Origin of the sequence: Pedobacter sp. G11 (assembly GCF_003860265.1) — a bacterium.
GTDB classification, from domain to species: domain Bacteria; phylum Bacteroidota; class Bacteroidia; order Sphingobacteriales; family Sphingobacteriaceae; genus Pedobacter; species Pedobacter agri.
The window spans coordinates 4,933,159-4,990,829 of the sequence record NZ_CP034190.1 but is presented as its reverse complement, the minus strand read 5'-3'; the positions used below and the strand labels follow the sequence as shown (position 1 = coordinate 4,990,829).

Sequence of the window (57,671 nt, the reverse complement as noted above, 5' to 3'; positions counted from 1 at the left end):
AAAACCTCATGTATTTTGCAATACATGAGGTATCAGATAAGGGTAACCGGAAAACTAAAAAACTAATTATGAGTTTTTAGAATTTAACAAAATAGAAATCGCTTCGTGTTTTGTTGATGTAAAGGTGCGTTTCAATTATGAAGTTTTAGTGAAGAAACGAGCGCATTTAATTTATTTCGAAAATTGGTCTGCCATAAGTCAGATTAGGTCCCTTTCCTTCCAAAATGTAAAACAATATTTATAATTCAGGTATTTATAGAATGTCAGTTTCGTCGTGATGCTGATTTATCAAAAATACTTTCATGGGTAAAAATGTTGCAGAGCAACTGGTAGAAATGCTGGTTGAAGTTGGTGTTAAAAGAGTTTATGCCGTTACCGGCGATAGTTTGAACTATTTCAATGATGCGGTTAAAAGAAACGGAAAGATTAAATGGATTCATGTTCGAAATGAAGAAGTTGGTGCATTTGCTGCTGCGGCTGAAGCCGAACTGGATGGAATTGCCTGTTGTGCGGGCAGCTGTGGGCCCGGCCATGTTCATTTAATTAACGGACTTTATGATGCACATCGTTCTCATGTGCCAGTTATCGCGATTGCCTCTACCATCCCGACAGGAGAATTTGGAACTGATTTTTTCCAGGAAACCAATACCATCAAATTATTTGATGATTGTAGTTATTACAATCAAGTTGCAACCACTGCAGAACAGGCACCAAGAATGTTGCAAACGGCTATTCAACATGCTATTCATAAAAAAGGCGTTTCTGTATTTGGCTTACCTGGCGATGTTGCAGAAATGGATGCTGTAGAAAGCGTAACCTCCATGCAGCTATTCAATAATAAGCCTGTAATCCGGCCGTCTGATCAGGAATTGAATGCGTTGTCTGCAATATTGAATGAAGAAAAGAAAGTAATGATTTATTGTGGCATCGGTGCTGCTGAAGCTCACGATGAAGTGGTACAGTTGGCTTCAAGATTGAAAGCACCTGTAGGATTTTCCTTCCGTGGAAAAATGGGCATCCAATACAATAATCCATACGAGATAGGCATGACAGGTCTTTTGGGGCAACCTTCTGGTTATCATGCGATGCATGAAGCCGATCTGGTTTTACTTTTAGGAACTGATTTTCCCTATGTGAACTTCATGCCGGTTAAAAATAAAATTATTCAAATTGATGAGCGACCTGAACGTTTAGGCAGAAGAGCCAAATTAACCATGGGTTTATGTGGCAACATTGCCGACTCCATTAAAGCGCTGCTACCTTTATTAGAAGAAAAAACGGACGATAAATTCTTGAAATCGCAGCTTGAGTTTTACGAAAAGGTTAAGGAGAACCAACAGGTTTATGTGAAAGATCAGGGCGACGAGAATAAAATTCAGCCAGAGTTTGTAGCTGAAACGATTAATCGGTTAGCTGCTGATGATGCCATTTTTACGGTAGATACCGGAATGTGTTGCGTTTGGGGCGCCCGTTTTATTGATGGAACTGGAAAACGGAAAATGCTGGGATCATTTAATCACGGTTCAATGGCAAATGCAATGCCGATGGCTATTGGTGCTGCTTTGGCTCATCCTGAAAAACAGATTGTTGCACTGTGTGGCGATGGCGGGTTATCCATGCTTTTAGGTGATTTAGCAACCATCAAACAATATCATTTACCCATTAAGCTTATCGTTTTTAACAACCGTTCTTTAGGGATGGTTAAACTGGAAATGGAAGTGGATGGTTTGCCGGATAATGAAACCGATATGATTAATCCTGATTTTGCCTTGGTTGCCCAGGCGATGGGTTTCAAAGGTATTACGGTTTCTAAACCTGAAGAAGTAGAAAATGCAATCAGTCATGCCTTAAACGAAAGTGGCCCCATATTGCTTAACATCATGACCAATCCAAACGCATTGGCTATGCCGCCGAAAATTGAATGGGCACAAATAAAAGGAATGACAGAATCGATGGCTAAGTTAATGCTAGGCGGGAAAATGACTGAAGTTTTTGATACGATAAAATCTAACTACAAGCATCTAGGGGAGGTGCTTTAGAAAAACATAAAACAATCGTCATTGCGGGGCTCGAAGCAATCTCATACTAATATAGATTGCTTCGAGCCTCGCAATGATGATATTATCAAAGGTTCCTACAAATTCCCCCTCAGCTCTTGCTCACGCTCCAGAGATTCAAACAAAGCTTTAAAGTTCCCCGCACCAAAACTTTGCGCACCTTTACGCTGAATAATTTCAAAGAAAAGCGTTGGGCGATCTTCTACTGGTTTAGTAAAAATCTGCAATAGATAACCTTCCTCATCACAATCTACTAAAATGCCCAGGCTCTCCAGTAGAGAAATTTCTTCATCAATTTTTCCAACACGCTGCGGCATCATATCATAATAGGCTTCTGGTGGAGCGCTTAAAAACTCAACTCCACGAGATTTTAGTTCTTTTACCGTTTTCACAATATCTTTTGTAGCCACGGCGATATGTTGTACGCCTTCCCCTTCATAGTACTCTAAGTATTCTTCAATTTGCGATTTCTTCTTGCCTTCAGCTGGCTCATTGATCGGAAACTTGGAGAATCCATTTCCGTTGCTCATCACTTTACTCATCAAAGCAGAGTATTCCGTATTGATTTGCTTATCATCAAAGGAAAGGATATTAACGAAGCCCATCACATCTTCATACCATTGTACGGCTTCATTCATACGGTTCCAACCCACATTGCCCACGCAATGATCGATGTATAAAAGTCCTGCATCTGCAGGTTGGTAATCACTTTCCCAAACACGATAACCCGGCATAAAGGTGCCGGTATAATTTTTCCGTTCGATAAACATGTGTACAGTTTCACCATAAGTGTAAATGCCGCTCATTTTTACTTCACCATACTCATCTGTCAAAGTTTTAGGCTCCATGTAAGGTTTAGCACCACGTTTGGTGGTTTCCTCAAAGGCGCTGTAAGCATCATCAACCCATAAAGCAAGTACCTTTACGCCGTCGCCATGTTTTTTCACGTGTTCCGATATCGAATGATCTGATTTCAAAGCAGTGGTTAAAATCAACCTAATTTTTCCCTGCTGTAAAACGTACGAGGCCCGATCACGAACCCCAGTCTCCGGACCAGCATAAGCCAGGCTCTGAAAGCCAAAGGCGGTTTTATAATAGTGAGCAGCCTGCTTTGCATTACCCACATAAAATTCTATATAATCTGTTCCGTTAATTGGCAGAAAATCCTGTGCTTTAGATATTTTTTCTGCAAATGTTAGTGTTTCCATATTTTTAGTATCAAGTATTTAGTATCAAGATGTGATGTGTAAGATTCTCATTTTACATCGTTCTTCCGAGCCGCGTCTACATTTATTCCACATTTATCTGCCAGCTTTTATGATAATTTTCATCTTCAATGTTAATTGCTTCTTGCGTAAGCATCAGTGGTTTAAAAGGATCAATCATTACGGCCAGTTCATCAGTTTTTTCTTTTCCGATTGATTTTTCAACCGTTCCGGGATGCGGGCCATGGGGAATGCCGCCTGGGTGAAGTGTAATTTGTCCTTTAACCACACTTTTTCGGCTCATAAAATCACCATCAACATAATAAAGCACCTCATCGCTATCTACATTGCTGTGGTTATATGGTGCCGGAATCGAATCGGGATGGTAATCATATTTTCGTGGAACGAAAGAGCATACAACAAAATTATGCCCCTCAAATGTTTGGTGAACGGGTGGTGGCTGGTGCAAACGACCAGTAATGGGTTCAAAATCATGGATAGAGAATGCGTAAGGATAATGATAGCCATCCCATCCAACATAATCGAAAGGATGAGTGCCATAAGTGTAGGGGTAAATTAATCCTTGTTTTTTAATGAGCACTTTAAAATCTCCGTACTCATCATGTGTCTGCAGGTTTTCTGGTAAACGTAAATCACGCTCACAATAGGGGGCGTGTTCCATCAACTGGCCGTATTGGTTTAAATATCTTTTGGGCGGCCTCAGCGGACTAAAACTTTCTACAATGAACAATCTGTTTTGCTCATTGTCAAATTCCATTTGGTAAATCGTTCCTCTTGGAATAATAAGATAATCGCCATAAGCAAATTTGATCTCCCCAAAGCCGGTTTTCAACTTTCCTGATCCCTCATGTACAAAAATCATCTCATCTGCCTGACTGTTTTTGTAAAAATAATCAGTCATTGATTTTCGGGGAGCTGCCAAAACGATGTGTAAATCACTATTGACTAAAACAGGTTTACGGCTTTTTAAAAAGTCATCTTCCGGCTTAATATTGAAGCCAATTAAACTGGTATGTTTTAAATGTTTTTCTCTGGCAATTTTCGGCTCAACACTATAAGGTTCACCCAAATGTTTAACAATGGTGGGCGGGTGGCAATGATAAACGAGCGAGTACAAACTTGAAAAACCTTCGGTTGAAACCAATTCTTCAGCATAAAGGTTACCATCAGGTTTACGAAAAACCGTATGGCGTTTTGCAGGTATTTGCCCCAATTTATGATAAACAGGCATAATGTATATTTTAGGTTAGAAAATAAAATCTAAAAGAATAAACAATCAAAACGCGAAGGCGTTTCAATTAATAGGAAGAATGCTCAGAATTACAGAGAATATTGAGCCATGATTAATTTTGACAGCATTTTATAGCGACGTGCAGCGATGGCATCGTTCACTAAGTTGATATGTAATGCTTTTAAAATCATGGTTTTGATTGTGCTAAAGTAACGAATTTATTTTGAAGAAGAAATTCTTTATATTTAATTCTAACCAAAATCAACATGAAAATTTTCTTAACACTCTCACTTTGCCTTACCATTTGTTTCACTGTTTCTGCACAAAAAAAATGGAAGTATAAAATAAAAATTTTTGAACATAGCGGTAAACGGCATCGCGGATTTTTTTATGCAGCAGAAGATAACCGACTGATTATAGTGAAGAGTAATGGAGATACCAGCAGATTAAGCGCCGAAAAAATTAGCCGGCTATATATTCACCGACGAGGGATTGTAGCGCCACTTGCAATTGCAGGTGCTTTGGTATTTTTCGTTTTGGCAGTCGAAAGTCCTGATGCACTAGAGTCTGCGGTTTTAATTTTTGTGGGCATTCCAGTGGGTGTTTCGTTGGGTTTGTTCACCGGTGAATTATTTGCAAACAAACGGTTTTATAAAAAATTAGAGGCGAAGGATTTTCCGTTAATCAAATCTGATTTGCAAAGGTACACCGAACTGAAATAAATTTGATCATGTTTTATTTCCTGCCCTAAATCACTAGCTTTACCACGTATTTTAACCAAATTTATATGAAACTCGTAAGTTATAAAACTGAAGACAGAGAGCATTTAGGGCTGTTTATCGATGGCCACATCTACAATTTAAACAGTTGTGATAAATTGCTGCCGGATAATATGAATGATTTTTTGCAAGGCGGAGAAGTGCTGATGGAACGGGCAAAAAAAGTTGATTTACAGATTAAAGACGGAAGCTTTTCAGCTAAGGAAGAAATTTTTTATGAAATCTTAGCGCCGGTTCCGCACCCAACGAGTTGCAGAGATGGTTACGCCTTCAGGCAACATGTAGCGGCAGCCCGCCGTAACCGTAAGGTTGATATGATTCCGCAATTTGATGAATACCCGATATTTTATTTTACCAATCATAACGCCATACAAGGAACAGGCGAAATAGCGTGTATGCCTGATCACTTTGAAAAACTTGATTTTGAGCTCGAGCTGGCTATTGTAATCGGCAAAAAAGGAAGAAATATAAAAGCTGCAGAAGCTGATGAATACATTGCCGGTTATATGGTGATGAATGATATGAGTGCCCGCACCTTACAAATGGAAGAGATGTTGCTGAATCTTGGTCCTGCTAAAGGCAAAGATTTCTCAACAGTGATTGGGCCCTGGCTGGTTACGCCTGATGAGTTGGAGCAGTATAAAGTAGCGGCAAAAGAAGGCCATGTAGGCAATGCGTATAACCTGAAGATGACTTGCCGTGTAAATGGAATTGAAGTTTCAAAAGGCAATGCAGCCGATATGGATTGGACATTTGCAGAGATTATTGAACGTTGCGCTTATGGTGTCGACATTCTTCCTGGGGATGTTATCGGATCGGGAACGGTGGGTACAGGTTGTTTTCTCGAGCTAAACGGAACAGGGTTACTCAACGATCCAAATTACAAAACACAATGGCTGCAACCTGGCGATGTAGTGGAAATGGAAATAACTGGTTTAGGTGCCTTAACGAATACCATCACAAAGGCTGAAACTGATTTTTCGATATTGGCTTTGAAGAAATAAAATTGTTGTTATTAAAAATTGAAATGTTTGAAAGTTGAAATGTGCAGGTAGCAAAATGACAATGCTTATAAACTAAGTATTTAAAGGTTTGGTTATGGCAAAAATTGAAAAGTTTGAGGATTTGGAAATCTGGCAATTGGCAAAACAAGTAGGGGTAGAGGCTTATCGTATTTCTGATTCTGAACCAATGAAATCTGACTTGGCTTGAAAGATCAGTTTCGACGAGCAGCCATGTCAATGTCTGATAATGTTGCCGAAGGTTTTGAGTATAATAACAACCCAGATTTTGTTCGATTTTTAACATATGCCAAAGGTTCTTCCGGTGAGTTTAGAAATAAGATAATAATACTACAGGCAGCTAACAAACTTTCGCAAAATGATTTCAATTTTTTGTATGATAAGTGTGTTGAATTTTCAGCAAAAACTAAGCGGTTTATTGATTATCTAAGAGATTTCGAATTAAAAAAGAAGAAATTAAAGGGCAAAAGGTAGAATCTTAAACTCGTTTTATTTAGAATTGATTGCTATAACATGAAACATTATAACTTTTCCAATATCAAGTATTGCGTCTCAAAAAACTTCCAACATTAAAACATCTAACCGTCCAACATTAAAACATTTAACCTTCCAACCTTAAAACCTCTACTGTGTTAACCTTAAAAACTGAAGATTTAACTCCTGTGCAATTGCAAGATTACCTGCAATACGCCATCGCTCCGCGGCCAATTTGTTTTGCATCCACTGTTGATGCTGAAGGAAACATTAACCTGAGTCCGTTTAGTTTTTTTAATATGTTTAGCACAAAGCCGCCCATTTGTGTTTTTTCGCCGGCCAGGCGTGTGCGTGATAATACAACTAAACACACCTTAGAAAACGTTCTCGAAGTAAAAGAGTGTGTCATCAATATTGTGAATTATGATATGGTTCAGCAAATGAGCCTCGCGAGTACGGAATACGCAAAAGGCGTGAACGAATTTGATAAGGCAGGTTTTACGATGCTACAATCTGAATTGGTTGCCCCACCAAGAGTGGCAGAAGCACCTGTTCAGTTCGAATGTGTGGTCAATCAGGTTATTCCTTTGGGCGATAATCATGGTGCCGGAAACTTAATTTTAGCAGAAATTAAGCTGATTCACATCAATGAAAATGTGCTTGATGGAAATGGTAAAATTGATCAGCAAAAAATTGATTTGGTTGCCCGCTTGGGTGGGGATTGGTATTGCAGGATTACAGAAAGCAATCTGTTTAAAGTGGCTAAGCCGTTGGCCAAACTCGGAATCGGTGTTGATGCTTTACCAAAATCTGTCCGGTTATCAAAGGTTCTTACAGGAAACGATTTGGGTATGCTGGGCAATATTGAGCATTTACCAAACGAAGATGAAATTGATCTGGTTGCAAATCATCCAGAGGTAAAAGAAGTTTTGGATGCGACAATAGGAGATGTGACTAACAGAGAACGTGAACTTCATGAACTGGCTAGAAATTTTCTTAAAAATGGTGATGTGGATATTGCATTAAAAGTTGTTTTACTTTAAATTTAATTGTTAAAACCAAACACTATGCATACCATCGTTCAGGTTGATCAATACATCATCAATTCAGCGGAATTTGCAATTCCTATTTTGGATCATCTCAGAAATCTTATCCATAAAGCAGATGCTCGAATAGAGGAAAAAATGAAGTGGAGTATGCCTTTTTTCGATCTAAAGGGTTCGGTTTGCCATTTCGCCTCGTTTAAAAATCACTGTGCTTTCGGCTTCTGGAAAGGCTCCCTAATGAAAGATGAGTATAATCTTTTTAAAGATAGGAACAATGCAATGGGTTCATTGGGTAAAATCACATCTATTAAAGATCTCCCCGCCGACGAAATTTTAATCGCCTATATTTTAGAAGCCATCCAGCTCAATGAAGATGGAATCAAACTTCCACCAAAGCCAAAAGCTACTGAAAAACCAACGCTCGTTGTTCCACAATACTTTATCGATGCGCTGCAGGAAGATCCATCCGCTTTAAGTATTTTTCAAAATTTTAGCGAATCGAACAAACGCGAATATGTGAATTGGCTGGAAGAAGCAAAAACCGAAGCGACCAAACTGAAAAGATTGGATACAGCCGTTGAATGGATTGCTGAAGGTAAACCCAGGATGTGGAAGTATCTGAAAAAATAAGCTTAGATAATACTTACGATTTTCATGAAACGCGTTTTGTAATGCCCGTTTAGAGGCGTAATGGTTACGCCTTTGGCTTTTCCTGAGGAAGCGTGAATGAATTTAATGCCATCAGCATCAACCGAATAAACAATTCCTACATGACCAACTCTTCTAACGCTGGAATTACTTCCCGTAAAAATCAATACATCGCCTACCTTGGCATTTTCCAAATTAGTTTCTTTACCGGCGCCACTAAACTCTCTTGATGAGCGTGGTACTTTGAAGCCAAAGTTGCTGAAAACGTAACTAACGAAGCCAGAACAATCGAATCCTAATTTCGGATTGCTCGTTGCATATCGGTAACGGATACCCAACATGCTTTTTGCAAAGTCGATTAATGTTTCTGATTTGGTTTCCTTTTGATTATTGGTTGCTTTAGCATCTTTCGGAAGATTCGCAACCAACTTTTTTACCATTTCCTGGTATTGTGCGGGTATTATGGTTTGGGCTTTTACTGCAGTGGCAGACAAAATGAAAAACAGAATTGGAATTATTTTCTTCATATGTTGGTGCCAAAGATATAAAAATATTTTAAGGCACATTAAAATGTTGAAAACCAGTTGAAACAAAAAAGCCCAAGCTAAACTCGGGCAGATTTGTTAAATATCTGAATGGAATTTTTCCTCTTCGATTGCCTGGAAACCATAAAATCCAGCTAAAAAGGGTGCAATCAGGTGAATTTATTTCAAATGTGAAAATCAATTATATGTGAACAAATGATTTGTTAACAACTGAAATGACTACAACTGAAAGGCGGTTTTACGGTGTAGTTACCGCTACAGGTAAAATTTTTCCATTAAAAAATTTTTGTCCTGTTTTAGCAAAATCGGCAACATATTTACCCATTTCAAAAGCCATCACCGGGCTTTGGTAGCCTGGAAACGCTGCTTCCAGCATTTCGGTTTGCGCAGAACCTAAAGCCAGGCAATTTACTTTTATGCCGCTTTCAGCCAATTCGAATGCCAAACATTCTGTTAAGGTATGTAGTGCCGCTTTACTGGCCGAATAAGCCGATAAACCAGGGAATTTCACGCTGCCTTGAAAACCACCCATACTGCCGATGTTTACGATATGGCTTCCACTTTTCAACAGTGGCAAAGTGTTTTGTATCATTCGGAAATGGGATATTACGTTGCTTTGCAGCATTTCACCCAGATCCGTCTCAGTGGTTTCTAAAAAGGGTTTGTTAACTAGCGAACCGGCATTGTTTATCAAGATATCAATATGACCTAATCTTTCTTTTAAAAATGGAATTAAGGCGGCATAATCATCATTAACAATATCGAATTCAACGGGTAATAGCGTGCAATCGGGGTTGATGCCTTTGGCAATTTCCAAAAGTTTTCGCAGTTTATCTGCGGTACGTGCAATAGCAACAATTTTATTTTCTTTGTGTAAACTAAACTCTAATGCAGTTTCAAAACCAATTCCACTGCTTGCCCCGGTAATTATAACATTCATTTTTTATCTTCTAAATCTGCAGCAAATCTAATCATTCACAATCAATTGGCTTACCGGATTTTTAATCACATGAAGTCCATCGTTAATCAATTTATGATGATCAGCTTCTCTGTTGGCTTTGAGTTCCAGGTAAATTTGAACTTCTTTTTCCAGCTGGTGGTATATTTTTTTATGATAAACAATTTCTAAAATTTCCAGAGCGCAGAGCCAATCATATCTGAAGTTATTTTTTAATTGGTTGAAAATTTCTGGCAATTGGTCTAAATGTTCACCGCTGTCCCTAATGTGGCGAACTGATTTGTATAATTGATGAAGTTTAACTGTTTTCTCGTCGTATGTAATGGCATGCGTTTTTTCCTGGCTAATCAAAGTAATTTCCTCAAAGGCATCTTTGTCTGCTGCACCATTAAACACTGAAACAATTTTTTCGCCAACGGCCATATCATAATTTCCCCATTCTGGTTTAAATAGAATATTGCCATTACTTTCTGTCACTGTACAATCTCTGAAAACAATTAAAATTACCTTTTCATTTACTCTTATAACATCCTTTACGTTACCTTTTACGGTTATTCCGCTTTCAAAGACCAGTTTTGTATTGTTACCGGCGAAGCAACCCAAAGCGATCATTTCCGCTGCAGTATAATCTTCTAAAGGCTTAATGGCATTTTTTAATTTTCCAACTGGAGATGAAAAACCATCCTGATGGTAATTTTTGCCGTGGCCTTCTAATTGTTTGCCATTAACAGCCAATGCAGACGGACCAGTTGTTTTAATAAAGGTTAAGTCGTCATTGGCAGCAATACCAATATCGGTAAACACACCGCTAACCTGTAATCCAGAACTGTAAACAGCGGTTGCTACGTTTTTACAGGCAATGGCTTTCATTACGCTTTCGGCACCACCAACCCTAAATGCCATGGTATTGGCAAATTGTTCCAAAACATCAATTAAATTTTGGAAAGTTTCGGTAACAAAAAGTTGTGGCTGTGGCTGCGTAATGTCGTAAGCATAATTAATAGTATCGATGTTATACCAAAGTTTTTCAACCTCTGGTTGCATACAAGTAGCACTTTCTCCAATTGATGACAACAAACCTGCGCCATAAATTTTTGGATTTTCTAAGCTGCCAATTAAACCATATTCTACCGTCCACCAGTGTAAGCGGCCCAGTAACGCCATTTCAGAAGGCTCGCCCATATTTTCGTTAATGTAACGAAGCTCTTTTTCTGCTTTGGCGATTTGCACATCATCCGCATCAGCAGCTTCCTTTAAAATAGAAAGTCTTCTGATGGCTTCATAAAGTTCAAAATCCTTCGCCGAAAACATCGCCTTTGCTCCAATAGAGCCAAAGTAACTGAGATAATTGTTATAATCGGTATCTGCAATGATGGGCGCATGGCCGGCACTTTCATGGATAATATCAGGAGCAGGGGTATATTCGATATGATTGATTTGTCTGATGTCGGCTGCAATCACCAAAACTCTGTAAGCTTGATATTCCATAAACGCTGCCGGAGGAATAAAACCATCAACAGTTACAGCACCCCAGCCAATTTTGCCTAAATTATCGTTCATGGTTTGCAAATCAGGGATATATTCGATGCTTAAACCAGCTCGTTGCAAACCCTTAATGTATGGGTAATAGGCAACGTTTTTTAAATAACTATAGTTTTGACGCATAACATAACGCCAAACCGCTTGATCTATTGGGGTATATTTTTCGTAGTTCTGGGCTACAATAAATTGTTTTAAATGCCGGGGTAGTTTTGCTACTTGCGCATTGTTAAAGTCATTAAAATGGCTCATAGGTTATGAAAATAAGTTGGTCGGAAGCTAAGATATGGTGTTGCTTTTACGTTAGCAAATTAGCGACCGCCTAAATTAACAGCCTAACGTAATAAAGGTTTGATGCAATAATTTCTAATTTTAAACCATTAGATTCTTGATCAGGAAACCTAAGCCTGTATTCCATTTTTAGCTTAAGTCAGGCTGTTCGCTAAATTCCCGATGAAAAATCGGGAGATATTGCTGCCATCCCGTTTATACCCCCCGGCTGTTGCAAATTAATAAAGAAGGTTGTCCGCTAGCAGTTGAAAACTTAAATCTGATTACAAAACGGGCCCCTTAAACCCGACCTAGTGAAAAGCCCGTAATTCCGATTTTTTATCGGGAGCGGACTTGTAACGGGGGCGGGGCGGCAAAAACCTACAGGCAGTTCACCTGCTTTCCAAAAAAAATTAATGCTTTTTATCAGCTTTCTTTTCGCCAATTTTTTTTACGCTGAAAGTGAAATAGTGTTGGTATAAATAGCTGAAGAGTGCCATCAAGACTGAAACCAATATCCTCGAAAGCATGGACAATGTGGGATAATCTCTCAAAAGTTCAAGTAAAAATTTAAGCAAAACGTAGTTCGCTAGAATGTTAATAAATTGGAGATTTAGGAATCGAAATAGTTGTACCCGCCCTTTCAATTCACTATGTGTAAAAATGATGTATTTATTTAATAGGAAACTTGTAGGTATAGCAACACAATAATCTACTATTAATGATGCAGTTTCTCTTTGTAAAACTAAAAAACCGAAATCTACTTCCTTGTTTTTGAAAATGAAAAAATATGCAAAATAATAGCTAATTATTCCAAGTGCCAAGGTACTTCCTCCCGTAGCCAGATATCTGAAGTTATGTAAGGAAATAAATTTTTTAAACGGAGGATAAAAAAAATCTATAAAAGCTAAAATCGCCTTGCGCATCATTGAATAATTTCGCCAAAAATATAAAGATTTGCTGCAATAGTTAAATATATTCCGAAATCATCAAATGCTACCGCTGGTTATTGGTATAGTAAATGGGCTGTGATACGAAATCAATTACGGCACACCAGGTGTAAGTTGGGTGCCTTTGAATACCTACACCAACAGTATTAAATTTGTTTTTCTGATCGAGAATGTTCAACCGATGCCCCAAAGAAGGCACTCCGCAGTCTAAAAGTAAATGGCAAACAATATCAAGGCTATTTGCATAACCGAAGTCGATATTTTCGCTCATGTTTTTGTTGGGGAAATATCTGGCCAAGCGTTTCGCAAACTTAGTTCCATCACTGCTTTCATGTGTATCAATATTGTTGTTATTTAAATCCTGCGCATGGTTTTTACTCAATAAAGTTAATTTTTCATCAGGATAGTACAAGGGCAAGTTTTTTACAGCTTGTAAATGTTTTAGCAGTGAAACGTAATAGGTGTTATTTCTGGCGATTTTAAGCTGATGATAATTGCGGTACTTTTTAACCTTCGCATTGTAATTGTTAATATAATCTTCCAGGAACGTGTAATAAAATTTTTCACCGTCAATACGGATCAAATTCATATACATTACGATGTTTTTTTCTTCGTTGCTTAAGTAGGGAATATTGGCTGCCGTGTTTGCGCTTCGAAATTCGGCGTCGGTCCAGGTTTGTGCCGATAGACCAGCGCTCAGCATAATTAAAAATAAAAAAGGTAGTAGCAGTTTGGTCATCAGGGTAATTTCATCAATAACGGCTGTAAGACGTATTTATTTTCAAGAGTGAAACTTAATATGTAAGAAGATAGAAGTAAGTAATTAGTTACAGCCTGCAAGGCTCGGGCAATTGAAATATTACTAATTTTAAAATATGAAAAAACTGGGCATATTCGCTTTGCTTTTAACTGTGGCAACCGCTTTAAAAGCACAGGTTGATACTACTGCAATTTATGAAATTGCAAATGCTGTAAAAAAGGAATTTGCTCCCGATAAACGATCGGTTTATTTCGGTTTTCACTTTAAGGGCGATACTATTTTTGTAGAAAGCAGCTCGGAAAAAGCTTTAGAGGTTTTCAATGCAAAAACCAAAACGCTTACCGGAATGGTCAAAGTGAGTAAAAGTCTTCCTTCACAGTTACTGAACGGAATGGAATACGGATTAGCCAATCTATCAGTTTGTAACAACAGAGCAGCGCCTCAAAATGCTGCAGAGATGATGACGCAAATGACTCTGGGAACACCTGTTGAAGTGCTTAAAAAACAAGGTGGTTACTATCTAGTGCGAACACCAGATGGTTATCTATCTTATACTGATGGTGCTGCGGTAAGTTTAATGAACAGAGAAACACTGGAAAAGTGGAAGAAGGCCAAACGAATAATTTACCTGGCAGACTACGGCCATGCCTATAGTAAAGCAGAGGAAACATCAATGCGTGTTTCTGACTTAGTAAAAGGAAATATTTTAGAAGTAAGTGCAGAAGATAAAAAGTTTTACAAAGTGATATTTCCAGATCGAAGAATTGGCTTTGTGAAGAAAACTGACGCTACCTTATTTGCTGATTGGAGGAAACAAGTGAACCCTAATGCCGAGTCCGTATTGGCAACGGCCAAAACATTAATGGGTGTGCCTTACTTGTGGGGTGGAACATCAATAAAAGGCGTGGATTGCAGTGGATTTACAAAAACAAGCTACTTTTTAAACGGAGTTGTAATACCCAGAGATGCTTCGCAGCAAGCCTTAATTGGCGAAAATATTGATGTTCTTGAAAATGATTCGACGAGCCTGGAGAAATGTTTAAAAAATTTGAAAGCCGGAGATTTACTTTTCTTTTCGGCGGCCAAAATTAGAGGAATAGCAAATGGCAAAGTTACACATACGGCAATTTACATGGGCGCTGGAACTTTTATCCAATCTGCAGGTATGGTCCGCATCAACAGTCTGGATCCTAAAGCATCAAATTTCGACGAGCGGGAATTTAAAACCCTGGTGAGCGCACGAAGAATTCTCAATCAAATTGGCCAGCCTGAAATCACCAGAGTTGATCAACATGATTGGTATGGAAAATAACTGGTAGAAAACCAAAAAGGCATCAGTGTTATTAATCTGATGCCTTTTTGAATATTCCTATTTTACAAAAACATGCCACCTGAAATTTCAATGCGTTGAGCGTTGATCCATCTTGCTTCTTCCGTACATAAAAACGCAACCACTCCGCCAATATCATCTGGTAAGCCAACGCGTCCCAAAGCAGTTTGCGAAGCAATCCCGGCATTCATTTGTTCGTTATCACGCACTACGCCTCCGCCAAAATCAGTTTCAATAGCACCTGGCGCAACAATGTTAGATCTAATTCCTCTTGCACCTAACTCTTTTGCCTGATATTTGGTTAAGGTTTCCATTGCACCTTTCATTGATGCATAAGCTGCATAACCTGGTAAGCTAAATCTGGCTAAACCGGTAGAAACGTTAATGATTGCGCCGCCATCGTTTAAATAAGAAAGTGCTTTCTGCGTTAAGAAGAATGGGCCTTTGAATTGGATATTTACCAGTGTATCGAATTGTTCTTCGCTGGTTTCAGCAAAAGAAGCATGAATACCTATTCCTGCATTGTTAACTAAGAAATCGAATTGATCTGCATTGAAGACAGATTTTAAGATAGATTTAACCTCTGTAAAGAAAGCATCAAATGATGCAGATTCTCCAACATTTAGTTGCACTGCAGCTGCATTTACGCCCAACTGTTTAATTTCTGCAACAGTTTCTTCCGCTTCTTCCTTTTTTGAATGGTAAGTTACTATTACGTCAATTCCCTTTTCAGCAATTTTCAATGCTGCATTCTTGCCTAAACCACGGCTTCCGCCGGTTACCAAAGCAATTTTATTTTGTGTTCCCATTTTTCTTTTTATTTGATAAACAAAATTAAAAGTAAATGAGCTAAAAAAATGGTGATACGTTAAGGAAAAATGGTGAGCATTTAAGTTTTATATGGTGACAATTTCCTTTTTTTCGGCTAATGACTTAAAATAATCTTCACGAAACTGTTTGGGAGTTTGCCCTGAGAAGTGTTTAAAAAACTTAGTAAAGTTCGATGGATCGTAAGTAAGCGTTCTTGCAATTTCAGCTATAGGCATGCTTACATTTTTTAGCATCGATTTTGAAATTTCCATTAAACGTTCTTCAAAGAAAAAACATGGCGAATGGCCTGTAGCGGATTTAATCGTATTGCTAAAATGGGTCGGATGAACATGCAATATTTCAGCGAAATCCCTCACCTCAAACATTTCTGTTGCCCGGCCGGAAACAATGTCATCAAGGTGTTTATCTAGTTCTATCAAATAATCGGCAGCGATTTCGTGTTGGCGGGCAAAGAATTTCTGTGGAATAGGCATGGTTCGCGATTTTAGGATATAACAAATATAGTATGGCAGCGATTGAATAGGAAATTTGATGTAGGGCGTACTTAATTTATGACCAAGGGATTATGTTTTGTAGGCATTCTACAGCTTGAAGACATGCAATGACTCAACGAAACGTTCACGCTGGTACCAGTCGTTGTATACCAGTTCAATTTGATCTACGGTAAAAGTACCAAAATCGAAACCTCTGTACTGTTCAATTAAACTTAATAATCTTGTCGGATTTCTTAATTTATCCCTAAACCTCATGATAGTAGCATGTGCCGTTTGAATGGTATAACGTTTATCAATGCTTTGTTGTAAGGCCGAATTTTTAAAAGCCAAACGTAAATCATCTCTAATCTCATTTAATGTATCGGTTAAAAAACCTTGAATTAATATACAAGATGGGGATGCAGTAAGTCCTTTGAATTGAATTTTAAAGCTTTTGTGCTTCTTTAAAACTTGATTAATTAATTGAATATAATCCTGAATATCGATCTGACTTAATTCAAAACCTGCGTAACATGAAATGATAGACATTACCGTGATGTGAATATCTGAATCTTGATAATAATATTGATCCGGCTCTATTGCTTTTACTTCAGTTAAAAACCTTTGAATATTCATTTTAGTGTTTTGATCTGGCCTAATCACTAAAGTAATTCCAAAACGCTGGTCTTTCTCGTCATCAATTAAATGATCGATTTCATAATTCCCAGCGGTGATTTTGGCTGCAGCTGTGGTATAAAGTTTATTGTAATGTTCGGTTAAATTCATTTTTTTTTACAAAAAAAGTCGCAGGCTTTTAACCTGCGACTAAATATTAAAGATGCTGAATTCTAGTCAGCATAAAGAAATCTATGCCAATAGATTTTTCCAGCTTACCGCATTGCCTACAATGGTTCCCAAATCTGCAATGGCAATACGTTCCTGTTCCATGCTATCGCGATGGCGAATGGTAACCGTATTATCCTCTAAGCTTTGGTGGTCAATGGTTAAACAAAAAGGCGTACCAATTGCATCCTGACGGCGATAACGTTTACCAATTGCATCTTTTTCTTCATAAATACAGTTGAAATCGAATTTCAATGCATCCATAATTTCACGGGCTTTTTCCGGTAAACCATCTTTTTTAGTTAACGGGAAAACCGCAACTTTATAAGGCGCTAAAGCAGGGTGCAAACGCAATAAAGTACGACTATCTTGTTTATCCTCAGTGCTTAAATCCTGTTCTTCAAACGCGTTAATCATCGTTAATAAAAACATACGGTCTAAACCGATTGAAGTTTCGATCACGTAAGGCACATAGTTTCCGTACGGTTTACCATCCTCATTTAAATCGTTATCGAAATACTGCATTTTCTTACCAGAAAACTCCTGGTGTTGTGTTAAATCGAAATCGGTTCTACTGTGAATACCTTCCACTTCCTTAAATCCAAATGGGAATTCAAATTCAATATCCGTCGCGGCATTGGCGTAATGCGCTAGCTTAACGTGGTCGTGGTAACGGTATTTTTCAGGAGAAGTGCCTAAAGCTTTGTGCCATTTTAAGCGGGCTTCTTTCCAGTATTCAAACCATTTTTTGTCTTCACCCGGGCGAACGAAAAATTGCATTTCCATTTGCTCAAATTCACGCATACGCATAATGAATTGACGGGCAATGACTTCATTTCTAAAAGCTTTACCAATTTGCGCAATACCGAAAGGAATTTTCATTCTTCCTGATTTTTGAACATTCAAAAAGTTTACGAAAATACCTTGTGCCGTTTCCGGACGAAGATAAACTTCATCGCTTCCCTCAGCCATTGCACCAAATTGTGTGCTAAACATCAGGTTAAACTGGCGAACATCCGTCCAGTTTGATGTTTTAGAAATCGGGCAAATTACTTTATAATCAACAATTAAATCTTTCAGCTGTGCTAAGTTTTCAGATTTAAGTGCCAGATTCATTTCAACCTCAAGCGTTAAACCTTTTTTCACAAATCTCCAGCTTGCTTCATCAACGAAAGGATATTTAGCATTGTCTAAAATTCCTTCCTCATCCTTGAAACTTGGTACCCAAGCCGCTTGTCCTTCATCACTTAAACCTAAAATTTCTTGTTGAAATTCTTCGAATTTAGCTTTGTTATCAGCAGAAAAGTTAGCGAGTTCAGAATATAATTCATCAATTTTATTTTCCAATAGCTGGTCGGCACGGTAGCGTTTTTTCGAATCCTTATTATCAATCATCGGGTCGTTAAAACCATCAACGTGTCCGCTGGCTTTCCATACTTTCGGGTGCATAAAAATTGCAGAGTCAATACCCACAATATTTTCATGCATTTGCACCATGGCTTTCCACCAGTACGTTTTAATGTTATTTTTCAACTCGGCACCCAACTGGCCGTAATCGTAAACGGCACTTAAGCCATCATATATTTCGCTGCTTTGGAACACGAAACCGTATTCTTTAGCGTGTGATATTACATTTTTAAATTGTTCGTCGTTATTCTTTTGAGCCATAATAGGGGCAAAGATAATAAAAAGGCGGAGGGTTTAAAGGTATAAGCCTGAAGGTTTTTGAGCTGGAATGATCAGCCGATTTGCAAAGTCTCCATAAGAAGATTTAGGGGTAACGCAATTGCAGTGAAAATTGGTTTGTTCAGCCCCGCTTTCCGCTTTACTACGTTACACTTCGTGCTCGCTGCAATCGGGTTTAGGTGGCGAAAATTGTATTTCTATTTACGGTTTAACTGCAAAACGCTAAGAATTTCCTTTTACAGCTTACATCTTCCATTTTTTCCTATTTTTGAAACATGAAATTCCATTACTTACTTTTCCTGGCTTTTATAGCGGTTTTTGCATCATGCAAACAAGAGGATAAAGTTCACCATTATATCAAATTCGATAAAACCAACGATTTATATAACTTCTTAAAATGGTCACCCGATCATCGTTTTCCGCTAATTAGTGCTCACCGTGGCGGACCAATGCCTGGTTTCCCAGAAAACTGTATCGAAACATTTGAAAATTCCACCACCTATAATCCAATGGTGATTGAATTTGATATCGCGTATAGCAAAGATTCAGTCATGGTAATCATGCACGATGATCAATTAGACCGAACTTCGACAGGAAAAGGAAACATTGGTAACTACACTTACGAGGAATTAAAAGCTTTTAACCTAAAAGACGATGATGGCCAGGAAACCAATTTTAAAATTCCAACTTTGGATAGTGTTTTAAGCTGGAGTAAAGGCAGAGTACTACTTACGATAGATTTAAAAAGAGGTGTTTCCTACGCGAAAGTGATTGAAAAAGTTCGACAGTATCATGTAGAAAGCAACTCAATTATTATTACTTACACTGCAAACCAAGCCAAAGAAGTGCATCAGCTGGCGCCTGAATTGATGATTTCTGCATCAGTACAAAAGAAATCAGAACTGAAGCGCTTAAATAGTTTAGGTATTCCAAACAATAGGATTGTTGCTTTTGTTGGCGTTTCTGCTCCCGATAAAGAACTTTATCAATATCTGCATGATAAAGGTATTACAACGATACTGGGAACCATGGGCAATATTGATAAAAGTTCAATAGCCAATCCTGTAAAAAACGTATATTATCATTTGGTAAATAATGGCGCCGATATTTTATCATCAGATAATATTGCTCAGGCTGCAGAACAATTGGATAAGTTTAGGTATAACAAAAAGTTGAGTTCGCCTCACGTGAATTAAAATCTTAAATCGTCGATGACGAACTGCTAAATAACTTCGTATTCTTTGCGATTAATATTAAACAAAATGAGTATTTCGGTCAAAAATCTTTCCAAGCATTATGATAAGCAAAAAGCTGTCGACGCAATTAGTTTTGAAGCTAAACCTGGGCGTATTTTAGGATTTCTGGGGCCGAATGGTGCAGGGAAATCTACAACAATGCGTATGCTTACAGGTTATCTCGAGCCTACATCAGGTAGTGCCGAAATTTCAAATCATAATCTTTTAACGAAAGCCATTGAAGCGAAGAAAAACGTCGGCTATTTGCCTGAAAATACACCGCTTTATACAGATATGTATGTGAAAGAATTTCTCAACTTTGTTGGCCAAACTTACGAACTGAAAAACTTGGCTAATCGCGTTGATGAAGTAATTAAACAGGTTGGTTTAGGCCCAGAACAGCATAAGAAAATCGGCATGTTATCAAAAGGTTACCGTCAACGGGTTGGGCTGGCACAGGCCATTATTCATAATCCTGAAGTTTTAATTTTGGATGAGCCTACTTCAGGTTTAGATCCAAACCAACTGGTAGACATCAGGGCTTTGATTAAAGAACTAGGTAAAAATAAAACGGTGGTAATTTCCACCCACATCATGCAAGAGGTTGAAGCGATATGCGATGATATTATCATCATCAATAAAGGTAAAATTGTGGCAAATGACACATTAGATGGAATTAAAAAAGCTAACAATCAAGAATCGTTGGAAGATATTTTTAGAAAACTCACTGCGTAATACTCATGTTTAAGCTCCGATTCATTTTACTTTTACTCCTATTTTTTATTGCAAAAAATTTAAAAGCTCAAAATTCAACCAGTATAAGTATTGGTGCCGAATTTGGACTTCCATCAGGGAATTTTGTTAGCCTGTCAGGCATTGGTTTAGGCGCTTCTATCAAAGCAGATTTTCCAATATCTTCAGAATTTGCTTTAACAGCTAATGGTGGCATCATGAACTTTTTTGGTAAACGAAACCAATTAATCAACGTCAAAGATTTGGTTTATATCCCATTAAAAGCTGGCTTGAAATATCAATTGGGTGAACATTTTTATGCTGAAGCGCAACTGGGTGCAGGTTTGTCTGCCAACAGTGGCCAAAAAACTATTTTTGTATGGTCTCCCGGTATTGGCAACCAATTCAAAATGGCAGGAAAAAACAAGCTTGATTTAGGTATTCGTTATGAAGGTTGGACAGGGAAAAATGAAACCAAAATAATCGGGATCAACAATACCAGTACTAAAGGTTTTGTGGGAATTCGATTGGCTTACGTGTTTGGGCTATAAGCGAAATCTAAATCGCCTTAGAATCTTTTTGCTTCAACAAACATTAATCTTATATCCTAACCACTTAAAGTTTACAAGTTTTTGTATCTTTCAGCATCTAAATCAACGATATGAAAAAAATATTGACTACAACACTTTTGTGCGCCATTGGCATGTTTTCCTTTGCTCAAACTAAAATTGGTATTAAGGCTGGGGTAACCTTGCCAACAATGTTATCTCATAGCACTGCTGAAATTTTTGATGGCCCCTCAGAATATAACTTTAAATCAAATACTTCATTCTATATAGGCGGAACAATTGATTTTCCTATTTCTAAAAGTTTTGCTATACAACCTGGATTAACCTTAACCGGGAAAGGTGGAAAAACCGAAATTTTTGAATCGAATTTTGAGCCAAACAATCTCATTACGTTTCAGGGTACGTATAAATTATCTACCATGTATCTTGAGGTTCCTGTTAATGCCGTGTTTAATTTTGACTTAGGTACAGGGGAAATATTCCTTGGCGCTGGTCCTTATTATGCAATCGCGATAAGTGGTGAAGCAAAAAGATCTGGGATGGCAACATCAGGTTCCATAACTACAATTTCATCAAAACAAGATTTAGAATTTGGAAGCAATAAAGATTATAAAAGAGGCGATTTTGGGTTAAATTTTTTAGCCGGTTATCAACTGAAAAGCGGATTTAACATTCATGCAGGTTACGGTTTGGGGTTAACCAGTATTGATACCGACGGCTTTGATGAAACATCATTAAAAAACCGCGTGTTTTCGGTAGGTTTAGGTTTTTCTTTTTGAGAAATAGCTACAATTTAGTCTTTACTCACCACGTTGTACATTTAAATTTGCCCAAATATTTAGTTATCTTCGGCATTTAAATTTCTATGTACGCAGTATTTAAACGCGAGTTATTCAGTTTCTTAAGTTCGATGGTTGCCTATATCACCATCGGCGTTTTTCTGTTGGTTTCGGGTCTTTTACTTTGGTTTTTTCCCGATACCTCTTTACTGGATTACGGATATGCAGATTTAGCTGGTTTTTTTAGTCTGGTTCCTTATTTGTTCATGTTTCTCATTCCAGCCATCACGATGCGCTCTTTTGCCGAAGAGAGGAGAGAAGGTACGTATGAGCTACTCATTACCAGGCCCATTACGGTTTGGCAAATCGTTATCGCAAAATATTTATCTAGTTTGTTACTGGTGTTATTTTCGTTAATTCCTACCATCATTTATTATTATTCCATTTCAAAACTTGGTTTTCCGGAGGGCAATATTGATACCGGAGCAGTAATAGGTTCGTACATTGGTTTATTCTTGCTGGGCGCTGCGTTTACATCAATTGGATTGTTTGCATCCGCTCTGACCAAAAATCAAGTGATTGCTTTTGTAATTTGTGCCGCTTTATGCGCCTTTGCTTTTTTAGGTTTTGACTATTCCAGTCAACTTATTTCACTGCAAAATATAGAAGGTTTAATTTCTGGACTGGGCATCAATCAACATTATAATTCCATTAGCAGAGGTGTTTTAGATACAAGAGATTTGATTTATTTCATCACTTTTTCGGTCTTATTTTTATTATTTACCAAGCTGGTAATTGGAGGGAAGCGATAATGGCAAAAAATAAATGGTTTAGTTTTATCGTGGTCATTATCGCTTTGCTTATTTTAAATATTGCCAGTCATTACTTTTTCCATCGATTTGATTTTACTGCTGACAAGCGTTTCACCTTAAGCGAGAAAACGAAAGCATTATTAAGCAATAACCAAAAGCCAGTGACCATAACGGTATTTTTAGATGGACAATTGCCGCCGGCTTTGAAGCGGTTGCAAGTAGGGGTGAAAGATTTGTTAGCCGATTATAAGGCCTATGCTAATGCCGAAATCAAACTTAACTACGTTGATCCGCTGGCTGGACTAACTGCTGCTGAGCAGGATACGGTGATATACAACATGGCTCAGGATGGGATTGAAGCTACACGTACAGCATTAAAAACGGAAAGTGGTACAACCGAGAAAATCATCGTGCCTGCTGCGGTGATTGAAGCCGATGGGAAGCAGATGCCCGTTAAACTGCTCCAAAATTTTAATGTGGCTGGCGGCTATGAAGAAAATATCAACAGATCCATTGAAAATTTAGAATACATACTTACATCAAGTTTAAAAAAGGTTTTAAATGGTTATAATCCTCGTATTGGCTTTACAGAATCGAATGGTGAATTGACGGATTTGCAGCTGGAAGATGCAAGAGTAACTTTGGCAAATAACTACATTGTTGGTCGGGTTGATTTGAATACGATTACCAAAGAAGGCTTGGATAAATTAAATATGATGATTATCGCCAAGCCTAAAAAGCCATTTTCAGAAACTGAAAAATATAAAATCAATTATTTTGTAATGAACGGTGGTCGTGTGCTTTGGAGCATCGATCAAAATAATGCAGCACTCGAAAACCTGCGAACGCAAAACGGGCAGCTTGCCACCGCAATGGATTTGAATCTGGACGACATGTTATTTATGTATGGCGCCAGGGTGAATTATAATATCATTGCCGATCCGGCAAACAATGCAGAAATTCCGGTTTCTACAGGTGCTGTAGGTGCACAAAGCCAGATGCAACTCTATCCCTGGATTTACTATCCGATTTTACTTCCCGATACAGCGCAAACTGTAGTAAAAAAAATAGATGGCATAAAATCTGAATTTCCCAGCACTGTTGATACCATTGGCGTGAAAGGGGTGAGCAAATCCTACATTTTAGCTACATCGCCATATAATAAGGTATATAACCTGCCAAAACCTTTTAGCTTGCAAATGGTTTCGGCGCAATTAGATCCGAGAGAATTCCAAAGTACACCACAAAATGTAGGTTTAATTTTGGAGGGAAGTTTCCCATCGGTATTTGCAGGCAGACCGTTGCCTCAAGGCATAAGCCAGCCTTTTACAGCAGTTCTGAGCAGCAAACCTGCAAAAATGATTGTGATTGGGGATGGTGATATTTTTAAAAACCAGGTTTCTGAAAAAGATGGCTCCGCGTTTCCTTTAGGTTTTGATCGTTTTTCGCAACGAACCTTTGGCAATAAAGCGTTGCTACTAAATATTGTTGATTATTTTACGGATGATGATAATCTGATTAGTTTAAGAAATAAAGAAGTTAAGATTAGATTGCTGGATAAAGCCAGAATTAAACCGGAAAAAGGTAAATGGCAATTTATAAATGTGGCGGCGCCCTTGCTATTGTTAATATTCTTTGCAATTTTTCAACATTATTACCGCAAATACAAGTACGCTAAATAATTTTTATATTTTTGAAGAAGACTAATTGATATCATGAGATTTATTGTATCCACATCAACTTTATTAAAACATTTGCAAACTGTGAATGGTGCCTCAAGCAGCAGTACAGTTTTACCTATACTTGAAAATTTTCTTTTCGAAATTAAAGACGGAAACTTAACGATCTCTGCTACCGATTTACAAACCAGTATGACTACTGCTTTGGCTGTAGAATCAAAAGAAGAAGGTAAAGTTGCCGTTCCATCTAAAATTTTACTAGATACGCTTAAAACTTTGCCCGATCAGCCGATTGCTTTCAATATTGATGATGCAACTTTTGCCATCGAAATTAGTGCCGGCGACGGAAAATATAAATTGAGTGGTGAAAATGGTGATGATTTCCCTAAAATTCCTGTAGTTGAAAATGCTTCTTCGGTAAATTTACCAGCTTCAGTTTTAACAGAAGCCATTACCAAAACGATTTTTGCAGTAAGTAATGATGAATTACGTCCGGCAATGACTGGTGTTTTTTGCCAGCTTTCACAACAACACATTACTTTTGTTGCCACTGATGCGCACAAACTGGTTCGTTACCGCAGAATGGATAGCAAAGCTGACAAAGCAACATCATTCATTTTACCTAAAAAAGCCTTAACGTTATTAAAGGCAGCTTTGCCTTCTACAGATATTAACGTTTCTGTAGATTACAACGCAACAAGTGCTTTCTTTAAGTTTGAAAATATTAATTTGGTGTGTCGTTTAATAGACGAACGCTATCCTGATTACGAAGCAGTAATTCCTCAGAATAATCCAAATAAATTGGTTATCGACAGAGGTTTGTTTTTAAATACACTACGCCGCGTAGTTATTTTTGCCAATAAAACAACACACCAGGTAAGGTTAAAAATTAACGGGAGTGAGCTAAATATTTCTTCTGAAGATTTGGATTTCGCTAATGAAGCACATGAGCGTTTGAGTTGCCAGTATGACGGGGAAGACCTTGAAATTGGTTTTAATGCTCGTTTTTTAATTGAAATGCTTAGTAATTTAAGCGGCGATGAAGTAACATTAGAATTGTCTACACCAAACAGAGCAGGATTATTGATCCCTCAAACCAATGATGAGAACGAAGATGTATTAATGTTAGTTATGCCGGTAATGCTTAATAACAGCTACTAGTCTACTAATTTTTTAGTTGGAATATAATAAATGGCTTGGTTTTTGACCAAGCCATTTTTGTTTACCGACCAAATACATGTTTATGAATATCTTTACTAACCGCTCTATTCTTCTTTTCTTTGCCATATTTCTCATTAGTTTAAGTTCCTGTAAAAAACACGACCCTGATGTTGTAGTAAATGGTGAAGCAAAAGTTAAAATGATCAACGCTGCACAAACAGAGGCCGATCAAGATGTATTTGTTGATGGCGGAAAACGTTCTACTGCAGCATTAGCCTTTGGTCAAACAACAGATTATTTAAAAGTCGCATCTGGAAACAGAACCATCCGGTTTATGGGTTCTGCTAATCTGGAAACAGAATCTGCACTTAATTTTACACCCTCACTCACTTATTCTACATTTCTGGTAAACGATAGAAACGGCGCCAGAGAAATTGTAAGTTATGAAGATAATTTAAGCAATACTGAAAGTGGAAAGGCAAAAATTAAACTTATTAATTTAACACCGTATTTTACCACAGGCATTAACGTGAGTGTACAGGCAGGTACCCAATTTGTTAATGGTTTGCTCTTTAAGGAAGCTTCCAGTTACTTTTCAGTAGATGCTGATCTGAATTTGAGATATAACGTTGTTGGTTCTGGAAACATCAAAACCATTGATAATGCGAACTTTGTTGCAGGTAAAATTTATACCATCTGGTTTAGCGGCGCAACGGCGGCTACCCTTGAAGCGCATATTATAACTGATAATTAAATGCATCTGTTTATATGCTTTCTCTTATCTTTACGTTTTATTAGAACAGTATAATCTTTATGAAAAAGCGTAATTTTTTGAACCCCACACTACCTTTTATCCTTTTTGCAATTGTACTATTTAGTTCATGTATTAAAAACGATAATTTTATAGTTGGAGATTCAAAAGTTAGGATTTTTAATACAATAGTTTCGGATACAAGCCAGAATTTTTTCTTTAATAAAGCTTTGTTCAATAGCGTCTCTGGCATATCAGCCTTAGCTTCAAGCACGAATTCAGCTTACTTTGTAGTTGAAGCAGACAAGGAATATGAAATTGATGCAAGAAATAGTATTACTGGCGTTTCTAATAGCTCAATAAAAAATGTCTTTAGCTTGGGTAAAAACTATTCCATTTATTATACACAAACAAACAACTTATCCACTACCAAACCTAAGATGATTATCTACGAGGATCTCGTACGTCAAGATACTTCTAAGGCTCAAATTATGCTTATTAATTTAGGTCATACCTTAAAATCTAAAGTAAATATTGCAAGTAAAGATAGTTTGTATTCAACTTCTTTAGGATATGGAGAAAAAACAGATTATATTTCAATTAAAACTTTGAAACCAGCATCAACTTTATTTTTTAATTTAGTAGATTCTACCGGGGTCAGGGATTCAATATCTTATACAAACTTCATCAAAGGAAAGGTTTATACCATTATTATCGAAGGCGCAAAAAATGGTAAATTGAAAGAACGTTTAGTACCAAACAATTAAATTTCCATACACTTCTTATTTATCACTTCGATATTCATACTTTTGTCCAAAATATAAATTAACTACCCTTGGAATTTTTCGACTTACTTATACAATTACTCACTAATACAAAAGAAACGTTAGAAGTAATTATGCAGGAATATAAAACCTGGACATACCTTATTCTATTTCTCATCATTTTTGCAGAGACTGGTTTTGTAGTGACGCCTTTTCTACCTGGCGATTCAATGTTATTTGCTGTTGGTGCCTTAGTTGCAGGTGATGGCACAGGCTTAAATATCTGGTTCATGCTGCTCATCTTGATTGCTGCAGCTATTTTGGGCAATTCAGTAAATTATCAGTTAGGTAAGTATTTTGGAATTAAGGTTTTTAAAGAAAATAATAAGATCTTAAAGCTCAAATACTATCATCAATCACATGAATATTTTGAAAAGCATGGTGCCAAAGCCATCATTTTCAGTCGCTTTTTGCCAATCATCAGAACCATTGCACCTTTCGTAGCTGGAGCAGCGAGAATGTCGTTCGGAAAATTTACCTACTATAATGTCATTGGTGGTATCGCCTGGATTAGCAGTTTGTTATTTGCTGGTTATTTATTAGGTAAAATTCCTTTTGTAGAAAAAAACTTTGAAATATTAGTTTTGATTATCGCGGTAGGTACCTTTGTTCCGGTCATTTACGGTGCATTGAAATCCATTTTCTCAAAGAAAAAGGTTGAGGAAATTATTGAAGAGGAAATTAAGCAAGACTAGAGTTTAACAGCTTTTAAGCGCCGCACTATACAGTTAATTTACTGTTATTGTGCGGCTTTTTAATGTAGGCTAATTTAGAAAGACTTATCTAATGGGCTAAAGTTCTCTCCCGATTACAACACCGTTTTTATACTTCTTCTCTATATCTTCCTGAATCTTTTTTTCTTCGGCTGCTATATCCACTTTGATTAGGTTCTTAAGTTCTGGCTGGCCCGCATCAACCCAGGCAGAATACCAAAATGAGCCAATCTCCAATATCGCCGAACGCATTTGCCGTTCTACCAGTTGATTCATTTGGTCGTGGTAAACTTTCGAATATTCTAAAGAATATTGTTTTAACACAGTATTGTTTCTTTCCGAAAAGCTGAATTTCTTATCTGTTGGGAATGATGCAGCGAGTTTAGCTTCTAAAGTCAAAACGGTATCAACCAAACTGTGAGTATGCTTTAGTATTTTCCAGGCTTCTTTTAGTGGATTTTCGATATAAATCGCTTTGCCAACAACAAAATTGTAACGGGAAGAGAAAAGTTCTGGTAGTCTGCTTTCCCAGAAAGCATGTATGCCAACCTGATTGGTAAGTTGCCCATTATGGTTAGCCGTGGTATGTAACGGAACATGTGCATCGCCAATGTAGTGACCTAAATCGGCTGAATATTTTAGAATTTTAATTGAATCGCGGGTAGTAAATGCTTTAACTAAGCTAAAGTACGTACGCTGAATTTGCCAGGGAACAATGCCGTTTGCATTTAAATGCTTTTGTCCGTATTTGGCTAAGGCATCATTCCATTTCTCAGGAATGCTATCAATACTTTTCTCATAATTCTCTACATCGAGATAATGCCTTGGAGCTTCTAAAGAATCGGCATATCTCCGTTTATCTGGGTCTACAGCGTGTTCGGTTATGTATTTAATATTCTTTTTGTAGAAACCAATCATACCGGTTGGCAAAGTAAAAACAGCTAAATTGTTAATTCTTTGATGCGCAAAGAAACCCCAGGAAGTGCAGATGATGAGAGGGATGATTAACGCTATAGTAATCGTTAATCGTTTCATGTTTTATATTGGTTTATTTTAAACACCAAATTGACTTAGATGATGGTCTAAATGTTTGTAAAACATATTATTCCATTGCGTTTTGTTAAGTTTTCCGAACGAAAGTGATTCTTTCCCATCAAAATGAACTTCACCTAATTGTTGCGTTTTGTTTAGGTAATTTATTAAACGGGTTTTTTCTTTTTCAAATTCTCTTTCGTCAGCAATTAAAAAAGAGGGGGCAGTATGTAAATTCTTTTTATACGGTTTCTCACCAACTACTAAGTTTTTAATAAATGCTCTCATTAACAATTTCATAAAGAATTTTGGTTTTGGATGAGTATTATCATAAACCATCTCATAGCTTACATTACAGTGCGCAAGCATTTGAGAAACGTTCATTTTGCCCCAAAGTTGATTGGTAGCTGGTGTTAGCTTGTTAATCCTGTCGATAACCTCACTAGTTACATCAGGTTGAAAAATATTCTTCATTGTCTTATTCTTTAATTCTTCAGCATTTTATAAGAAAACCATCCCAATAAGGCAATAATTACCGCCATTAAAGCCCAAAGCCAGGTCTTATTTTCGAATAGTGGTTTTTCTGTTTTAATTGAATACGCAGGGTTTTCCGTTTGATTACCAATGGTTGCAGCCGTTAAGATAGTAGGGATTTCATTTTCAAATTTCTCAATCTCGTAACTTGGTGCCGTTACGTTCTCATTTCCATAATATAGTGCATAAGTTAGCGTAGGATTGTCGAAACGAGCAATAATCTCGTAAAGATTCCCTTTTAATGCTAAACCATTTAAACGTAGTGGTTTGTTATCGTTGTTTTGAATGGTGATTTTAAGTTTCGATGCAATTGTATTTTGGAAGTTGAACTCCGATTTTTCTAAGGAACTGATGGTACCCTCAAAAAGTGGTGCATAATTATATTGCATCCCCTTATCTGTTTTAAAACTATCAGTTGCATATTCAATCTTTATTGGGCGATAGAAATCGAAATCGCTTTGTGCATTCAATTTCAAATAGGATAGTGGTACAGGATTTTCAAGTGCGACATCGATAACTGTCTCTTTATCTACAGTATTGTTTTTTAGCTCAAATGTTTTGTATCTCACATCCTGATAAGTGCCTTTTATGGTATCAGTTTTATTAATTAGTGCTTCTAATAAACCAGGTTTAACAGGACTTTTTATCATCAATCGCAGATACTGATATTTTGAATCTGGAAAGCTAAGTTTAGTAAATTGATAATCAGTATCTTTGTTTTTTATAGATAAAATGCGATAATCTTTTAAAATGGTAAACCATTCGGAATTGCTATTGCTCCCCTCAAGCGTTACATCCCAATTGAAATTTGCTTCTTTAAATGCCAGATTTATTTGGTTAATTTCCGTAACATTTTTCAACTCGAAAGTATAGTAATAGCCATTAGCATTCGCACTCTCATTTACCGGTTTAAAATCAATTTCTTTAGAAATAATCTGGTCAGCTCGTTGTTTTAGCAAATACGGAACTTCCATGGTGTCTTTGCCTTTTATACCGAAAATCCTTAAATCTTCAAATCCTGCATTTGCATTTTTGTATAGCCCGTCTGGCAACTTCATGCTATGCCATAAAGAATTAACACCAGTAATTTCTCGTTTAAATTTGTAGGCGTTGGTTTGTGCATTTGCCGTGGCAAAACAGGCGAAAAGCAAAATAAATATATTAGTTTTTAACTTCAGCATCGTCAATAATTAAATGTTTGTACTTATTGTAAAGGAAAGAGATGATGAGTAATAGCACACCTAACGACACAAAAACTATGGTTTTAGATATGGTGCTTAATGAATATATATCATAAAAGAATAGCTTAATTAAGGTTATGCCGAACAAAACCATCGCTCCAATCCGCAGATGTTTTTTGTTTTTCGCTAAACCCATACTGATTAAAAACAGCGAATAAATTCCCCACAGAATACTCAATCCAAGTTTATAACTGCCATTTGAATGTGAAAGCTCCAGTAAATTAATAAGTTCACTACTGATGATCCACAAAATGGAAATGTACAATAAGTAATCGAACAGGGTTTTGAAGTCTTTTTTCAACAAAGCTGACTTTTGTAATTGATAGCATTGAACAATCAATAGTGCAAAAAATGCAAATGAAATGTATCTGATTCCGATATTGAAAGAACTGATGCTAAAATATTTGATCTCAGGGAATAGGTAATGATCGCGAAGTTCACTTAGAGTATAAAGTCCGTGGGTAAGAAAAATTACAACTGCCAATAAATTGATTACCAAATTAGCGATTGCCAAATTTTGGTTTTTTAATTTTTTAATGTTCAGATAAGTTAATACAGCGGCAAAAAACAGGGTGTATATATAGAGCCAGGCCGTTTTTAGTGTATCAATATTATAGTTGAATTCATAAGTCGCATCATCGGTTCCGATTCTCTGGTGAAGAGCGATTCTGGTAGATTGTGATAGGTAATTGAAGTATTTACAAATCTCAATTCTAAAAGTAAAATAGATAACAGCCAGTAGGATTGATGGAATTCCGTAATTTAATATTTGCCTCATCCATGGCCATTCAGCTGGCTTTTCTGTTTGTACTTTATTAATATTCAAAATCCAGATGAAGCTAATGATAAAAATAGAAGCGGTTAAGAAACCAACATTCAAAATCGGCATATCCTGCGGCTCTCCTCCATAATAATACCAGTTATAAATTTCCCAATCTTGTAGTAAGCTTAATAAAGCCAAAAATATTAGCGGGAAAGAAAGTTTTTCATAAATGGCGATGCCTTTTACTCTTCCAACGTAGAACAGTACAGCGGCTTCTATCGTCCAGAAAATTGTTACCCAACCGCCATCTAATTGAACAGGAACGGCCATTGTGATGAAAGTAATCACCATTGCCAAAATCAAATAGAATAAGTTTCTATCAGCAAGTTCTTTTTTATAGATAATCAAGCTCACGATGAAATGAATCACTGCATTGGCCAATGTAAATAACCCCAATAATTCAACACTATTTTTATTTTGCGATAGGATGAGATAACCAACTCCGTAATAAACAAAGGAGTTTAAAAGTATAATCACCACATCGCTGAAGCCAAAAAGTTCTTTCTTGGTTACTTTATAAGCCAGGTTTGTAATATAAAATATAATAAAGAAAACGGTTGAAAACAGCAATGATAAGGCAAAGAAGTTATTGTTGTTGCCAAGGTCGAGCCTCCAGGCTAAAAAAATCATCCATGTTAAACCAAAGGAGGCATAGAACAGCGGTTTCCAGTACTTTTTAAAACTTAAAATTAAGATGCCAATATTGATGATGGCCATGTAGGTAAATAACACGCCTACTTTTCCTGATCCATCACTTAATAAAAAAGGAACGGCGTAGGCGCCAACCAGACCGATGTGTGCAATAATCTGTTTGTTGTATTTTATCGCGGCAACAACTGTAAACGAAGTGAACACAACCATTAATACGAAAGCCAGGGCTTGTGGAATCAGTGAATAAAAATCGTAGGCTGCATAAGTAATAAAATACATGATAGCAATGGCTCCACTCACTAAAACTGCCGAAAAATTTTCGTATTTTTCTTTTAGTTTGATGGCAAAAGCCATTAACCCTGCGCCAACCGCATAACCTAAAACAATCCGTGTTAGTGGACTGATCATATCATGGTCGATGGCATATTTTGCGCCAATCGCTACACCTAAAATTAAAATCAGTATACCAATTTTGCTAATCAGGTTCTCGCCGATAAACTTTTCAAAATCAGATTTGACCATGTTTTCCCGTTTAAACCGATCTGCAAAATTATTTTGTGGTGGATTTTGAACAGGAGGAAAGGGATTTGGTGCTGGCTGTGAAACACTTTGTGTTGTTACAGCTTGCGGTGGTGTATTTCTTGGAGGTGGTACGATAATTGGCTCAGAAACAGGCGCTGGAGGTGGAGTAAAGCTAGTGCCCGGCGATTGCAAAGCCCTGACTTCTTGCTTCAAAGCCTCTATTTCTGCTTCAAAACCTTGCTGCCTGAGCAATAAATTTTCCAGCTTAACTAGAAGCAGGTTCAGTCTTTCGGAATTATCCATTCTATATTTTTAGTGCGTAACTTATTTAATAAATATAGGAATGAATTTTACAAGGTTAATGAAATAATTTATTGACTAGAAATAAATGGCTCATATTTTAAACAAATATCGTTATGGGTTTCCTCGTTTCATTACGTGAACAATGTATCTGCATTCGTTAGTGAGCACCGTATCCTTTGCAGTTAAATCAATTGGTAGGTTTTCTGGCATGTGCCAAACCAAACTGCTATAAGTGTCGCAATTGGTTTTTTCATTAAAGGTATGTTCTACTGACATGTCAATCATCCCATTAGCATGAATGCTAAAGCCACTTATTTTCCCTTTCTTAATGGATGAAAATGCGCTATCCATTTTTGGAAGAATAAAGGCCGGCATATTGTTAAAGTTGATATCATTTTGAATAAAATTGTTTTCTGCTTCGTTATCGTGTAGAAAATCAAATCTTTCAGCTCGTTCAGGATGTTCAATCTGGGCTTTTCTAAAACTAACAATCGTGTCTATATTGTCTACAATAAGATCATTTAATCTTTTATAAGCGGGTAAATCGTCGATAATTGCCTGGTTGAATTTAGTCTGTATCACCTGATTGAGTTCTTTCTCCCGGTTTTGACAGGAAGAGATCACAGCAATCGAGATGATGAGTGCAATGGCGAGAACATTTTTATATTGCATGTTAATAGGAATTGGTAATTAAGTAATGAATTGTTTGGTCAAACGTAAAAATATTAAAATGTTTTAATTACCGATTGAGATTTCTAATTTCACGATAAATTAAGAGTCAATGGAATTATCTTGCCCAATTTCGGCGGAAAGAATTAATGAAAATGTTGTGAGGATTATTGCGTTTGTGGTTGCAATAATTGCAATTTGCTGCATTACATTTTCAAATTATTGGGCAATATTATTTCTTACATTCGATTTTGGAATGAGGGCATTTACCAATGGAAAATTAAGTTTATTGAAATTTTCAGCCATTAAAATCTCAAAAGCAATGCATTTGAATCCAAAAATGACAGATTTAGCCCCTAAAAAATTTGCGGCAACCTTAGGCTTTATTTTTTGCCTATTGATTACCGCAACATTGATATTTAATTTTGCAACAGCAGCAATTATACTTACGTCGATTATGGCTGTTTTCGCTTTGCTGGAAAGTTTATTTGCTGTATGTGTGGGTTGCTACGTTTATACTTTTTTACAAATCCTGAAAAAAGATAAAGCTTAATTATTTCTTCAAAGCTTCTCTAACTTTTGGTGCAATCTGGGTTCCGAAGATTTCAATAGATTTCATCATGGCTGCGTGTGATGGTCCACCAACATCCATGTGTGCAGAAAAACGGGTTAGGCCAAAGGTTTCTTCCACCGCTAAAATTCTATCAACAGATTGATTCACATCCCCAATAATTAGAGCGCCGCCTTTCTCTATACCTGCGTCATATTGATTGCGTTGGTAGGGTGCCCAACCACGAGAGCGACCAACTCTATTCATTTGTGCCGAATAAAGTGGGTAGTAGTAATCTGCAATCTCCTGATTATTTTCTCCAAATAACGAGTGCATGTGCACACCTACTTCGAATTTATTCATATCGTGGCCATAAGCCTGATACACTTTTTTATAATAATCGAAAAGCGGTTTAAATTGTACGGGTTGTCCGCCAATGATGGCAAACATTACCGGCAAACCCAATCGTCCGGCCCGTTCTACTGATTCTGGTGTACCTCCAACCGCCACCCATATTTTTAAATGATCATTTACCGCCCGTGGTAACACTTCCTGATTCACCAACTCAGGACGGAACTTACCTTTCCAGGTTATTTTAGGCGCTGCGTTGATTTTTAAAAGCAGTTCTAGTTTTTCTTCATAAAGTTCATCATAATCCTGAAGATTGTAACCGAACAGAGGAAAAGATTCGATAAAGCTTCCACGACCAGCCATAAGCTCTGCTCTACCATTGGAAATTAAATCAATAGTGGCGAAGTTTTGATAAAGTTTTACCGGGTCTGATGAGCTTAAAACCGAAACCGCACTGCTCAATTTAATGTTTTTGGTAACAGTCGCTGCGGCGGCTAAAATAATTTCTGGGCTAGAAACCGCATAATCTGGACGATGGTGTTCACCAATTCCATAGAAATCCAAACCAACTTCATCCATCAGTTTTATTTCTTCGATAATTTCTTGAAGCCTTTGTTGAGCGGGTTGAATTTCTCCCTTTGCATTGATTTGCAAATCGCCGAACATGCCGATACCTAATTCCATAATTGCTAAAATTTATAAAGCAAAGTTAATAGGATAGGAGAAGATAAGTTTTGATGTATGGTAAGAAAAAGGATTTTAATTAGGATATCAGGAGTTTAAGGTTCATTTAAGAATATAATCAGAGGAATTCAATTGTTCGGTCGTCATTGCGAGGCACGAAGCAATCTTTAGGCTTAGGTTTACTTTCTAATTTTAAGATTGCTTCGTGCCTGTCAATGACGGTAAACTGCGGTAGCAAATAACATCATCGGACTTCAGACTGCTGACCTTTGACTCTACTCTATCTTCTTGCCTTTCATTGCTGTAGAAATCGCAGCATCCATTACACGTTCTGCAAAAGGACGAGTAAATTCGTTCAATTCATCAGCTTTTTTCAAAATTGTATCTTTTTCTTGGGTTGCCAAAGCTGTTTTCAAAGCCTCAATATGAACTTTCGTCTCAGCAATTTCTTCAGCAGTTAAATGTTCAGCATGTTTTTCTATAAAACGTTCGGCAGTGTAAAGCAATTGCTCGCCCTCACTTCGGGCTTCAATTAACATGCGTTGTGCTACATCGCTTTGCGCAAATTCAATACTATCTAAAAGCATTTTTTCAACCGTATCATCACTCAAGCCATAGCTAGGTGTAATTTCGATTTCCTGTTTTACTCCCGAACGCAATTCGATCGCCTGAACAGTTAAAATGCCATCTGCGTTTAGCAGGAAGTTAATATCAACTTTCGGTAAACCTGCAGGCATTGCCGGAATTCCTTTTAAATCAAACTCAGCCAGCTTACGGTTCTCTTTCACCAAATCGCGTTCGCCCTGGTAAACAGAAATTTTCATGTTTACCTGTCCATCAATTGATGTGGTGTATTGGCGACCAGCTTTTGTAGGGACTTTGCTGTTACGAGCAATAATTACATCCATTAAACCACCCATAGTTTCTATACCAAGGGACAGCGGCGTAACATCAAGCAACAAAATATCAGAACGATTTCCAGCCAAAACATCAGCCTGAATAGCAGCACCTAATGCCACAACTTCATCAGGATTGATATTATCCTGAGGTTTTTTGCCGAAGAAATCTTCTACAGCTTGTTTCACAAAAGGCGTACGGGTAGAGCCACCAACCAAAATCACTTCATCAATATCAGAAGCAGTTAAATCGGCATCTTTTAAAGCATTTTTACAGGCCGTGATGGTTTCTTCAACTTTCGCAGAAATTAATTGTTCGAAAGTTTGCTTATCTAAAGTACACCAAATCTCGCCAACTTTTTCGTTGTATAAATTTTGGGTAGACAAAGCTTTCTTAGCGGCCTCGGCTTGTAAACGCAGCGTTTGCATCAAAATATTATCTTCAGATAATACCTTAATGTCTAAATTATTTTTTTCGATCCAGTGATTTAAAATCGCCCTGTCGAAATCGTCACCACCTAGATAAGTATTTCCATTTGTGGCCAAAACCTCGAAAATTCCATTTTGAATCTGCAGGATAGAAACATCAAAAGTTCCTCCGCCCAAATCGTAAACGGCAATGGTTTTTTGCTGCGATGGGTCTAAACCAATTCCGTAAGCTAAACTTGCAGCCGTGGGCTCGTTTACAATGCGCATCACATCCAGGCCAGCGAGTTTTCCAGCATCACGTGTTGCCTGGCGCTGGCTATCGTTAAAATAGGCCGGAACAGTAATCACCGCCCTGTTTACCGGAGTTTTTAAAGCGTGTTCTGCTCTTGCTTTAAGCTCTTTTAAAATCTCTGCCGATAACTCGATTGGTGTATAAAAACGGTTTCCCGCCTGGATTTTTACCAATGAATCCGAATCATCATCAATAATTTTGTAAGAGAAAATATCTTTATGTTCAGCAACATCTTTATACGATCTGCCGAGTAATCGTTTTACAGAAAAAATAGTGTTTGATGGGTCGGTAGTCAAAAATTCTTTCGCCTCGTTACCTACAACGGTTTCATTTTGATTGTTGAAATAGACTACTGATGGTACCAAAATTCCTTTGCCAGAATCGTTAATTACTTGTGGATTTTTATCGGGATTAATGAAAGCCACCAAACTGTTTGTGGTGCCTAAATCTATTCCAACTATAATTTCTTCCTTTTGAAACGAACCTGTAGCAAGGTTAATTGATATTTTTGCCATGGGGCGAATTTACGGAGATTGTTGCAATGTTTTCAGATTGAAATGTTTTAATGTTGTAAAGAAAGTCTGAAAGTTCGGGGTTCAAAATGTGAAGAAAATAACTTAAAAACCTTAATTCCTCTTATAACTCAAGAATTTTCGTTGGAAATGATTGGTTCGGTATTTCTTAGGAAGCTGTAGCCCTGCTGTACACTATAGCCGCTCCCGATTGAAAATATCGGGAGCGGGCTGCCGTTTCCATCAGGTTTAGAAACAAAGACAGCGGCTTTTAGGGAAAAAAACCACCCCCAACCCCTCCTTGAAATAAAGAGGGGAGTTGATGCAGTGCTATCAATAAATTTAAGGGAATACTGCCAAAAATTTTCAGCAAAACTTTCCTAAGAGCGTAAGGGCATAGCAAATGATTTTAGGAAAAAGCGTTAAATCGTTCGACCAAATCTTTAATAAAGCAATTAGCCAGATAATTTGCAGCCGCGATGGGAGAAATGCTGGGGCCAGGCCTCAAATTATTGTAATAACGATTTAGCGAATTTTACAAAATCAGGTGTAAGCCTTGATTTTTGCTCCATTTTTTATCAAGAAAAAGTGGAAAGCATGTCTGGCTAAGACAAAATTATTTCTTGTTTTTCTCCTCAATCCACAACGACATATATTTTGTGCTTTGAGCCGTATGATGATTCAAAATTTGGCCAATAAAATTCTTTCGCCGATGTGCTGGTAAATCTATTTTCTCAACTAAAGAAATGAAATCATCAGAGAATTTCAAGGCTGAGTATCGTTCATTGATTATCTCAATACCATTTCGTTGGGCTAAAGACCATGCAGCTTTATCCTGATACAGCGAAACAGCTTTATCAATGAAATTATCCAAATCATCTTCAATAAAACCGTTCCAATCCAACGGTCCTCTCATGGCCTCGGCACCAATTGACGTTGTAACTGAGGGTGTTCCAACTTGCATGGCATCAATAAACTTTCCTTTTACACCAGCACCAAACTGGATAGGAGCGAGTAGAATTCTATGTTGTGCTATCGTTTGTTGTGCGTTAATTGCTCTTCCCCGGATAAAAAACTTTTCGTTTTTATTGTTTAGCTGTAATACTTTTTGAGTAGCATAGGAACCGTAAATATTCAAATTTACGCCAGGGAGCTTTTTCCTGAGTGCTGGCCAGATTTTAGTCTTTAAAACCTGAACAGTATTCCAATTCGGTTCGTGCAGGAAATTACCAATAAAAACAAAATCTGCCCGGTCTTCGTAGGGAATCCAGTTTTTAACAATGTCTGTAGTGATTTCATTTTCCAGAAATGGGAGGTAATAAAGCAAAGCAGAATCGATCCTGAAAGTGTCCCCAAGTATTTTCATTTCTACTTCTGAGATCATTAATGACAGATCGCAACGCAAAATAGCAGCCAGCTCCCGCTTCGCGGTATCAGAAAACAAATCGATCTCTGTTTGTTTTTTATCGCTTTGCTGGCGGGCACTTCGCAGAAAATGTAAGTCTTCGGTATCTAAAATTCTAATTGCATCCGGACATTCCTGCTGTACCCGCCAACCATATTGTTCTTCCACCATAAAGCGGTCGAACATCACAATGGATGGATTTAAAGTTTTTAAAAATGCGTTGAAGCTTTCGTCGTTAAGTTTAATTTCTTGCTCAGTAACGCCAGTATCGGAGAAATCATAACTAAAATCACTTTTAGAAGCTGCAGATGAAAAAGTGATTTGGTAACCCTTGCGCAAAAATAAATTGATCAGTTGAATCATCCGTGTTCCCGCTGCAGAGGAAGTTGGCTCTGGCCAAACCAGTCCAATGATCAATATTTTTTTTGCCGTTCTAGTCATTTTCTACAAAATAAGCGCTTTTTTTTTGCCCACGCAGATAAATGTGATTTTCGCAGATTAAAACCGGGTTCTCTCATCCGCTAATTCTATGGGAGTATTAAACGTATCTTAAATATTCTTAATTTTGCAGCTCAATTACAACACCACATGTTAGGATTAAAATTATTGACAGACCCACGTTGGGCAAATATTGCGGAATCAAATTTAGAAGAGATTTTATCTGACCATGCCTGGTGCGAACAAAAAGCAGCATCAAATGCCATTACCTTAATCACTCAAAATTCCGAACACCAGGATTTAGTGGATGAATTAACGGCTATAGCAATTGAAGAAATGCAGCATTTTCAAATGGTGATTGATATTATAAAACAACGTGGTTATACATTAAGCCGCGAACGTAAGGACGATTATGTAGGGCGCCTGGTAAAGTTTAGCAAAAAAGACGGCAGTAGAAACCAGGCATTCATTGATAGATTATTGTTTGCTGCAATGATTGAGGCCAGAAGCTGCGAACGTTTTCGAGTACTTTCTTTAAATATTAAAGATGAAGAACTGGCGAAGTTTTACCATGAGTTAATGGTTTCTGAGGCTGGTCACTATACCACCTTCCTCAATTTTGCCCGTAAGTATGCTACTGATGTTGATGTAGAAAAACGTTGGAAAGAGTGGTTGGAGTTTGAGGGCGAATTAATCCAGAGTTTCGGAACAAAAGAGGCGATACACGGCTAGATGTTGAAGGTTGTAAGTTATAGGTTGTAAGTCTGTATGCCTAATTTAATTTGTTCTATACAAACTTTTAACTTTCAACCTTTAACTCATTCTTATGTATATTCCACAGCCAAATCACAATATCCTGATAACTGTCGATTCCTTTTTTCTGGTTATTGAGTTTTAAGAAGCTATCAAAAGCGGCATCCATATACCCAAACATTTCGCCATTGTATTTGCGCCAAAACTCTTTTTCAGTCTTAAAGTCGTCCAAAACCTTTGGCGATAGCTTATCATGTAAAACTTTGTAGTCATCCGGAGATTTCATTTTGATTTCGAAAAGAATATACCTTAACATCTCATAATTGGCAGAGTATTGGTAATTCACATCGGGGCTATTGCTTGCCGTTAAATAACCCAAAAGATTGGCTTCGTCTTCGTACGCAATTCCTAACTGATGTGCAATTTCATGGCAGGAAACGTAAGGTTTAACAAAATCAGGCAGATTCATGTTCATATTTGCCTCGCCTGTTAGTGGTGCGTAATAACCTTCAATTCCAATTTTGCTTATTATCCAAGCGTTTAAAACTGATTTTAAACATGGGTTTTGATAACGAAACAATGAATTTTGTTTCTCCATAAAATCATAGGCTTTCGCTGAATTGATTTCTAAATCATTAATACTATAAGCTGGAATGTTGGTTTGCCTTAATTTTAAATGGTTGGTTTTATTAACAAATTGATTGCCAAGCATTACCAGTTCTTTTACACTATATTTTTCGTTTCCGATACCTAATGCGTCACTTATGCTTGGGCGACTGTAATTTAGGCCCCAAACTATTTTGAAAATGATGTAGAGAACTAAAAAAAAGTATAAAATTTGCAGCGGAACAATAATTCTGTGTGCGCTCTTCAAGTTTTTTCTCCTTTTAATAAACCTGATGATTCTGTAAAGTACAAAACCAATTATAAAGGCATACACGATATCGCCAATCGCAAATGGAAAAATAGAAGAAATAAATCTTAAAGATTTGGAAATATAAGGGTAAATGCCTGTTGAATAGTATTTTTGAACGAGGCCAGGGAAGAAACCGAAAAAGAAAATCATAAAGCTTATCCCTAGAAAAGAGATTAGCTTTATGCACTCATGTTTTATTTCCTTTGGCATTATCTAGCAAAAGTTAGTCGCTTACCAATCTGGTCGGTAGTGAATCTGCCTTTTTGATAAGCTAAATTTCCCGATACAAAGGTATGTGTTACGCTGGCTTGGAAAGTATCTCCATCAAAAGGACTCCAGCCGCATTTGTAAAAATTGTTGAGCTTGGTAACTTTCCAGGAATCTTTCAAGTCAACCAAAACTAAATCAGCCCAGTAACCCTCGCGAATAAAGCCACGTTTTTCGATATTGAAACAAATGGCCAGATTATGAGCAGTTTTTTCAACGATTTTTTCTAGTGAGATTTTGCCTTGCAAGTGCATTTCCAATAAAGCAGGTAACGCATGCTGAACCAATGGTCCGCCAGATGGCGCCTGAGCATAGGGTTGGTTTTTTTCTTCTAAAGTATGTGGCGCATGGTCGGTAGCGATTACATCGATATTATCATTTAAGACACCCTGGAGAATTCCATTTTGGTCTGCCTCCGTTTTAACTGCGGGATTCCACTTAATAAAATTGCCTTTTGTGGCATAATCTTTATCGTTAAACCAAAGGTGATGAACACAAGCCTCTGCAGTGATTTTTTTATCTTTTAATGGGATGCTATTATCGAATAATGCAATTTCTTTTGCCGTGGAGATGTGCAGGATGTGCAAACGGGTTTGGTAGGCCTTTGCCAATTCAACGGCTAGCGATGAAGATTTATAACAAGCTTCAGCACTTCGGATAAGCGGATGCATTTCGATGGTTAAATCATCGCCATACTTGGCTTTAAATTCTGCAAGATTATGGCGAATAGTTGCCTCGTCTTCGCAATGTGTGGCCACTAAAATTGGGGCCTTGCTAAAAATATTTTCTAATGTTTTTTCATTATCAACAAGCATGTTACCGGTTGATGAACCCATGAAAACCTTAATGCCACAAACATTCCTGGCATCTGTTTTTAAAACTTCTTCGATGTTATCATTACTGGCGCCCATGTAAAATGAATAATTGGCCAAAGAAGTTTCTGCGGCAATGGCATATTTATCGGCAAGTAATTCTTGCGTTAAAGTATTCGGAACGGTGTTAGGCATTTCCATGAAAGATGTGATTCCGCCAGCAACGGCAGCCATGCTCTCGGTAAAAATATCAGCCTTATGCGTTAAACCCGGCTCACGGAAATGAACCTGATCATCAATCATTCCTGGCAAAAGATATTGGCCCTCGGCATTAATTTCCGTTGCACCAGCAGCAGAAAGATTTTGACCGATTTTTTCAATAAATCCATCTTTTATTAATACATCGGCAACAGTTTTTTGTCCTTCGTTTACAATTTTGGCGGCTTTTATCAGGTAAGAATTCATGGTTTCAAAGGTAGTGTTTTAGTAGAAAGTAAGAAGTAGAAAGTAGAAAGTATAAAGTCGAAAGTAAAAAGTATAAAGTGAAAAGTAGATAGTGTGAGAGTAAGCGGATGAAAGGTGCGAATTAAGTTTGATGTTACTGTTTTGAGTTAAATAAACCTGATAAAGTGGAAATACTTTTTGGTGCAAGTATTTGACATGCTTGTACAAACATTAACAAAAAGATTGGAACGATAGCAGGACTACCCAAGCCGAAGAATCACTGGGATTGCTTTACACCTAAAACTTCCTAAAGCGGACATCGAATTTACGAATGGGTTCTAAACCTTCTACCTTACGCCTTCAAACCCTCAACCTTAATCACTATCTTTGTGCGCTATGGCAAAATCGTTTGAAGAATTTAAGTTAAACAGGCAAATTTTAAATGCAGTTGCCGATGCAGGTTACACTGTTGCTACCCCGATACAAGAGAAAGCAATTGCGCCAGTACTATCGGGACAAGATATTTTTGGTATCGCAGAAACAGGAACTGGGAAAACTGCCGCTTTTGTTTTACCGATTTTAATGCAATTGAAATACGCTCAGGGTGAAAATCCAAGAGCTTTGATTTTATCGCCAACAAGAGAACTGGCGATGCAAATTGCCGAGCAAGTGAAATTATTTTCCGTTTATACAGATTTACGTTCGCTGGTTATTTTTGGTGGAATTGGTCCGAAAACGCAGAAAGAGCAAATTGCCAAAGGCGTAGATATTTTGATTGCCACACCAGGTAGATTTTTGGATTTATATCTGGCAGGTGATATCAACACCCAGAGTTTAAAATTTTTGGTGTTGGATGAGGCCGATAAAATGATGGATATGGGCTTTATTGGCTCTATTCACCGGATTTTAGAAATTGTTCCGCGTAAGCGTCAAAACTTGTTGTTCTCGGCAACGATGAGTGATTTGGTTCAAAAAATCGCCGGAGATTTCTTAAATAATCCCTTGGTAATTGAGGCCTCGGCACAGGCTACACCAGCGGCTAATGTAACTCAGGCGTTATATTATGTGCCGAATTTCAAAACAAAAATTAATTTATTACAGCATCTTTTAAAGAATGATGAGGCTTTTACGCGACTGATTATATTCTGTAAAACGAAAACTGTTGCCGATAATATTTTCAGTTTTATCGAGCGAAGATATGGTTCAGAAAATGTTAGGGTAATTCATGCGAACAAAGGGCAAAATACCAGAATTAACTCTATAAATAGCTTTAAAGAGGGGAATGTTAGGGTTTTAGTGGCTACCGATGTAGCCAGTAGGGGGATAGATGTAAGTGATGTGAGCCATGTAATCAATTTCGATGTGCCGATTATTATTGAAGATTACGTACACAGAATTGGCCGTACAGGCAGAGCCTTTGCTAAGGGAGATGCGATTACTTTTGCCACCGATGCAGAGAAATATTATATCCGTAAAATTGAAAAATTAATCCGCCAGTATATTCCTGTTGCTGAAATTCCTGAAGGGGTATATGTAGAGGAAACACCTTACGAGGAACGCCAGCATATTGCAAGGGAAATCGATATGCAAAAACGCAAGGAAGATCCAGATTTTAAAGGCGCTTTCCACGAGAAAAAACATGCTGCGGCGATTGATAAAAAGGCAAGAGAAAAGGCTAAAGCCAAAGCTGGAAAAGAAATCAAAAGTTTTAAAAAAGGTAAACGTTTCGATAAGAAAAAGTAATGAAGTTGAGGATTACACCTTTGAATATTATAGGTGCTGCTGGTTTAGGTTTAGCGGCATTTAATATTTTAAGTCCAAAGGATACCGCACCGCGACATGTGGATATGAGTGGCTTCTATCTGCTAATATTAGGTTGCCTGATTCTGGTTACCTTTATCACTGATTTGATTTTTCGTTTTACCTTAAAAGACCTGAAAAGAATCTGGATTGTTGAATCTGTTTTTATTTTGTTTACAGCGATACTGATCTTAATCATTCAAAAATTAACGTAAAATATTTGTAATCATTAAGCGCCGCAGAATATTCAACCTGCGGAATCGCTAAAAATTAATCATCTTTGCATCCGTATAAATCAATCGATAAATCTTTCTAGTCTTTTATCGATGGAATGAATTTAAAAAAATGAAGACAGCAGAAATAAAATTAACAGTAGAATTAGACGAGGCCAACAATCCTGATAATATTCTTTGGGAAAGTACAGATTCGGGAAATGCTGATAAAGTGCCTGCAAAGGCCATGTTTTTATCAGTTTGGGATCATAACTATAAAAATACACTAAAAATAGACCTTTGGACAAAAGATATGCCTGTTGATGAAATGAAACGTTTCTTCTACGAAACTTTGCAAACCATGGGCGATAGTTTTTTAAAGGCGACCAATGAAACTTTAATTGTTGAAGATTTACGCGATTACTGTGCACACTTTGCAGAGAAGATGGGGATTATTGAGGGGCAATAGGTTGAAGGTTAAAGGTTGAAGGTTGAAGGTTGAAGGTTGAAGGTTGAAGGTTGAAGGTTGAAAAAATAAGCCAAACAAGTTAGTCAATTTTTGTTTACGCTAACCAACTAACCAACTAACCATCCAATTAAAAAACAAAACAAAAATGTTAATACTAAATAAATTTAGAGCTTGGTTAGGCATTTTACTATGCGTTATCGCAAGTTTCTGCCCGATGTTGAAGGTGCCTATAAAAGGCAACTGGAACTTGTACCAGTCCGATGCCCGTTTGTTCATTATTACTTACGCTATTCTTGCACTTTCTGTTTTAATACTTTTCATCAGAAAAGCCGGAGCATTTCGTTTCATGAGCTTCGTCATGGCAATCTGGTATGTTTTAGCGGTAGGGGCAGTTTACTTTACAGCAAACAATTATACCAAATATGGCTTCGCTAATAAACTAATTGGAAAAGTGGTTCATTTTCAGTGGGGTTGGATTGTGCTTTTAGTGGGTGTAATTTTTATGCTTTTTAGCACTAAACGAGGCGAAAAAATCGTCGTGCAAAATACTAGCCTTTAAATTGAGAGGTAAGTTTGTTTACTTCATAACCCTTGGCCTTGCAACGGGCAACAATTTCATCATGAGTTTTTTTCGGCATAGTTAGATTACGGCTCATGATGAATAAGAACTTATGGTCTGGATGGCCAACAACTACATAAGAATAATCATCTGCCAGTTCTATAATCCAGTAATCTATCTTAATCGGCCAAACAAATTGCGCTTGTAACTCTCCATTATTTCCCTCTTCTGATGGAAACATCTTTGAATTTCTGGAATAAACTTTCTCATCGTTAGGTTTTTTATAGGTAGTTAATACGTTATAATAACCCTCCTTATTTAATGTATATTTTGTCGTGGTTTCTCTACTGCCTTTATCGAAAATGGTAGGAATAGAGTATAGTGAGTACCAGGTGCCGGAGTATTTTTTTAAATCGAGCTTAGCTACCGGAATGTTTTTCTCCATTGGTAAGTAAGTAAGCAAGATTAAAAAGATTGAGCATATCGTTTTCATAACATCGGTAAGTTTTGATGTTATTTACGCAATTGTAATTAAATTGGTTTTAGGTATTGTCGGCAACAAAATAATCATCCGCATCCGCGTTTAAAGGAATGTAAATACGCTCCCATTCCTCACCATCTAAAATTTCCCAGGTATGGCCATCGCCTAATGTGTCTGCCGCTATTAAAATAATGCCAGGCTCGATGATAAAACTCTCTCCATTGGTAACTGAGAATTTAAGTTTGCCTTTTATTGTAATTACATACTGCCTTCGAGGTGCCGGATGTGGACTATGCTGTAGCGCAATATCGTTTTTTGCAAAGAAATGGCTGACATTGATGTATTGAAGCACAGGTATTTTACCGATTTCGAAACTGCATTTGCCATCTTCGATATTGATTAAACGAATTGCTTTTAAATAATTTTTGGTATCGGCTTGAGCTGTTGTATTCATGTTAAAATTTTAATGCTGTTTGTCCCTGCTTCGAAATCTCCCGTTCGTGTTGTAATAGCCACTGTTTTCTCCATAAGCCACCAGCATAACCCACCAGTTTCCCATTGCTACCAATTACTCTGTGACAAGGAACAACTATTGCGATGTTGTTTTTACCATTCGCTGCGGCAATCGCTCTAATGGCTAAGGGATGATGTGCAGAAAACTTGGCGTATGATGTGGTTTCGCCGAAAGGAATGTTTAATAAATTCTGCCAAACGCCTTGTTGAAACTCAGTCCCTTTTTGCTTTATTGGGAAACTAAAATGCTTTAAATCTCCTCGAAAATAAGCTGCTAATTGCTGCGAAACATTTTTAGTTAATTCGCTTTCAGATAGTCCGTTTGTGTCTTCGTCTGAAAAAGTAATGGCGTACACGCAATCATCATCAGCCAGGATGGTTATTTTGCCAATTGGCGATTCGATATTTGATGCGTATTTCATGATTCGTTTATTACGGAAATACCGGGCTTACGGAATGAAAAAAATTTCCGTGTATTCCGCGATGCTGCGGCAAATATATGGCGATTAATCTTCAAACAATATTACAACAATCCAACAATTTTCACTCGCAATATTTATCAATAAAAGTATCTTTGCGGTTATGCAACTGGCCAAAGAGGTTAAATATCTAATCCACAAGGAAGTACTTTTAGAGTGGCGTTCCAAATATACCATCAATGGGGTATTATTATACGTGGTTTCTACTATTTTTACCTGCTATTTATCTTTCGTCAGTTTAAGCGATAAACTTGCCTGGAACGCCCTTTTCTGGATAATCCTGCTCTTTGCATCAATTAATGGCGTTTCTAAAAGTTTTCTTCAGGAAACCAAAGGACAGCAATTATACAGTTATATTCTGGCAAGTCCGGCAGCAGTATTAATTTCTAAAACAGTTTATAATATCTTGTTAATGCTGGTTTTAACCACTATCGCATTAGGTTTTTATACCCTGGTTTTTGATTCATTTACACCTCCGGATTTATTGCTCTACTATGTTGCAGTCGTATTGGGAAGTATCAGTTTTTCAACTGTTTTTACCATGGTGTCGGCTATTGCCAGTAAAGCCGGAAATGGTGGGATGTTAATGGCAATTTTAAGCTTTCCTATCATCATCCCGGTATTGATACTTTTGATAAAATTAGCTAAAAATGCTGTTGATGGCTTGCCATGGGAGAATAGCTATGATGAAATAGGGATGCTACTTGTTGTGAATGTGCTTACCGTTGCCACTTCATTATTGCTATTTCCTTACCTTTGGAGAGATTAATGAAAATGAATAAATTATAGAATGAATGAATTTTGAATAAGAGAATGGACATGCAACATTCACTAATTCAATCATTCATTAATTCAAAATTAAACATATATGAATAAAACTTGGTGGAAAATTTTGGGTTCAGTACTGGTGGTTTATACTGCAATTGCAGGTTTGCTACTTGGTGTGCCCCGTTTACCTATTTTAAATGAATCAATTCGCAATTTGTATTTCCATGTACCAATGTGGTTTGCCATGATTGTATTGTTCTCAATTTCTGTTTTCTATAGCATTAAGTCGCTAAGTTCTAAAAGTGAAATTGATGATTTGAAGGCGGTAGAAAGTGTAAACGCAGGTATCATTTTCGGACTTCTGGGTTTAGTAACCGGAGCCATTTGGGCAAAATACACCTGGGGTCAATTTTGGAGTTTTGACCCAAAACAAAACTTCGCTGCCATATCCGTTTTACTTTATTTTGCTTATTTAATTCTTCGCAATGCGATAGATGAAGAGCAAAAAAGAGCTAAAATTTCGGCTATTTATAACATTTTTGCTTTCCCGATGATGGTGGTTTTACTCTTCGTTTTACCACGATTAAAAGATTCATTACACCCTGGTAATGGTGGAAATCCGGGTTTTAATAGTTACGATTTAGATAGCCGCATGCGAATGGTATTTTATCCTGCCTGTTTAGGATGGATATTAATCGGTTATTGGGTTTACACCATTCGTTTCCGATTACGTTCATTAGAAACCAAACAACAACATAATTAAAAGGAGCAAGGATAAAAGATTAAACACCAGTCATCCTTACATACTGACATCTAGAAAAAAGAAATGAAAAAGATATTATTCTCACTTATATTAATGTTTGCTACCGTACAATTGTTCGCTCAAGATAATGGTGTGGAAATGGCCGATACGCTGCGTAGCAATGGTAAAATTTATGTTGTTGTAGCTTGTATTGTTATAATTTTACTCGGTTTATTGGCTTATCTATTCTCGATTGATAAAAGATTAAAAAAAATCGAAAAGGAAAACTCACCTAAAAACTAAGTTTAAACTGTTTAAAGCTGTTTTTCCTTACTAAACTGATTGGTGTTGGCTATACACTAAGTATTTTTTCATTTGGATATATGCGGTTTTTTTAGGCAATTTTGCGGCATACTTAATTCATAAAAAATAAAAAATGGCTAATCTAGCAGACGAGAACAAGTTTTTTGCTGATGTATGCAAAAACTTTGACAGTGCGGCTCAATTCACCAATCACCCTGAAGGTTTATTGAACCAGATTAAAGCGTGTAATAGTGTGTATCGTTTCCAATTCCCAATTCGTCGTGGAAATGGTTTCGAAGTAATCGATGCATGGCGTGTAGAGCACTCGCATCACATGAGTCCAACCAAAGGTGGTATTCGTTACAGCGAAATGGTTAACGAAGATGAAGTGATGGCGCTTGCAGCCTTAATGACATATAAATGTGCCATCGTAAACGTTCCATTTGGTGGTGCAAAAGGCGGTATTAAAATCAATACTAAACAATATAGTGTAGCTGAATTAGAAACGATCACCCGTCGTTATACTACAGAATTAATTAAGAAAAATTTTATTGGCCCTGGGATCGATGTTCCTGCTCCAGATTATGGATCTGGTGAACGCGAAATGAGCTGGATTGCAGATACTTATATGACCATGAATCCAGGTCAGTTAGATGCTCTAGGCTGTGTAACCGGTAAGCCAATTGCTTTACACGGTATCCGCGGACGTAAAGAGGCTACTGGTCGCGGCGTGGCTTATGCCGTTCGTGAATGTGTAGATGTTGCTGAAGATATGGCAAAAATCGGTTTCAAAGCTGGTTTGGGCGATAAAAGAGTTATTGTTCAGGGTTTAGGTAACGTAGGTTATCACTCTGCAAAATTCCTCGCAGAATTCGGAGCTACTATTGTTGGTTTATGCGAATACGAAGGTGCAATTTACAATGCTAATGGTTTAAATGTTGATGAGGTTTTTGCTCACCGCAAAAATACCGGTTCAATTTTAGGTTTCCCTGGTGCCACTGATTTTAAAAATTCAATGGAAGGTTTAGAGCAAGATTGCGATATTTTGGTTCCTGCGGCTTTAGAAAATCAATTCACAGAGTACAATATTCGCAACATCAAGGCTAAAATCATCGCTGAAGGCGCAAATGGTCCAACTACGCCAGAAGCAGAAGCGATTTTTACTGAAATGGGCGGTATCATCATTCCAGATATGTATTGCAACGCCGGTGGTGTTACAGTATCTTATTTCGAGTGGTTAAAAAACCTTTCACATGTGGCATTCGGTCGTATGGAAAACCGTTATGCGGCTAATTCAAACGCTAACTTAATTGCAACTTTAGAAAACTTAACAGGCAAAACCATCCTTCCTGAACACCGCTTAATGATTGTTAAAGGTGCATCAGAAATTGAATTGGTAAACTCTGGTTTAGAAGATACCATGATTCATTCTTATCACGAAATTCGTGAAACCAGAATGGTTAAGCCAGATACAAAAACATTAAGAACAGCTGCTTTTGTGAATTCAATCGACAAAATTGCTGTATCGTATATGAACTTAGGCGTTTGGCCATAATAAGCTAAAAGGCGAAAAACTAAAGCTTAAAGCTAAAAATCCTTGCAGATGTATCATTTGCAAGGATTTTTTATTTTGGAAATGTAGGGTTCTGTTTTTATCGGGTAGGGTTGGCCCCGCTCTCACTACAATCTTTTAAAAACTTCTATCGTGCTGAGGCACGAAGCATTTGTTCATCGGTAACAGATGCTTCGTAACTCAGCATACAGTTTATTTAAGGCCACTGCAAATTAAAAGTATTTTCGCTAAATCGGGTTTAAGAACAACAGTACCGGATTCAAAAAAAAAGGATATTCTTCACGAAGTACCAACTGATCTTTGCGTTTGAATAGAAAGTTCATCACACACATGTGCCAGCGATTGAAAGGACTTTCCTTAATCTGAAGTAGATATGCTCAGTTCCTCCAAATCCAGTCGCCATTCCTCTTTCCTAATAATATCATCATCATAGTTTTTATCCATTTTTAAATGATGTAGCGCATCGCGTTGTACTTGAATCAATGCGAGCATAATTTCATGATAAGCTTTCAAATCTACTTTATCAATATCGCCGTTTTTGAAAGCATTTAAGGTGTCCTTTTTCTCCACTAATGAATGTTGTAATTCTGCTTTTAAATTAACCATTAGCTCATTGTGTGTACATTGGTATTTATAATCGGCCTGCAATTTATCTAGTGATAGGTCAATTAATTTCAGTTTTATCTGGTTGGTTTGTTCCTGTTCAGAAAGTTTACTTTTAGCTTCAGGAATATCCAGGAGTTTAATTACAAATGGCAAGGTAAGCCCTTGTACAACCAGCGTAACAAAAATTACCACAAAGGTGATGAAGAGAATCAAATTTCTAAGCGGAAAAGGAATCTGATCTGAAATCATTACGGGGATAGAAAGTGCAGCTGCCAAAGACACTACACCTCGCATGCCAGCATAAATTAAGATTACAAAGGAGTGCCAGGTCACATCTTTGTAGCGTTCCCTGGTTTTTTTATTAAACAACTGGGTGATTTGTGAGGTAGATACCAACCATAAAAAACGAACCACAAGTGCTAAAATGCTAATGCCAACACCATAACCAATTGCTTTTGCAATAGGATAATTAGGGCCTAAGCCGTTTACGATATCAGGTAATGCTAAGCCAATTAATATAAACACCACTCCATTAAGCATAAAAGTTAATGAAGACCATACAGAAACCGTTTTAATTCTAGATTGTGAAGTAAGGATAACGTGAGATTGGCTCGAGAGCAGTAATCCGCCAGAAACCACAGCCATCACACCTGAAGCTTCGAAATGCTCTGCCACTATATACATGAAATAAGGTGTAAGCAGCGTTAATACTGTATCGATATTGTCTGTTGTAGGTAACCATCTGTGTATGGCATAAAATACGCCCCCAATGGCAACTCCTATCAATATCCCTAACCCAGCTACTGATACAAAACTTACAGCAGCATCATGCATCACGAAAGTGCCACTTACAATGGTTGCCAAAGCAAACTTGAATACAATTAAACTGGATGCATCATTTACTAAACTTTCGCCTTCTAAAAGCGCCGTTACGGTTTTAGGTATTTTTAATCCTTTTAAAACTGCCGCTGCGGCAACAGCATCTGGGGGAGAAATAATTCCACCCAATAAAAAACCAAGCGCTAAAGTAAATCCTGGAATAAAAGCCACCGAGGCATAAGCCACCGCAACAGAAGTAATAAATACCAAACCAACTGCCATTAAAAATATAGCACCTTTATACTCCCAAAAATCTTTCCATGAGGTAAACCAGGCTGCTTCGTAAAGTAGTGGAGGAAGGAAAAGTAAAAAAACGATGTTTGGATCTATTTTTAAGTTTGGCATACCTGGAATAAATCCAATTGCCAAGCCGGCTAAAACCAAAAATATCGGATAAGAAATTTTTATCTTTTGGCCAACCATAACCAGAAGCGTTACGCCTAAAAGTAGGATAAGAATTAAAATCAGATTATCATGTAGCATGTTAAGAAAGATATTGTTGAAAGGTTTGCAATAAATTAATTTAGAAAATTGAGATGTAAAAGGGGGTAAATATCTGCATACTTTTTGTCAATTCTACGCATCACCATCACAGAAGTCACTTTTCTTTTCCGGTGAAATAAATAACTCAAAGTAAAACATCGCCGGGATGATCATTTATCATTATCATTTATTCAATTACCTGAAAGCAAAAACTGAGGATCGGCAATGAAAATCAGAATAATAAAAAGGTGCAGAACGGATTAAAGTTCATAATCTTCAATGGTTTTAAAAAACAGTGGGATAAAAAATTGAGGTGATGATCCAATGGTCAAAAATAATAATTTTAGCTCATACTTTAACCGCAGTATTGCAAATCCAAAAACTAAAAAAGGCTGATCAATGCGAAAATCAAACCTTTGTCGAAGTGGTTAATTGGACCATTTACCTTCTTATTAAGACAAATTATTAATTATAGTCAAAACCTTTGGCTTCAGATTTTGAAATAATCAGCTAATTGTCAATATAAAGACAAGATAAATGTTAATGAAGGTTCACTATGCCTATTTTTCTATCTTTGTTGCCAGCTTTTACAACAATATACAACATGAAAAAAAGTGCAATCATTGGTCTGATTACCATTGCAATTTCTGTGGGAATCTTATTTAGCTTAAACGCGAATACGGATACTTATTCTAATTTTAAAGAAGCCTCAACTTCTGGTAAAGAAGAACACGTAATGGGCTACTGGGAAAAATCGATGGGCATGTATTATGATGCGGTAAAAGATGCCAATCACTTTTCATTTCACATGAAAGATGAAAAAGGAGAAATTCGTGAAGTAATTTATAATGGCACGAAACCTCAGGATTTTGAAAAATCTGAAAAACTTGTGCTCATCGGAAAGATGGACAAGGACAAATTTTATGCGTCGAAAATTTTAATGAAATGCCCATCTAAATACAATGATAATCTTGTTGAAGTAAATAAAGATGGAAAAGTAGATACAGTAGACCAGAACGGCGATAAAAAATATAATTAATTTTAATGGACATTCAATTTGTAGGCGAAAACCTGTTACCGGGTAAAATCGGACAGTTTTTTATTGTGTTGGCTTTTAGTGCATCGTTACTTTCAACAATCGCATATTTTTTTGCCAGTCGCAAAGAAAATTTAGAAGATAAATCATGGAGAAATCTCGGTAGAATTGGATTCCTGGTGAATTGGGCCAGTATTGTTGGTATCGGTATCACCTTGTTTTACCTTATTCTTGGCCATTATAACGAATATAATTACGTTTATTTTCACTCTTCGAAGGCACTTCCTATTTATTATATTGTTTCTGCTTTTTGGGAAGGACAAGAAGGAAGTTTCTGGCTGTGGGCTTTTTGGCAATCATTCTTAGGTGCGCTGTTAATCTGGAAGGCTAAGACCTGGGAACGCCCGGTAATGACGGTCGTGGCATTTTCGCAGGTTTTTTTAACCTCGATGATGTTGGGCGTTGAGATTTTCGGCGAACGTATCGGAAGTTCTCCTTTCATCTTATTAAGGGATGCTGTTGATTTAAAAGCGATGGCTCCTGTGGTATTTGCCAACCCGGAAAACTTTGCAAAATATTTAACTTTCATAACCGATGGAAGGGGATTAAATCCATTGTTGCAAAACTATTGGATGGTTATTCATCCACCAACCCTGTTTTTAGGTTTCGCCAGTATGGTTGTTCCGTTCGCTTATGGAATTGCAGCTTTATGGCAAAAGAGGTATAAAGATTGGATTAAACCTGCCATGCCATGGACGCTTTTTGCAGTGATGGTTTTAGGTACAGGTATTATTATGGGTTCATTCTGGGCCTACGAAGCATTAAACTTTGGTGGTTTCTGGGCCTGGGATCCGGTAGAAAATGCATCACTCATTCCATGGCTTACGCTTATTGGCGCTGTACACGTAATGATCGCTTACAAAAACACAGGCCATGCTTATTTTACAGCCATTGCACTTGTTTTCTTAAGTTTCTTATTGGTACTATATGCTTCTTTCTTAACCCGAAGCGGTATTTTAGGCGACACTTCAGTTCACTCATTTACGGATATGGGTATGTTCGGGCACTTAATTTTGTATAATGTGGTGTTTGCAGCCCTTGCAGTGTATCTAGTGATTAAGAGATGGAAGGAATTGCCAATTACCACAAAAGATGAAGAAACCTATTCACGTGAATTCTGGATGTTTATTGGTGCGTTGGTGGTAACGGTTGCCTGTATTCAGGTGATTTTTTCTACATCAGTTCCGGTGTTTAATAAGGCATTTGGAACAAACTTTTCTCCACCAATTGATGCTGTAAAATACTACAACAAGTGGCAGGCACCATTTGCCGTTCTGATAACATTGATTTCTGGTTTTTCTCAATATTTGAAATATAAAAGAACAGATCCACGCAAGTTTTATAGCAGTTTAATATCTGTGGTATTGTTCTCTATCGTTTTAACAGCCGCTTTGGTGTATGTTGCAGACATTTATACCAACACGATGTACATTTTGATTACGTTCAGTTGTTTGTTTGCAGTGTTTTCAAATGCAGCAATATTGTATCAGGCATTTGGTGGCAAAGCAAAGTTGGCTGGTTCAGCCATTGCACACATCGGTTTCGCCTTTTTAATTTTGGGTGCATTAATTTCGGCAGCAACCAATAAACCGCTCTCTATCAATGCCAATAACTTTATTCCGGTTAAGGATTTTGAAAAAACCGAAAAACCCGGAGAGAATATCATGTTATATAAGAATGAGCCTAAGCAAATGGGCAAATACAGTGTAACATATGTAAGTGATACCACTAAAGCACCAAACACGATTTATACTTTAAACTTTAAGGTTTTAGATAAAGAAGGCAAGGTTAAGGAAGATTTCAATTTACACCCACACGTGCAGGATAATGAGAAAATGGGATTAGTCGCTTCGCCTGATACTAAGCATTATTTAACCTATGATGTGTATACGCATATCACGAGTGCGGCAATAAAAAAGGAATCTCATGATGATCATGAAGGTCACTCTGATGACGAAAATTACAAGGCACCAAGGATTGTTAAAGTAGCGGTTGGTGATACGATCCATACTTCAAGTGGGGTTGTAACTGTAAAAGCTTTAAATAACAAACCAATTGTAAAAGATTTAGTATTGGCGCAAGGCGATTACGCAGTAGGTTTACCATTGGAAATTAACTCGGCTGGTAAAATTTATACGGCAGAGCCGATGTTTTTAATAAAAGGAAACAATACTTTCGATTTTGCCCGTAAAGTGGAAGAGCTGGACTTAAAATTTAGGTTTGCGCAAGTTCTGCCTGACGAAAAAAAGGTAGAACTCCAAATTTTTGAAAAACCACAGCAAGCTAAAGACTGGGTTGTTTTTAAAGCGATTGAATTTCCATTCATTAATTTATATTGGGCAGGTACAATTATAATGGTTGTGGGTTTCTTACTTTCTATTTTTAGAAGAAGAAAAGAAGCGAAAATCGCTTAGATCATGAAGATTGTTTTACTAGGTTCGGGAAATGTAGCCACGCATTTAGCTAAAGCATTAAAGGCTAATGGTGAAGATGTGTTACAGATTTATAGTCCGAATCTCGTAAATGCCAGATGGCTTGCTAATCAGTTGTCTGCAGAGGCAGTTGATGACCTTTCGCACATTAATCAAGACGCTGAATTATATATCATTTCGGTGAAAGATGATGCCATTGCGCCTGTAGCAGCGTCATTAGCTCATGTAAATGGGCTGGTGGTTCATACTTCTGGCACAACTGATATTCAAGTGCTTGCTTCGCATGTTAAGCAGGCTGGCGTTTTCTATCCGCTGCAAACGTTTTCTAAAGCCAAAGATGTTTCTTTTCTGAACATTCCACTTTGTATTGAGGCTACAGATCAAACTCAGCTCAGCATGCTAAGGCAACTGGCTTTTAAACTAAGCGAAAAGGTTTATGAACTGGATGGACAAAAAAGAAAGATACTTCATTTGGCAGCAGTTTTTGCTTGCAATTTTCCTAATCATTTATATGCCATGGCGAATGAAATTCTCCAGGAAAATGATTTGGATTTTGATATTATCAGACCTCTTATTGCTGAAACTGCTGATAAGGTAATGAGTAACCTGCCCGAAAATGTGCAAACCGGGCCGGCAATAAGGAATGATGAAACCACTATGAGTAAACATTTAGGGATGTTAGAAAGCAAGCCTGAAATGAAGCACATTTATCAAACATTAAGCGATAGCATAAAATTAACGCTGAAATAGCATAATTACGGCTTTTGCTTCTTACTTTTGCAAAATAATTATGAGCATTTTTAAACTAAAAATAAATTTTGAAGAAGCAGATCATGCCCCTGTAGAATTACCTATAGCTGCTGGTGAATCTGTTTTAGATGTTTGTCTGGATAACGGCATTGAACTTCAGCATAACTGCGGAGGCGTTTGCGGCTGCAGTACCTGCCACGTTTACGTAACTAAAGGCATGGATAATATCGAAGAAATCTCAGATAAAGAAGAAGATTTTATTGATAGAGCGGTTCGTCCAAGGATAACTTCCCGACTGGGTTGCCAGTGTGTGGTGATCGATGGAGATATCGAGGTAACTATTCCAGATCAATCTGGCTTTATGGGTCACTAGCTAGTCCTGAAGTCTTTATTCTGACGATATAGGACAGGATTTCTTGACCAGGCCATGCAATAAAACATTTAAACTTTAAAACTTTTCAAACTAACAAACATGAACAACGATAAATTTGCCTTACCTTTTTACTGGAACGATTATGAAGATATTGCAATGTCTTTATATGAAAAATTTGGCGATGAGTTTGGCGAAACAAAAATCTACCGAATCCGTTTCACTGAACTTTTAGAATGGGTTTTGGAACTGCCAAACTTTAAAGGCACCCGTGAAGAAAGCAGCGAAGGCCATCTGGAGCAAATTCAATCGGCCTGGGTTTACGAATGGAGAGATAATCAGGATTAGTCTTGTTTATGGAGTTTTGAGTCGTTAACCGGCTTTGCTTTAAACTTTTAACATTCAATTCAACATGTTTCTTCAAAAGCTAAAAAGCATCACCACCTTTATTTTTGATGTTGATGGCGTGCTTACAGATGGTTCTGTTCAGGTGACTGATAGTGGCCAATCTTTACGTACATTTAATATCAAAGATGGTTATGCCATGCAACTGGCAGTAAAGCGGGGTTATCACGTGTGTATCATTTCTGGTGGTGATGGAATCGCAATGGGGAAACGGTTTTTTAATCTTGGTATTACTAACGTATTTTTAGGTACAGGAGATAAGGTGGCAGTTTTTAATCAATATCTGATTGATAAAAATATCAAT

Annotated in this window: 58 protein-coding genes (1 of these 58 running past the window's edge); 33 read left to right on the top strand and 25 right to left on the bottom strand. The window is 37.3% G+C overall.

Annotated elements, in window-relative coordinates; translation table 11 throughout:
• Window positions 1-302: 302 nt before the first annotated feature.
• A complete protein-coding gene (locus EA772_RS21585; protein WP_124914898.1) occupies window positions 303-2,039 on the top strand; it encodes a thiamine pyrophosphate-dependent enzyme in 1,737 nt (578 codons plus the stop codon).
• 95 nt (window positions 2,040-2,134) lie between these two features.
• Here the strand turns inward: EA772_RS21585 and hppD are convergent, their stop codons facing one another.
• Complete coding sequence (hppD, locus tag EA772_RS21580) at window positions 2,135-3,265, bottom strand: 4-hydroxyphenylpyruvate dioxygenase (RefSeq protein WP_124914897.1); 1,131 nt, start codon at window positions 3,263-3,265, stop codon at window positions 2,135-2,137.
• Between the two features lie 82 nt (window positions 3,266-3,347).
• On the bottom strand, window positions 3,348-4,514 hold the full coding sequence (locus EA772_RS21575) for a homogentisate 1,2-dioxygenase (RefSeq protein WP_124914896.1): 1,167 nt from the start codon (window positions 4,512-4,514) through the stop codon (window positions 3,348-3,350).
• 266 nt (window positions 4,515-4,780) lie between these two features.
• Here EA772_RS21575 and EA772_RS21570 point away from each other — a divergent pair, with 266 nt between their 5' ends.
• The 5 genes from EA772_RS21570 to EA772_RS21550 all read left to right on the top strand — a co-directional run bounded on the left by EA772_RS21570 (window position 4,781) and on the right by EA772_RS21550 (window position 8,465).
• Window positions 4,781-5,236, top strand: coding sequence for a hypothetical protein (locus tag EA772_RS21570; protein WP_124914895.1), 456 nt, complete (start codon window positions 4,781-4,783; stop codon window positions 5,234-5,236).
• Window positions 5,237-5,301: 65 nt separating this feature from the next.
• Window positions 5,302-6,297 carry a fumarylacetoacetate hydrolase family protein gene (locus tag EA772_RS21565; protein WP_124914894.1) on the top strand — a complete coding sequence of 332 codons (996 nt, stop codon included), beginning with the start codon at window positions 5,302-5,304 and terminating at the stop codon, window positions 6,295-6,297.
• Window positions 6,298-6,501: 204 nt separating this feature from the next.
• The gene (locus EA772_RS21560) at window positions 6,502-6,789 is read left to right on the top strand and encodes a four helix bundle protein (protein WP_246834010.1); all 288 of its coding nucleotides are present in this window, start codon (window positions 6,502-6,504) and stop codon (window positions 6,787-6,789) included.
• Between the two features lie 155 nt (window positions 6,790-6,944).
• Complete coding sequence (locus EA772_RS21555; RefSeq protein ID WP_124914893.1) at window positions 6,945-7,832, top strand: flavin reductase family protein; 888 nt, start codon at window positions 6,945-6,947, stop codon at window positions 7,830-7,832.
• Window positions 7,833-7,856: 24 nt separating this feature from the next.
• Window positions 7,857-8,465, top strand: a complete 609-nt coding sequence (locus EA772_RS21550) for a YdeI family protein (RefSeq protein ID WP_124914892.1) — start codon at window positions 7,857-7,859, stop codon at window positions 8,463-8,465.
• A gap of 2 nt (window positions 8,466-8,467) precedes the next feature.
• Here the strand turns inward: EA772_RS21550 and EA772_RS21545 are convergent, their stop codons facing one another.
• The 5 genes from EA772_RS21545 to EA772_RS21525 all read right to left on the bottom strand — a co-directional run bounded on the left by EA772_RS21545 (window position 8,468) and on the right by EA772_RS21525 (window position 13,484).
• Window positions 8,468-9,010, bottom strand: a complete 543-nt coding sequence (locus tag EA772_RS21545) for a C40 family peptidase (RefSeq protein WP_029204591.1) — start codon at window positions 9,008-9,010, stop codon at window positions 8,468-8,470.
• Window positions 9,011-9,266: 256 nt separating this feature from the next.
• Window positions 9,267-9,968 (bottom strand): SDR family oxidoreductase, encoded by a 702-nt coding sequence (locus EA772_RS21540; RefSeq protein WP_124914891.1) that lies wholly within the window; start codon window positions 9,966-9,968, stop codon window positions 9,267-9,269.
• 27 nt (window positions 9,969-9,995) lie between these two features.
• Complete coding sequence (locus EA772_RS21535) at window positions 9,996-11,777, bottom strand: aromatic amino acid hydroxylase (protein WP_124914890.1); 1,782 nt, start codon at window positions 11,775-11,777, stop codon at window positions 9,996-9,998.
• 431 nt (window positions 11,778-12,208) lie between these two features.
• Window positions 12,209-12,721, bottom strand: coding sequence for a GtrA family protein (locus tag EA772_RS22505; RefSeq protein WP_116167461.1), 513 nt, complete (start codon window positions 12,719-12,721; stop codon window positions 12,209-12,211).
• Between the two features lie 70 nt (window positions 12,722-12,791).
• On the bottom strand, window positions 12,792-13,484 hold the full coding sequence (locus EA772_RS21525) for a CAP domain-containing protein (protein WP_124914888.1): 693 nt from the start codon (window positions 13,482-13,484) through the stop codon (window positions 12,792-12,794).
• 136 nt (window positions 13,485-13,620) lie between these two features.
• On the opposite strand from EA772_RS21525, the gene EA772_RS21520 reads away from it, so the two are divergent.
• Window positions 13,621-14,817, top strand: a complete 1,197-nt coding sequence (locus EA772_RS21520; protein WP_124914887.1) for an SH3 domain-containing C40 family peptidase — start codon at window positions 13,621-13,623, stop codon at window positions 14,815-14,817.
• A 62-nt stretch (window positions 14,818-14,879) separates the two neighbouring features.
• Here EA772_RS21520 and EA772_RS21515 read toward each other — a convergent pair whose 3' ends face one another.
• The 4 genes from EA772_RS21515 to EA772_RS21500 form a co-directional block, all read right to left on the bottom strand.
• Window positions 14,880-15,644, bottom strand: a complete 765-nt coding sequence (locus EA772_RS21515; protein WP_124914886.1) for an SDR family oxidoreductase — start codon at window positions 15,642-15,644, stop codon at window positions 14,880-14,882.
• Window positions 15,645-15,731: 87 nt separating this feature from the next.
• A complete protein-coding gene (locus tag EA772_RS21510) occupies window positions 15,732-16,139 on the bottom strand; it encodes an AraC family transcriptional regulator (RefSeq protein ID WP_010600611.1) in 408 nt (135 codons plus the stop codon).
• A 108-nt stretch (window positions 16,140-16,247) separates the two neighbouring features.
• The gene (locus tag EA772_RS21505) at window positions 16,248-16,925 is read right to left on the bottom strand and encodes a 2'-5' RNA ligase family protein (protein ID WP_124914885.1); all 678 of its coding nucleotides are present in this window, start codon (window positions 16,923-16,925) and stop codon (window positions 16,248-16,250) included.
• A gap of 81 nt (window positions 16,926-17,006) precedes the next feature.
• Window positions 17,007-18,650: a glycine--tRNA ligase gene (locus EA772_RS21500; protein ID WP_124914884.1), complete on the bottom strand. Its 1,644-nt coding sequence runs from the start codon at window positions 18,648-18,650 to the stop codon at window positions 17,007-17,009.
• 293 nt (window positions 18,651-18,943) lie between these two features.
• On the opposite strand from EA772_RS21500, the gene EA772_RS21495 reads away from it, so the two are divergent.
• From EA772_RS21495 to EA772_RS21450, 10 genes are all read left to right on the top strand, one after another.
• Window positions 18,944-19,864 carry a glycerophosphodiester phosphodiesterase family protein gene (locus EA772_RS21495; protein WP_124914883.1) on the top strand — a complete coding sequence of 307 codons (921 nt, stop codon included), beginning with the start codon at window positions 18,944-18,946 and terminating at the stop codon, window positions 19,862-19,864.
• Window positions 19,865-19,930: 66 nt separating this feature from the next.
• Window positions 19,931-20,638 (top strand): ATP-binding cassette domain-containing protein, encoded by a 708-nt coding sequence (locus tag EA772_RS21490; RefSeq protein WP_124914882.1) that lies wholly within the window; start codon window positions 19,931-19,933, stop codon window positions 20,636-20,638.
• A 5-nt stretch (window positions 20,639-20,643) separates the two neighbouring features.
• Window positions 20,644-21,186: a hypothetical protein gene (locus EA772_RS21485; RefSeq protein WP_124914881.1), complete on the top strand. Its 543-nt coding sequence runs from the start codon at window positions 20,644-20,646 to the stop codon at window positions 21,184-21,186.
• Window positions 21,187-21,296: 110 nt separating this feature from the next.
• On the top strand, window positions 21,297-21,983 hold the full coding sequence (locus EA772_RS21480) for a porin family protein (protein ID WP_124914880.1): 687 nt from the start codon (window positions 21,297-21,299) through the stop codon (window positions 21,981-21,983).
• Window positions 21,984-22,069: 86 nt separating this feature from the next.
• Entirely contained in the window at window positions 22,070-22,795 is a 726-nt protein-coding gene (gene gldF, locus EA772_RS21475) for a gliding motility-associated ABC transporter permease subunit GldF (RefSeq protein WP_010600604.1), read from the top strand.
• A complete protein-coding gene (gene gldG, locus EA772_RS21470; RefSeq protein ID WP_124914879.1) occupies window positions 22,795-24,477 on the top strand; it encodes a gliding motility-associated ABC transporter substrate-binding protein GldG in 1,683 nt (560 codons plus the stop codon). Before gldF ends, gldG begins: the two co-directional genes overlap by 1 nt.
• A 33-nt stretch (window positions 24,478-24,510) precedes the next feature.
• Window positions 24,511-25,635, top strand: coding sequence for a DNA polymerase III subunit beta (dnaN, locus tag EA772_RS21465; protein WP_116167472.1), 1,125 nt, complete (start codon window positions 24,511-24,513; stop codon window positions 25,633-25,635).
• An 82-nt stretch (window positions 25,636-25,717) separates the two neighbouring features.
• Window positions 25,718-26,389 carry a DUF4397 domain-containing protein gene (locus EA772_RS21460; RefSeq protein ID WP_168187616.1) on the top strand — a complete coding sequence of 224 codons (672 nt, stop codon included), beginning with the start codon at window positions 25,718-25,720 and terminating at the stop codon, window positions 26,387-26,389.
• A gap of 59 nt (window positions 26,390-26,448) precedes the next feature.
• A complete protein-coding gene (locus EA772_RS21455) occupies window positions 26,449-27,153 on the top strand; it encodes a hypothetical protein (RefSeq protein ID WP_124914877.1) in 705 nt (234 codons plus the stop codon).
• 68 nt (window positions 27,154-27,221) lie between these two features.
• Window positions 27,222-27,905, top strand: coding sequence for a VTT domain-containing protein (locus EA772_RS21450; protein ID WP_168187615.1), 684 nt, complete (start codon window positions 27,222-27,224; stop codon window positions 27,903-27,905).
• Window positions 27,906-28,001: 96 nt separating this feature from the next.
• Here EA772_RS21450 and EA772_RS21445 read toward each other — a convergent pair whose 3' ends face one another.
• The 5 genes from EA772_RS21445 to EA772_RS21425 form a co-directional block, all read right to left on the bottom strand.
• Window positions 28,002-28,958: a zinc dependent phospholipase C family protein gene (locus EA772_RS21445; RefSeq protein ID WP_124914876.1), complete on the bottom strand. Its 957-nt coding sequence runs from the start codon at window positions 28,956-28,958 to the stop codon at window positions 28,002-28,004.
• An 18-nt stretch (window positions 28,959-28,976) separates the two neighbouring features.
• Window positions 28,977-29,429 carry a DUF1569 domain-containing protein gene (locus tag EA772_RS21440; protein WP_124914875.1) on the bottom strand — a complete coding sequence of 151 codons (453 nt, stop codon included), beginning with the start codon at window positions 29,427-29,429 and terminating at the stop codon, window positions 28,977-28,979.
• Window positions 29,430-29,440: 11 nt separating this feature from the next.
• The gene (locus EA772_RS21435; protein WP_124914874.1) at window positions 29,441-30,670 is read right to left on the bottom strand and encodes a DUF3999 family protein; all 1,230 of its coding nucleotides are present in this window, start codon (window positions 30,668-30,670) and stop codon (window positions 29,441-29,443) included.
• A complete protein-coding gene (locus tag EA772_RS21430) occupies window positions 30,651-33,029 on the bottom strand; it encodes a DUF2339 domain-containing protein (RefSeq protein WP_124914873.1) in 2,379 nt (792 codons plus the stop codon). Before EA772_RS21430 ends, EA772_RS21435 begins: the two co-directional genes overlap by 20 nt.
• 111 nt (window positions 33,030-33,140) lie before the next feature.
• Window positions 33,141-33,701 carry a hypothetical protein gene (locus EA772_RS21425; RefSeq protein WP_124914872.1) on the bottom strand — a complete coding sequence of 187 codons (561 nt, stop codon included), beginning with the start codon at window positions 33,699-33,701 and terminating at the stop codon, window positions 33,141-33,143.
• A 109-nt stretch (window positions 33,702-33,810) separates the two neighbouring features.
• Between EA772_RS21425 and EA772_RS21420 the strand changes: the two genes are divergently transcribed.
• Window positions 33,811-34,251 (top strand): DUF4395 domain-containing protein, encoded by a 441-nt coding sequence (locus EA772_RS21420; protein ID WP_124914871.1) that lies wholly within the window; start codon window positions 33,811-33,813, stop codon window positions 34,249-34,251.
• Here the strand turns inward: EA772_RS21420 and EA772_RS21415 are convergent, their stop codons facing one another.
• The 3 genes from EA772_RS21415 to EA772_RS21405 form a co-directional block, all read right to left on the bottom strand.
• Window positions 34,252-35,283, bottom strand: a complete 1,032-nt coding sequence (locus tag EA772_RS21415; RefSeq protein ID WP_124914870.1) for an Atu2307/SP_0267 family LLM class monooxygenase — start codon at window positions 35,281-35,283, stop codon at window positions 34,252-34,254.
• A gap of 275 nt (window positions 35,284-35,558) precedes the next feature.
• The gene (dnaK, locus tag EA772_RS21410) at window positions 35,559-37,415 is read right to left on the bottom strand and encodes a molecular chaperone DnaK (RefSeq protein WP_124914869.1); all 1,857 of its coding nucleotides are present in this window, start codon (window positions 37,413-37,415) and stop codon (window positions 35,559-35,561) included.
• A 613-nt stretch (window positions 37,416-38,028) separates the two neighbouring features.
• Window positions 38,029-39,258 carry a glycosyltransferase gene (locus EA772_RS21405; RefSeq protein ID WP_124914868.1) on the bottom strand — a complete coding sequence of 410 codons (1,230 nt, stop codon included), beginning with the start codon at window positions 39,256-39,258 and terminating at the stop codon, window positions 38,029-38,031.
• A gap of 147 nt (window positions 39,259-39,405) precedes the next feature.
• Between EA772_RS21405 and EA772_RS21400 the strand changes: the two genes are divergently transcribed.
• Window positions 39,406-39,987, top strand: a complete 582-nt coding sequence (locus EA772_RS21400) for a tRNA-(ms[2]io[6]A)-hydroxylase (RefSeq protein ID WP_010600590.1) — start codon at window positions 39,406-39,408, stop codon at window positions 39,985-39,987.
• Between the two features lie 67 nt (window positions 39,988-40,054).
• On the opposite strand, the gene EA772_RS21395 is transcribed toward EA772_RS21400, so the two are convergent.
• Together EA772_RS21395 and EA772_RS21390 are read right to left on the bottom strand one after the other, a co-directional pair.
• Window positions 40,055-41,074, bottom strand: coding sequence for a DUF3810 domain-containing protein (locus EA772_RS21395; protein WP_246834009.1), 1,020 nt, complete (start codon window positions 41,072-41,074; stop codon window positions 40,055-40,057).
• A gap of 59 nt (window positions 41,075-41,133) precedes the next feature.
• Window positions 41,134-42,468 (bottom strand): dihydroorotase, encoded by a 1,335-nt coding sequence (locus tag EA772_RS21390; RefSeq protein WP_124914866.1) that lies wholly within the window; start codon window positions 42,466-42,468, stop codon window positions 41,134-41,136.
• 375 nt (window positions 42,469-42,843) lie between these two features.
• Here EA772_RS21390 and EA772_RS21385 point away from each other — a divergent pair, with 375 nt between their 5' ends.
• The 4 genes from EA772_RS21385 to EA772_RS21370 all read left to right on the top strand — a co-directional run bounded on the left by EA772_RS21385 (window position 42,844) and on the right by EA772_RS21370 (window position 45,487).
• Window positions 42,844-44,190, top strand: coding sequence for a DEAD/DEAH box helicase (locus EA772_RS21385; RefSeq protein WP_010602536.1), 1,347 nt, complete (start codon window positions 42,844-42,846; stop codon window positions 44,188-44,190).
• The gene (locus tag EA772_RS21380; RefSeq protein ID WP_124914865.1) at window positions 44,190-44,462 is read left to right on the top strand and encodes a hypothetical protein; all 273 of its coding nucleotides are present in this window, start codon (window positions 44,190-44,192) and stop codon (window positions 44,460-44,462) included. Before EA772_RS21385 ends, EA772_RS21380 begins: the two co-directional genes overlap by 1 nt.
• A 130-nt stretch (window positions 44,463-44,592) precedes the next feature.
• Window positions 44,593-44,928, top strand: a complete 336-nt coding sequence (gene gldC, locus EA772_RS21375) for a gliding motility protein GldC (protein WP_010602534.1) — start codon at window positions 44,593-44,595, stop codon at window positions 44,926-44,928.
• Window positions 44,929-45,073: 145 nt separating this feature from the next.
• Window positions 45,074-45,487, top strand: a complete 414-nt coding sequence (locus EA772_RS21370; protein ID WP_124914864.1) for a hypothetical protein — start codon at window positions 45,074-45,076, stop codon at window positions 45,485-45,487.
• Here EA772_RS21370 and EA772_RS21365 read toward each other — a convergent pair.
• From EA772_RS21365 to EA772_RS21355, 3 genes are read right to left on the bottom strand one after another with little or no spacing between them, the layout of a single operon-like run.
• Window positions 45,477-45,980: a lipocalin family protein gene (locus EA772_RS21365; RefSeq protein ID WP_124914863.1), complete on the bottom strand. Its 504-nt coding sequence runs from the start codon at window positions 45,978-45,980 to the stop codon at window positions 45,477-45,479. The genes EA772_RS21370 and EA772_RS21365 overlap by 11 nt on opposite strands.
• A 49-nt stretch (window positions 45,981-46,029) precedes the next feature.
• Entirely contained in the window at window positions 46,030-46,422 is a 393-nt protein-coding gene (locus tag EA772_RS21360) for a hypothetical protein (protein ID WP_124914862.1), read from the bottom strand.
• A gap of 1 nt (window position 46,423) precedes the next feature.
• The gene (locus EA772_RS21355; protein WP_124914861.1) at window positions 46,424-46,903 is read right to left on the bottom strand and encodes a methylated-DNA--[protein]-cysteine S-methyltransferase; all 480 of its coding nucleotides are present in this window, start codon (window positions 46,901-46,903) and stop codon (window positions 46,424-46,426) included.
• Window positions 46,904-47,063: 160 nt separating this feature from the next.
• Between EA772_RS21355 and EA772_RS21350 the strand changes: the two genes are divergently transcribed.
• The 4 genes from EA772_RS21350 (at window position 47,064) to EA772_RS21335 (ending at window position 50,328) form a co-directional block, all read left to right on the top strand.
• Complete coding sequence (locus EA772_RS21350; protein ID WP_010602529.1) at window positions 47,064-47,729, top strand: heme exporter protein CcmB; 666 nt, start codon at window positions 47,064-47,066, stop codon at window positions 47,727-47,729.
• A 99-nt stretch (window positions 47,730-47,828) separates the two neighbouring features.
• On the top strand, window positions 47,829-48,491 hold the full coding sequence (gene ccsA, locus EA772_RS21345; protein ID WP_124914860.1) for a cytochrome c biogenesis protein CcsA: 663 nt from the start codon (window positions 47,829-47,831) through the stop codon (window positions 48,489-48,491).
• A gap of 63 nt (window positions 48,492-48,554) precedes the next feature.
• Entirely contained in the window at window positions 48,555-48,773 is a 219-nt protein-coding gene (locus EA772_RS21340) for a CcmD family protein (protein ID WP_168187614.1), read from the top strand.
• Between the two features lie 133 nt (window positions 48,774-48,906).
• A complete protein-coding gene (locus tag EA772_RS21335) occupies window positions 48,907-50,328 on the top strand; it encodes a Glu/Leu/Phe/Val dehydrogenase (protein WP_116167491.1) in 1,422 nt (473 codons plus the stop codon).
• 375 nt (window positions 50,329-50,703) lie between these two features.
• Here the strand turns inward: EA772_RS21335 and EA772_RS21330 are convergent, their stop codons facing one another.
• On the bottom strand, window positions 50,704-52,314 hold the full coding sequence (locus EA772_RS21330; protein WP_124914859.1) for a Na+/H+ antiporter: 1,611 nt from the start codon (window positions 52,312-52,314) through the stop codon (window positions 50,704-50,706).
• A gap of 604 nt (window positions 52,315-52,918) precedes the next feature.
• On the opposite strand from EA772_RS21330, the gene EA772_RS21325 reads away from it, so the two are divergent.
• The 6 genes from EA772_RS21325 to EA772_RS21300 all read left to right on the top strand — a co-directional run.
• Window positions 52,919-53,353 (top strand): cytochrome c maturation protein CcmE, encoded by a 435-nt coding sequence (locus EA772_RS21325; protein ID WP_010600441.1) that lies wholly within the window; start codon window positions 52,919-52,921, stop codon window positions 53,351-53,353.
• A gap of 5 nt (window positions 53,354-53,358) precedes the next feature.
• Window positions 53,359-55,824 (top strand): heme lyase CcmF/NrfE family subunit, encoded by a 2,466-nt coding sequence (locus tag EA772_RS21320; protein ID WP_124914858.1) that lies wholly within the window; start codon window positions 53,359-53,361, stop codon window positions 55,822-55,824.
• Between the two features lie 3 nt (window positions 55,825-55,827).
• Complete coding sequence (locus EA772_RS21315; RefSeq protein ID WP_124914857.1) at window positions 55,828-56,592, top strand: Rossmann-like and DUF2520 domain-containing protein; 765 nt, start codon at window positions 55,828-55,830, stop codon at window positions 56,590-56,592.
• 40 nt (window positions 56,593-56,632) lie between these two features.
• Window positions 56,633-56,965, top strand: coding sequence for a 2Fe-2S iron-sulfur cluster-binding protein (locus tag EA772_RS21310; RefSeq protein ID WP_010600444.1), 333 nt, complete (start codon window positions 56,633-56,635; stop codon window positions 56,963-56,965).
• Window positions 56,966-57,064: 99 nt separating this feature from the next.
• The gene (gene iscX / locus EA772_RS21305; RefSeq protein WP_010600445.1) at window positions 57,065-57,310 is read left to right on the top strand and encodes a Fe-S cluster assembly protein IscX; all 246 of its coding nucleotides are present in this window, start codon (window positions 57,065-57,067) and stop codon (window positions 57,308-57,310) included.
• 64 nt (window positions 57,311-57,374) lie between these two features.
• Window positions 57,375-57,671: the 5' portion of an HAD family hydrolase gene (locus EA772_RS21300; RefSeq protein WP_124914856.1), read on the top strand. Its footprint extends 231 nt past the window's final position; the window shows 297 of its 528 coding nt (coding positions 1-297); its start codon is at window positions 57,375-57,377; its stop codon lies off the right edge, out of view.

Excerpts from the sequence above, each read along its gene's own strand:
- EA772_RS21585 (WP_124914898.1), top strand. The coding sequence starts at position 303 with ATGGGTAAAAATGTTGCAGAGCAACTGGTAGAAATGCTGGTTGAAGTT.
- hppD (WP_124914897.1), bottom strand. The coding sequence starts at position 3,265 with ATGGAAACACTAACATTTGCAGAAAAAATATCTAAAGCACAGGATTTT.
- EA772_RS21575 (WP_124914896.1), bottom strand. The coding sequence starts at position 4,514 with ATGCCTGTTTATCATAAATTGGGGCAAATACCTGCAAAACGCCATACG.
- EA772_RS21570 (WP_124914895.1), top strand. The coding sequence starts at position 4,781 with ATGAAAATTTTCTTAACACTCTCACTTTGCCTTACCATTTGTTTCACT.
- EA772_RS21565 (WP_124914894.1), top strand. The coding sequence starts at position 5,302 with ATGAAACTCGTAAGTTATAAAACTGAAGACAGAGAGCATTTAGGGCTG.
- EA772_RS21550 (WP_124914892.1), top strand. The coding sequence starts at position 7,857 with ATGCATACCATCGTTCAGGTTGATCAATACATCATCAATTCAGCGGAA.
- EA772_RS21545 (WP_029204591.1), bottom strand. The coding sequence starts at position 9,010 with ATGAAGAAAATAATTCCAATTCTGTTTTTCATTTTGTCTGCCACTGCA.
- EA772_RS21540 (WP_124914891.1), bottom strand. The coding sequence starts at position 9,968 with ATGAATGTTATAATTACCGGGGCAAGCAGTGGAATTGGTTTTGAAACT.
- EA772_RS21535 (WP_124914890.1), bottom strand. The coding sequence starts at position 11,777 with ATGAGCCATTTTAATGACTTTAACAATGCGCAAGTAGCAAAACTACCC.
- EA772_RS22505 (WP_116167461.1), bottom strand. The coding sequence starts at position 12,721 with ATGCGCAAGGCGATTTTAGCTTTTATAGATTTTTTTTATCCTCCGTTT.
- EA772_RS21525 (WP_124914888.1), bottom strand. The coding sequence starts at position 13,484 with ATGACCAAACTGCTACTACCTTTTTTATTTTTAATTATGCTGAGCGCT.
- EA772_RS21520 (WP_124914887.1), top strand. The coding sequence starts at position 13,621 with ATGAAAAAACTGGGCATATTCGCTTTGCTTTTAACTGTGGCAACCGCT.
- EA772_RS21515 (WP_124914886.1), bottom strand. The coding sequence starts at position 15,644 with ATGGGAACACAAAATAAAATTGCTTTGGTAACCGGCGGAAGCCGTGGT.
- EA772_RS21510 (WP_010600611.1), bottom strand. The coding sequence starts at position 16,139 with ATGCCTATTCCACAGAAATTCTTTGCCCGCCAACACGAAATCGCTGCC.
- EA772_RS21505 (WP_124914885.1), bottom strand. The coding sequence starts at position 16,925 with ATGAATTTAACCGAACATTACAATAAACTTTATACCACAGCTGCAGCC.
- EA772_RS21500 (WP_124914884.1), bottom strand. The coding sequence starts at position 18,650 with ATGGCTCAAAAGAATAACGACGAACAATTTAAAAATGTAATATCACAC.
- EA772_RS21495 (WP_124914883.1), top strand. The coding sequence starts at position 18,944 with ATGAAATTCCATTACTTACTTTTCCTGGCTTTTATAGCGGTTTTTGCA.
- EA772_RS21490 (WP_124914882.1), top strand. The coding sequence starts at position 19,931 with ATGAGTATTTCGGTCAAAAATCTTTCCAAGCATTATGATAAGCAAAAA.
- EA772_RS21485 (WP_124914881.1), top strand. The coding sequence starts at position 20,644 with ATGTTTAAGCTCCGATTCATTTTACTTTTACTCCTATTTTTTATTGCA.
- EA772_RS21480 (WP_124914880.1), top strand. The coding sequence starts at position 21,297 with ATGAAAAAAATATTGACTACAACACTTTTGTGCGCCATTGGCATGTTT.
- gldF (WP_010600604.1), top strand. The coding sequence starts at position 22,070 with ATGTACGCAGTATTTAAACGCGAGTTATTCAGTTTCTTAAGTTCGATG.
- gldG (WP_124914879.1), top strand. The coding sequence starts at position 22,795 with ATGGCAAAAAATAAATGGTTTAGTTTTATCGTGGTCATTATCGCTTTG.
- dnaN (WP_116167472.1), top strand. The coding sequence starts at position 24,511 with ATGAGATTTATTGTATCCACATCAACTTTATTAAAACATTTGCAAACT.
- EA772_RS21460 (WP_168187616.1), top strand. The coding sequence starts at position 25,718 with ATGAATATCTTTACTAACCGCTCTATTCTTCTTTTCTTTGCCATATTT.
- EA772_RS21455 (WP_124914877.1), top strand. The coding sequence starts at position 26,449 with ATGAAAAAGCGTAATTTTTTGAACCCCACACTACCTTTTATCCTTTTT.
- EA772_RS21445 (WP_124914876.1), bottom strand. The coding sequence starts at position 28,958 with ATGAAACGATTAACGATTACTATAGCGTTAATCATCCCTCTCATCATC.
- EA772_RS21440 (WP_124914875.1), bottom strand. The coding sequence starts at position 29,429 with ATGAAGAATATTTTTCAACCTGATGTAACTAGTGAGGTTATCGACAGG.
- EA772_RS21435 (WP_124914874.1), bottom strand. The coding sequence starts at position 30,670 with ATGCTGAAGTTAAAAACTAATATATTTATTTTGCTTTTCGCCTGTTTT.
- EA772_RS21430 (WP_124914873.1), bottom strand. The coding sequence starts at position 33,029 with ATGGATAATTCCGAAAGACTGAACCTGCTTCTAGTTAAGCTGGAAAAT.
- EA772_RS21425 (WP_124914872.1), bottom strand. The coding sequence starts at position 33,701 with ATGCAATATAAAAATGTTCTCGCCATTGCACTCATCATCTCGATTGCT.
- EA772_RS21420 (WP_124914871.1), top strand. The coding sequence starts at position 33,811 with ATGGAATTATCTTGCCCAATTTCGGCGGAAAGAATTAATGAAAATGTT.
- EA772_RS21415 (WP_124914870.1), bottom strand. The coding sequence starts at position 35,283 with ATGGAATTAGGTATCGGCATGTTCGGCGATTTGCAAATCAATGCAAAG.
- dnaK (WP_124914869.1), bottom strand. The coding sequence starts at position 37,415 with ATGGCAAAAATATCAATTAACCTTGCTACAGGTTCGTTTCAAAAGGAA.
- EA772_RS21405 (WP_124914868.1), bottom strand. The coding sequence starts at position 39,258 with ATGACTAGAACGGCAAAAAAAATATTGATCATTGGACTGGTTTGGCCA.
- EA772_RS21400 (WP_010600590.1), top strand. The coding sequence starts at position 39,406 with ATGTTAGGATTAAAATTATTGACAGACCCACGTTGGGCAAATATTGCG.
- EA772_RS21395 (WP_246834009.1), bottom strand. The coding sequence starts at position 41,074 with ATGATTTTCTTTTTCGGTTTCTTCCCTGGCCTCGTTCAAAAATACTAT.
- EA772_RS21390 (WP_124914866.1), bottom strand. The coding sequence starts at position 42,468 with ATGAATTCTTACCTGATAAAAGCCGCCAAAATTGTAAACGAAGGACAA.
- EA772_RS21385 (WP_010602536.1), top strand. The coding sequence starts at position 42,844 with ATGGCAAAATCGTTTGAAGAATTTAAGTTAAACAGGCAAATTTTAAAT.
- EA772_RS21380 (WP_124914865.1), top strand. The coding sequence starts at position 44,190 with ATGAAGTTGAGGATTACACCTTTGAATATTATAGGTGCTGCTGGTTTA.
- gldC (WP_010602534.1), top strand. The coding sequence starts at position 44,593 with ATGAAGACAGCAGAAATAAAATTAACAGTAGAATTAGACGAGGCCAAC.
- EA772_RS21370 (WP_124914864.1), top strand. The coding sequence starts at position 45,074 with ATGTTAATACTAAATAAATTTAGAGCTTGGTTAGGCATTTTACTATGC.
- EA772_RS21365 (WP_124914863.1), bottom strand. The coding sequence starts at position 45,980 with ATGAAAACGATATGCTCAATCTTTTTAATCTTGCTTACTTACTTACCA.
- EA772_RS21360 (WP_124914862.1), bottom strand. The coding sequence starts at position 46,422 with ATGAATACAACAGCTCAAGCCGATACCAAAAATTATTTAAAAGCAATT.
- EA772_RS21355 (WP_124914861.1), bottom strand. The coding sequence starts at position 46,903 with ATGAAATACGCATCAAATATCGAATCGCCAATTGGCAAAATAACCATC.
- EA772_RS21350 (WP_010602529.1), top strand. The coding sequence starts at position 47,064 with ATGCAACTGGCCAAAGAGGTTAAATATCTAATCCACAAGGAAGTACTT.
- ccsA (WP_124914860.1), top strand. The coding sequence starts at position 47,829 with ATGAATAAAACTTGGTGGAAAATTTTGGGTTCAGTACTGGTGGTTTAT.
- EA772_RS21340 (WP_168187614.1), top strand. The coding sequence starts at position 48,555 with ATGAAAAAGATATTATTCTCACTTATATTAATGTTTGCTACCGTACAA.
- EA772_RS21335 (WP_116167491.1), top strand. The coding sequence starts at position 48,907 with ATGGCTAATCTAGCAGACGAGAACAAGTTTTTTGCTGATGTATGCAAA.
- EA772_RS21330 (WP_124914859.1), bottom strand. The coding sequence starts at position 52,314 with ATGCTACATGATAATCTGATTTTAATTCTTATCCTACTTTTAGGCGTA.
- EA772_RS21325 (WP_010600441.1), top strand. The coding sequence starts at position 52,919 with ATGAAAAAAAGTGCAATCATTGGTCTGATTACCATTGCAATTTCTGTG.
- EA772_RS21320 (WP_124914858.1), top strand. The coding sequence starts at position 53,359 with ATGGACATTCAATTTGTAGGCGAAAACCTGTTACCGGGTAAAATCGGA.
- EA772_RS21315 (WP_124914857.1), top strand. The coding sequence starts at position 55,828 with ATGAAGATTGTTTTACTAGGTTCGGGAAATGTAGCCACGCATTTAGCT.
- EA772_RS21310 (WP_010600444.1), top strand. The coding sequence starts at position 56,633 with ATGAGCATTTTTAAACTAAAAATAAATTTTGAAGAAGCAGATCATGCC.
- iscX (WP_010600445.1), top strand. The coding sequence starts at position 57,065 with ATGAACAACGATAAATTTGCCTTACCTTTTTACTGGAACGATTATGAA.